The organism is Ktedonobacter sp. SOSP1-85 (assembly GCF_016587415.1).
In the GTDB taxonomy this organism is placed as follows: Bacteria; Chloroflexota; Ktedonobacteria; order Ktedonobacterales; family Ktedonobacteraceae; genus Ktedonobacter.
In genome coordinates, this window is the sequence record NZ_BNJI01000002.1 from 2017788 (window position 1) to 2075458 (window position 57671).

At 54.3% G+C, this 57671-nt stretch carries 43 protein-coding genes and 5 pseudogenes (2 of these 48 cut by a window edge); 32 read left to right on the top strand and 16 right to left on the bottom strand.

Translation table 11 applies throughout. The features are described from left to right. Positions 1-677: the 5' portion of an RNA-guided endonuclease TnpB family protein gene (locus tag KTE_RS37080; RefSeq protein ID WP_201390697.1), read on the bottom strand. The gene continues 637 nt to the left of window position 1, outside the view; only the first 677 of its 1314 coding nucleotides appear in the window; it begins with the start codon at positions 675-677; the stop codon falls past the left edge of the window. A 177-nt stretch (positions 678-854) separates the two neighbouring features. Here KTE_RS37080 and KTE_RS37085 point away from each other — a divergent pair. Beyond that, a pseudogene (locus tag KTE_RS37085) lies at positions 855-1598 on the top strand (SDR family oxidoreductase). Positions 1599-1990: 392 nt separating this feature from the next. Here KTE_RS37085 and tnpB read toward each other — a convergent pair. Both tnpB and KTE_RS50105 read right to left on the bottom strand, forming a co-directional pair. Then, positions 1991-3172 (bottom strand): IS200/IS605 family element RNA-guided endonuclease TnpB, encoded by a 1182-nt coding sequence (tnpB, locus tag KTE_RS37090; protein ID WP_201390699.1) that lies wholly within the window; start codon positions 3170-3172, stop codon positions 1991-1993. Positions 3173-3473: 301 nt separating this feature from the next. Next, positions 3474-4665: pseudogene (locus KTE_RS50105) on the bottom strand (RNA-guided endonuclease InsQ/TnpB family protein). A gap of 268 nt (positions 4666-4933) precedes the next feature. On the opposite strand from KTE_RS50105, the gene KTE_RS37100 reads away from it, so the two are divergent. The 8 genes and pseudogenes from KTE_RS37100 (at position 4934) to KTE_RS37135 (ending at position 17851) form a co-directional block, all read left to right on the top strand. After that, the gene (locus KTE_RS37100) at positions 4934-5932 is read left to right on the top strand and encodes a type I glyceraldehyde-3-phosphate dehydrogenase (protein ID WP_201390701.1); all 999 of its coding nucleotides are present in this window, start codon (positions 4934-4936) and stop codon (positions 5930-5932) included. 136 nt (positions 5933-6068) lie between these two features. Next, the gene (locus KTE_RS37105; RefSeq protein ID WP_236600862.1) at positions 6069-6917 is read left to right on the top strand and encodes a Mu transposase C-terminal domain-containing protein; all 849 of its coding nucleotides are present in this window, start codon (positions 6069-6071) and stop codon (positions 6915-6917) included. Positions 6918-8049: 1132 nt separating this feature from the next. Next, the gene (locus tag KTE_RS37110) at positions 8050-9012 is read left to right on the top strand and encodes an alpha/beta hydrolase (protein ID WP_201390703.1); all 963 of its coding nucleotides are present in this window, start codon (positions 8050-8052) and stop codon (positions 9010-9012) included. Positions 9013-9441: 429 nt separating this feature from the next. Continuing rightward, positions 9442-10122 (top strand): alpha/beta hydrolase, encoded by a 681-nt coding sequence (locus KTE_RS37115; RefSeq protein WP_201390705.1) that lies wholly within the window; start codon positions 9442-9444, stop codon positions 10120-10122. A 324-nt stretch (positions 10123-10446) separates the two neighbouring features. Beyond that, positions 10447-11981: pseudogene (locus tag KTE_RS37120) on the top strand (zinc ribbon domain-containing protein). Between the two features lie 266 nt (positions 11982-12247). Beyond that, positions 12248-15385 carry a LuxR C-terminal-related transcriptional regulator gene (locus KTE_RS37125; protein ID WP_201390707.1) on the top strand — a complete coding sequence of 1046 codons (3138 nt, stop codon included), beginning with the start codon at positions 12248-12250 and terminating at the stop codon, positions 15383-15385. 162 nt (positions 15386-15547) lie between these two features. Further along, on the top strand, positions 15548-16612 hold the full coding sequence (locus KTE_RS37130; protein ID WP_236600863.1) for a glycosyl hydrolase: 1065 nt from the start codon (positions 15548-15550) through the stop codon (positions 16610-16612). A 609-nt stretch (positions 16613-17221) separates the two neighbouring features. Further along, a complete protein-coding gene (locus KTE_RS37135; protein ID WP_201390709.1) occupies positions 17222-17851 on the top strand; it encodes a hypothetical protein in 630 nt (209 codons plus the stop codon). Between the two features lie 248 nt (positions 17852-18099). On the opposite strand, the gene KTE_RS37140 is transcribed toward KTE_RS37135, so the two are convergent. Further along, positions 18100-19266 (bottom strand): helix-turn-helix transcriptional regulator, encoded by a 1167-nt coding sequence (locus KTE_RS37140; RefSeq protein WP_236600864.1) that lies wholly within the window; start codon positions 19264-19266, stop codon positions 18100-18102. 186 nt (positions 19267-19452) lie between these two features. Here KTE_RS37140 and KTE_RS37145 point away from each other — a divergent pair, with 186 nt between their 5' ends. Next, positions 19453-20235: an SDR family NAD(P)-dependent oxidoreductase gene (locus tag KTE_RS37145; protein ID WP_201390713.1), complete on the top strand. Its 783-nt coding sequence runs from the start codon at positions 19453-19455 to the stop codon at positions 20233-20235. A gap of 508 nt (positions 20236-20743) precedes the next feature. Further along, on the top strand, positions 20744-22057 hold the full coding sequence (locus tag KTE_RS37150; protein ID WP_201390715.1) for an RNA-guided endonuclease TnpB family protein: 1314 nt from the start codon (positions 20744-20746) through the stop codon (positions 22055-22057). Here the strand turns inward: KTE_RS37150 and KTE_RS37155 are convergent. Next, the gene (locus tag KTE_RS37155) at positions 22054-27102 is read right to left on the bottom strand and encodes a DUF4132 domain-containing protein (RefSeq protein ID WP_201390717.1); all 5049 of its coding nucleotides are present in this window, start codon (positions 27100-27102) and stop codon (positions 22054-22056) included. The two genes, KTE_RS37150 and KTE_RS37155, sit on opposite strands and share 4 nt — an antisense overlap. Before the next feature lie 5 nt (positions 27103-27107). Next, the gene (locus KTE_RS48270) at positions 27108-27575 is read right to left on the bottom strand and encodes a hypothetical protein (protein WP_236600866.1); all 468 of its coding nucleotides are present in this window, start codon (positions 27573-27575) and stop codon (positions 27108-27110) included. A gap of 237 nt (positions 27576-27812) precedes the next feature. Between KTE_RS48270 and KTE_RS37165 the strand changes: the two genes are divergently transcribed. From KTE_RS37165 to KTE_RS37175, 3 genes and pseudogenes are all read left to right on the top strand, one after another. Beyond that, the gene (locus tag KTE_RS37165) at positions 27813-28412 is read left to right on the top strand and encodes an IS607 family transposase (RefSeq protein WP_201391111.1); all 600 of its coding nucleotides are present in this window, start codon (positions 27813-27815) and stop codon (positions 28410-28412) included. A gap of 41 nt (positions 28413-28453) precedes the next feature. Further along, positions 28454-28522, top strand: a pseudogene (locus tag KTE_RS50110) (helix-turn-helix domain-containing protein); the annotation flags it as partial. 198 nt (positions 28523-28720) lie between these two features. After that, entirely contained in the window at positions 28721-29089 is a 369-nt protein-coding gene (locus KTE_RS37175; protein ID WP_201390718.1) for a calcium-binding protein, read from the top strand. A 91-nt stretch (positions 29090-29180) separates the two neighbouring features. Here the strand turns inward: KTE_RS37175 and KTE_RS37180 are convergent, their stop codons facing one another. The 4 genes from KTE_RS37180 to KTE_RS37195 form a co-directional block, all read right to left on the bottom strand. Further along, complete coding sequence (locus KTE_RS37180; protein WP_236600867.1) at positions 29181-29525, bottom strand: hypothetical protein; 345 nt, start codon at positions 29523-29525, stop codon at positions 29181-29183. A gap of 328 nt (positions 29526-29853) precedes the next feature. Continuing rightward, on the bottom strand, positions 29854-30009 hold the full coding sequence (locus tag KTE_RS37185; RefSeq protein WP_201390720.1) for a hypothetical protein: 156 nt from the start codon (positions 30007-30009) through the stop codon (positions 29854-29856). A gap of 99 nt (positions 30010-30108) precedes the next feature. After that, positions 30109-30261 carry a hypothetical protein gene (locus tag KTE_RS37190; RefSeq protein ID WP_201390722.1) on the bottom strand — a complete coding sequence of 51 codons (153 nt, stop codon included), beginning with the start codon at positions 30259-30261 and terminating at the stop codon, positions 30109-30111. 265 nt (positions 30262-30526) lie between these two features. Next, a complete protein-coding gene (locus KTE_RS37195; protein ID WP_201390724.1) occupies positions 30527-32158 on the bottom strand; it encodes a hypothetical protein in 1632 nt (543 codons plus the stop codon). Between the two features lie 296 nt (positions 32159-32454). On the opposite strand from KTE_RS37195, the gene KTE_RS37200 reads away from it, so the two are divergent. From KTE_RS37200 to KTE_RS37220, 5 genes are all read left to right on the top strand, one after another. Beyond that, entirely contained in the window at positions 32455-33069 is a 615-nt protein-coding gene (locus tag KTE_RS37200) for an IS607 family transposase (protein ID WP_201390726.1), read from the top strand. Beyond that, positions 33041-34336 carry an RNA-guided endonuclease TnpB family protein gene (locus KTE_RS37205; RefSeq protein WP_201390728.1) on the top strand — a complete coding sequence of 432 codons (1296 nt, stop codon included), beginning with the start codon at positions 33041-33043 and terminating at the stop codon, positions 34334-34336. The genes KTE_RS37200 and KTE_RS37205 overlap by 29 nt, the downstream gene beginning before the upstream one ends. 179 nt (positions 34337-34515) lie before the next feature. Next, positions 34516-35145 (top strand): IS607 family transposase, encoded by a 630-nt coding sequence (locus tag KTE_RS37210; protein WP_201390730.1) that lies wholly within the window; start codon positions 34516-34518, stop codon positions 35143-35145. Then, the gene (locus tag KTE_RS37215) at positions 35105-36400 is read left to right on the top strand and encodes an RNA-guided endonuclease TnpB family protein (RefSeq protein ID WP_201390733.1); all 1296 of its coding nucleotides are present in this window, start codon (positions 35105-35107) and stop codon (positions 36398-36400) included. The genes KTE_RS37210 and KTE_RS37215 overlap by 41 nt, the downstream gene beginning before the upstream one ends. A gap of 381 nt (positions 36401-36781) precedes the next feature. Next, entirely contained in the window at positions 36782-37243 is a 462-nt protein-coding gene (locus KTE_RS37220) for a DUF4268 domain-containing protein (protein WP_201390735.1), read from the top strand. 354 nt (positions 37244-37597) lie between these two features. Here KTE_RS37220 and KTE_RS37225 read toward each other — a convergent pair whose 3' ends face one another. Next, complete coding sequence (locus tag KTE_RS37225; RefSeq protein WP_201390737.1) at positions 37598-38419, bottom strand: G1 family glutamic endopeptidase; 822 nt, start codon at positions 38417-38419, stop codon at positions 37598-37600. Between the two features lie 327 nt (positions 38420-38746). Between KTE_RS37225 and KTE_RS37230 the strand changes: the two genes are divergently transcribed. The 7 genes from KTE_RS37230 to KTE_RS37255 all read left to right on the top strand — a co-directional run bounded on the left by KTE_RS37230 (position 38747) and on the right by KTE_RS37255 (position 47641). Then, on the top strand, positions 38747-40066 hold the full coding sequence (locus KTE_RS37230; RefSeq protein ID WP_201390739.1) for an RNA-guided endonuclease TnpB family protein: 1320 nt from the start codon (positions 38747-38749) through the stop codon (positions 40064-40066). Positions 40067-40274: 208 nt separating this feature from the next. Further along, on the top strand, positions 40275-40625 hold the full coding sequence (locus KTE_RS50115) for a hypothetical protein (RefSeq protein ID WP_374226844.1): 351 nt from the start codon (positions 40275-40277) through the stop codon (positions 40623-40625). A gap of 10 nt (positions 40626-40635) precedes the next feature. Beyond that, positions 40636-41823 (top strand): hypothetical protein, encoded by a 1188-nt coding sequence (locus KTE_RS37235; protein WP_374226845.1) that lies wholly within the window; start codon positions 40636-40638, stop codon positions 41821-41823. A 138-nt stretch (positions 41824-41961) separates the two neighbouring features. Next, a complete protein-coding gene (locus KTE_RS37240) occupies positions 41962-42918 on the top strand; it encodes a hypothetical protein (protein ID WP_201390741.1) in 957 nt (318 codons plus the stop codon). A gap of 285 nt (positions 42919-43203) precedes the next feature. Continuing rightward, the gene (locus KTE_RS37245; protein ID WP_201390743.1) at positions 43204-44157 is read left to right on the top strand and encodes an MBL fold metallo-hydrolase; all 954 of its coding nucleotides are present in this window, start codon (positions 43204-43206) and stop codon (positions 44155-44157) included. 220 nt (positions 44158-44377) lie between these two features. Beyond that, positions 44378-44950, top strand: coding sequence for a dihydrofolate reductase family protein (locus tag KTE_RS37250; protein ID WP_201391114.1), 573 nt, complete (start codon positions 44378-44380; stop codon positions 44948-44950). Positions 44951-45010: 60 nt separating this feature from the next. Continuing rightward, a complete protein-coding gene (locus KTE_RS37255) occupies positions 45011-47641 on the top strand; it encodes a LuxR C-terminal-related transcriptional regulator (RefSeq protein WP_201390745.1) in 2631 nt (876 codons plus the stop codon). A gap of 245 nt (positions 47642-47886) precedes the next feature. Here the strand turns inward: KTE_RS37255 and KTE_RS37260 are convergent, their stop codons facing one another. Beyond that, the gene (locus tag KTE_RS37260; protein WP_201390747.1) at positions 47887-49068 is read right to left on the bottom strand and encodes an RNA-guided endonuclease TnpB family protein; all 1182 of its coding nucleotides are present in this window, start codon (positions 49066-49068) and stop codon (positions 47887-47889) included. 169 nt (positions 49069-49237) lie between these two features. On the opposite strand from KTE_RS37260, the gene KTE_RS37265 reads away from it, so the two are divergent. Beyond that, positions 49238-50230, top strand: coding sequence for an NAD(P)-dependent alcohol dehydrogenase (locus KTE_RS37265; RefSeq protein ID WP_201390749.1), 993 nt, complete (start codon positions 49238-49240; stop codon positions 50228-50230). A gap of 235 nt (positions 50231-50465) precedes the next feature. Here KTE_RS37265 and KTE_RS37270 read toward each other — a convergent pair whose 3' ends face one another. The 3 genes from KTE_RS37270 to KTE_RS37280 all read right to left on the bottom strand — a co-directional run bounded on the left by KTE_RS37270 (position 50466) and on the right by KTE_RS37280 (position 52434). Continuing rightward, positions 50466-51341: a winged helix-turn-helix domain-containing protein gene (locus tag KTE_RS37270; protein ID WP_236600869.1), complete on the bottom strand. Its 876-nt coding sequence runs from the start codon at positions 51339-51341 to the stop codon at positions 50466-50468. Continuing rightward, positions 51338-51655 (bottom strand): hypothetical protein, encoded by a 318-nt coding sequence (locus KTE_RS37275; RefSeq protein ID WP_236600870.1) that lies wholly within the window; start codon positions 51653-51655, stop codon positions 51338-51340. The genes KTE_RS37270 and KTE_RS37275 overlap by 4 nt, the downstream gene beginning before the upstream one ends. Positions 51656-52254: 599 nt before the next feature. Next, positions 52255-52434 carry a hypothetical protein gene (locus tag KTE_RS37280; protein ID WP_201390751.1) on the bottom strand — a complete coding sequence of 60 codons (180 nt, stop codon included), beginning with the start codon at positions 52432-52434 and terminating at the stop codon, positions 52255-52257. A gap of 140 nt (positions 52435-52574) precedes the next feature. Between KTE_RS37280 and iscB the strand changes: the two are divergent. The 4 genes and pseudogenes from iscB to KTE_RS37300 all read left to right on the top strand — a co-directional run. Next, positions 52575-53150: pseudogene (gene iscB / locus KTE_RS37285) on the top strand (RNA-guided endonuclease IscB); the annotation flags it as partial. 616 nt (positions 53151-53766) lie between these two features. Then, entirely contained in the window at positions 53767-53919 is a 153-nt protein-coding gene (locus KTE_RS50120) for an HNH endonuclease (protein ID WP_201390760.1), read from the top strand. 73 nt (positions 53920-53992) lie between these two features. Further along, positions 53993-54763 (top strand): HNH endonuclease, encoded by a 771-nt coding sequence (locus tag KTE_RS37295; RefSeq protein WP_374226846.1) that lies wholly within the window; start codon positions 53993-53995, stop codon positions 54761-54763. 264 nt (positions 54764-55027) lie between these two features. Then, positions 55028-56323: an RNA-guided endonuclease TnpB family protein gene (locus KTE_RS37300; RefSeq protein WP_201390762.1), complete on the top strand. Its 1296-nt coding sequence runs from the start codon at positions 55028-55030 to the stop codon at positions 56321-56323. Between the two features lie 282 nt (positions 56324-56605). On the opposite strand, the gene KTE_RS37305 is transcribed toward KTE_RS37300, so the two are convergent. Then, positions 56606-57043: a response regulator gene (locus KTE_RS37305; protein WP_201390764.1), complete on the bottom strand. Its 438-nt coding sequence runs from the start codon at positions 57041-57043 to the stop codon at positions 56606-56608. Between the two features lie 242 nt (positions 57044-57285). Between KTE_RS37305 and KTE_RS37310 the strand changes: the two genes are divergently transcribed. After that, positions 57286-57671 carry the beginning of a BTAD domain-containing putative transcriptional regulator gene (locus tag KTE_RS37310; protein ID WP_201390766.1) on the top strand. The gene runs 1747 nt beyond the window's last position, so 386 of the gene's 2133 nt are visible here — the first part of the coding sequence; it begins with the start codon at positions 57286-57288; its stop codon lies beyond the right edge, outside the window.

The window sequence follows — 57671 nt, forward strand, 5'->3', positions numbered from 1 at the left end:
GGAGAGATGTCAGCATGGAAGGTGCAATCGCCTTGCATCGTCGCCGTGACGGCAAGGTATCGCATCCCCACATCCACGCCAACGACTTGCTTGTGCGTTTCTGGGGTAGGATCAGCCGTCTCCACTTCCAGGGAGACGAGCAGGTAAAACTGCTTCTTGGGCTTGTCATACCAGAGTTTCGATGCACCTATCTCCGTACCACGCTGGATCAATGCCACGTGCTTGTCATAGCCAGTATAGGGAACCTTGACCCGTCCCTCAAGAGTGAGAAGACTCACGTGCTGCTCTTTCTTGAACGTGTAGTCCTTCTTATACTGGTAGGTCAACGTGGGGGAGAGAAACGTAGGAGCCTTATCAAGCCCTTTGTACCGCTTTTTGGTGAGACCTGCCTTACGATGAGCAGCATTGTTCTTCACCTTTGTCCAGAGGGCTTTATACGAGGCTCCAACTTGGCGAGGAACAGAACAGGCCATTTGTGAGGGAAGGTGAAAACGGAGGCGAATCTCATCATACGTGCCATCTTGCAGACGAACAGCATTACTCATCTTGCCATTCTCAAAGGCATATGTACTGACATAGTTGAGAGCATCACGATATGCCAGTTGTGTCTCACGTAATGCCTTGAATTGCTCGGGTGTTGTATTCAATTTGAGTTTCGCTGTTAACACCGTTTTCATACTTTAGAGTATATCATGGTTTTCATCTACCTGTCAATAGAAAAGGAGCAGATGAAAAAGCTGTCTACGGTGTCTCTCACCCAAGCCACCGACAAAGGAACGCCGCATTCCTCCCCATGCCTGAAAGGGCAGGGGCATCCTGCGGCGATTTCGGTGAAGAAAAAAGGAGAAAAAAGAATGAGTGCACGACTGCAAAATAAAGTGGCGATTGTCACTGGCGCATCACGTGGGATCGGCTAAGCAATTGCAGAGGCTTTGGCGAACGACGGAGCACAGATCGTCATCAATTATGCCCAGAATAAGGGAGCCGCCGAAGACCTTGTGGGTCGCGTTGAGCGCAATGGAGGTCAGGCTCTGGCTGTCCAGGCCGATGTCAGTAAACATGCTGACTTGCAAGCCTTGTTCAAAGCGACCATTGAACACTTTGGGCGTGTTGATATCCTGGTCAACAATGCCGGCATTATGACCACGAAGCCGATTGAGCAAATCACAGAACAGGACTTTGACCGAGAGTTCGCAATCAATGTGAAAGGGACCTACTTTGCTTGCCAATTTGCCGCCAGGTACATGCAAGCAGGAGGGCGTATCATTAATTTCTCCTCCTCTGTCCTGGGACAAATGATGCCCACCTACAGCCTTTACGCTGGCACCAAGGGGGCAGTCGAGCAAATCACTCGGCACCTGGCCAAGGAACTCGCCCCAAAGGGCATTACCATTAATGCCGTCGCTCCAGGACCGGTCAACACGGAGTTGTTTACCGCCGATAAATCAGAAGCCCAGATAGAGGCGATCAAACGTATGATTGGTTTCGGTCGTCTTGGGGAACCCGAAGACATCTCCGGCGTGGTGCTCTTTTTAGCAAGCCAGGAAGCCGGGTGGATCACTGGACAGGTTCTGCGTGCCAATGGAGGGTTCATCTAACTCATACATGTGAGGCGGGGCAATCTTCTCAGGCTTTGAGAACGCCTTCTCGCCTATTTCCACATGGAAACAGTCCACAAGGGAGAGAATTTCTTGGAAACAATTTTCAACAAACCGCCGCAGGGGACTCCTGCCTTTGAGGCCTGATTCTTACCCACATCTTTTTGGAGGGGCTTCACAAACCAATCGCTCTCCATGTGTTTGTGAAACGCTCAACAGAGGGTGTCGACCAGCACAGCAGGTCCACAAAACCTAATTGTAAAATGTCTGTAAGAATCAGGCCTTCATGCATGGGGTGATTGACTAACGCCCCTTGCTGTTATTTGACATGATTGTAATCGCCTCTGACAATTGACATCCTCCCCACGGCTCAAGCCGGGGGATTCCTCGAGTCACCTCGAGGGTTTCCTGCTTCGCTGAGTCTTGCCAGAACGAGACAAAACCCGTCCAGGTCTTACAGCCTCTCCACAGGCATTGAGGACCGTGAGCCCCACGGACCTAATATTCTTGGCTGCGTTGATATCGCGGTCGTGCTGCACAGCACACGCTGGACACGTCCACTGACGGACATCAAGCGCTAAGGAGTCAAGGAGGTGACCACACTCAAAACACCGCTTACTGGAGGGATACCACTTGTCAATTTTGACAAGATCTCGACCGTACCAGTCGGCTTTGTATTCCAGTTGGGTCACAAACTCACTCCATCCCACATCACTGATGGCTTTGCTGAGGGTTGGATGCTTGACCATGTTCTTGACCTGCAAACTCTCCACGCAGATCGTTTGGTTCTCACGGATCAAGCGTGTAGAAAGTTTGTGCAGAAAATCACGGCGGCGATCAGCGATGCGGGCATGAATGCGAGCTACCTTGAGACGCGCTTTGTCTCGGTTCTTCGAGCCTTTTTTCTTCCTGACGTGCCGGCGTTGGGCTTTGGCCAGGTTCTTTTCATCCTTGTGAAAGAATTTGGGGTTGCCTACCACTTCACCGGTCGAGAGCACCACAAAGGACTTCAAGCCAAGGTCAACTCCTATCGAGGACTCGATGGAAGGCAAGTGCTCAATCTCATCCTCAAGCAGGATGCTGATGAAGTAGCGATTGGCAGCGTCTTTGGAGATGGTCACACTCGAAGGGGTTGCCCCATCTGGCAGGGGACGCGACCATCTGATCTCGAGGGGTTCACTCATCTTGGCGAGGGTCAGGTGCCCATCCTTCCACGTGAAGGCGCTGGAGGTGTACGTGGCGGATTGTTTGTTCCGCTTTTTATGGTACGTCGGATACTTGGCACGTCCCTCAAAGAAATTCAGAAACGCTTTCTCGAGATGACGAAGCGCTTGTTGCAGAGGCACGCTCGAAACGTCATTGAGCCAGGTCATTCCCTCTTGCTTTTTCAGCTCGGTCAGCATCGTGCTCAGGTCTTTATAGTAGAGGCGTTGCTGTTCGTTGTAGTAGGCATCAGTCTTTTTACGCAAAGCCCAGTTATAGACGAAACGGCAACATCCGAAGGTACGAGAAAGCATATGCTGTTGTTCTGGTGTCGGGTATATCCGATACTTGAAAGCGCGTTTCTGTTTCATGCTTGCATAATAGCAGAAAAGATGTAAAAAAGCAAGCATTCCCCATCCACTCCAAACAAGGAACGCGCCATTCATCTCCATGTCTCAAGAACAGGGGTCTTCTGGCGCGCATATGATAAAAGGTCGCACCACCCATGCTTATCCGAGAGCGAGTTCCGCCACATAACCTGACGATGCATCTTTTCTCTGTCTTTTTTCATTCGCACGGATGCTTTTTTCTGCTCCGATTTTCGTATGCAAATGTATGCAAGCACACACACCCACACCAAATTTCGTTGTTGCTGCTTCATTCGTAGGTGCCTCAATGTGACCGGCACATTTTTGGTCTTACCCCGCGTCCACAGCCCGCGTTTGCGTCTTCGTCCGAGCCAGTACCGGAGACGGCTTGATCTATGAGCCCGATCAAGCGGAGGGCTTCCTGCAAGATATTCAACGCCGCGTTCTGATCTCTCTCCTGCGCGAATTGGTAGTACGCACATTCGGAGTTCTGGCAGAGGAACACGCGGTCCGACAACTGCATGGTTTCCCACTTCCAGTCGCAGCAATGGCAGGTTTTACTCGATGGAAAGAAGCGGTCCACTTTGATCACCTGCCCGCCTCGCTGCTCCATTTTGCTGGTCAGCAGAGAGAGCAATTTGCCGAACGCCGCGTCCGAAAGCGAGCGAGCCAGCGTGCGATTTTTCAGTAACCCTTTGAGGTGGAGATCCTCAATGCCAATGATCCCATAACAGGTGGCGAGCCTGGTGGTCAGCTTGTGGAGCACATCATCGCGCAGACAGGTAATCCGATAATGCAGCCGTGCCACCTGCCGACGTGCTTTCTCCCGATTCGCGGGATCCCGCCTTCCTGCGGTGGAGCCGCTTGTTTGCCCGACGGAGTTTCCCCAGAGCCGTTTTGAGGAAGGCTTGGTTCTCGATTCCCTCTCCCGTACTCAAGGTCGCCAGTCGGTTGAGACCCACGTCGATCCCTATGGCCGCTGGCTTGTTCTCCGGCAGGGTCTCTGGCATTTCGACCTGGATGGACACAAACCACCACTCGGCTGTTTTGGTGATGCGTACCCCCTTCACCCGGCCCTCAAACCGGAGCTTCTCGGCCATATTCACCCAGCCGAGCTTGGGGATCCACATGCGGTGATCACCCAGTTCAAACTGATCGTTGGCAAGGTAGAAACTCGGCTTACTGCGCTTCTTGCTTTTGAACTTCGGGCGGCGTGCACGGCCCTCAAAGAATGCGGTAAACGCCTTGCCCAAATCGAGAAAGGGCTGATCAGAGGCGTTCTTGGTGATCTCCCAGGTCCAGGGGAATTGCTCGCGCCTGATCTCGTTAAACTGCTTCTTGAGCTTGAAGGCGGTGGGGTTTCCCCCGGCCTCATATTGGCGGTTCCACTCAGCCAATGCCCAGTTCCAGACAAAGCGTGCGGTCCCGGCGGCTTTGGCAAAGTACACCGCCTGCTCCGGTGTCGGATGCAGTCTGATCTTATGCGCCTTGATCATCCCTCACATCCTTTCACAGAACCGCTGCTCGAATCAGGTTGTTGTTTAAAACATATGTTCTACAACTACATCTTACCCTATTTTCCTCGCTTTTTCAATACTGTTGAAACCTCTTTTCTGCGGACTGCGCGACGTGATGTTTGGCAGAAACGCCAGAAATTGTGGCAAAAAAGGTTCCATTTTATCGATATCTCCTGGTATATTTGTTGATGAGATGTTTGTCCTCCTGCTTGAGAAGGACTTCCTCAAAAAATAAGGGAGATTCTGTGTGAGTAACATTGCAATCTATGGTTTTGGACGCATTGGGCGTTCTATGCTCAAATCGGCATTGAAGCGGAATCTGTTCACACCCGTTGCGATTGCCGACATTAGAAACCTTGAGATGACAGCCGCCGTCTTTCAAGTTGATAGCAACTATGGCCGCTGGCACGAAGATGTCAGCACCAGAGAAAATAGTTTTCTGATTGGTGGACGTGATATCCCCTATATCGATTCGTCCAAAGAAGTGCCCGATTGGGGAGCGATGGGCATCGATCTGGTTGTTGACTGCACGGGGCGCGCTGTCACTCGCGCCGGAGCGCAGGTTCATCTTGACCGTGGCGCGAAGCGGGTGCTCATCAGCGCCGCTAGCAAAACCCTTCAGGATTGCGACGCCGTTCTGCTGCCTGGCATCAATATGGATAGTTTTGATCCGCAGGCCCACAAAATCGTGAGCATGGCAAGTTGCACCACCAACGCCCTTGCCGCCGTAGTGAAAGTGATGCTGGAGCAATTTGGCATCCAGTACGGCCTATTCACAACGGTTCACGCGTATACTAACACCCAATCTTTAACCGACCAGCCCATGCGCGACCGGCGCGATTCGTGGGCGGCAGCCGAAAATATCATTCCTTCCTCCTCCGGCGCGGCGAAAGCCCTCAAGTTTATCTGGCCGGAACTGAAAATCACAGGCAAGGCGTATCGTGTCCCCGTCAAGACCGGCAGCATTGCCGAACTCAATCTCATCACCGAGCGCGCGGTCACAGTGCAGGAAGTGAACGCTGCCTTTATCCAGGCAGCCAGCGAGGAGCCGCTGAAAGGGATTATGGACGTGCTGAAAGAGGAATGGGCATCAGCGCGCATTGTCGGCGACTACCATTCTTCGATTATTGATCTGCCCCTGACCCAGGTGCAGGAAGGAAATTTTGTCTCGGTCGCGGCCTGGTACGACAATGAATGGGGATACTCGTCGCGCCTCGCCGAGACTGCAGCGAAACTTGGGGGCTAAAGGAGATGAATACCAGTATGCAGATGCTGCGGCCAGGCGGAGAGGGCATTTTACCGCCTGGCCCACGCGGAAGCCTCCTTCCGTTCACACACGAGTCCGTCTTTCGTGACGGATTTGGGGCGTCTATTTTGAGACGTTGCTCTCGCGCTACTTTATCACGAAAAAAGAGCGCCCAGCCGGGCAGTCTCACTTCGGGTCTGTGATTGAGCGTCTCTTTGGGACAACCACGACAGAACTGCTGAATCAACTGCGGGGAAATACGCAGGCGAGCAAGACGCCTCGTCAGATGACGCGTGAGGTTGACCCTGCGCATCTGGCGGTATGGACGCTCGAACGCTTCTCCGCCCGGTTGAGCCAATATGCCTATGAGATCTATGATCAACTGGAGCATCCGGCGCTTGGACAAAGCCCGCGCGAAGCCTTCGCACAGGGAATGCACCTTGCAGGCGTACGACTCCATCGGCTTATTCCTTACTCAGAAGACTTTCTGATGCTGACGCGCCCCACAACGCGCACGGGGCAGGCCAAAATCTTCCCCTCACGGGGCATTACCGTGAATGGCTTACACTACTGGCATGAACAGATGCGCTCCCCACAGGTCTGGGGAAAAACGGTTCCCGTGCGGTACGAGCCTTATGACATGGGGGTCGCGTTTGCTTTCATTGAAGGGCAGTGGCTCGAATGCATCGCCGACGAATATGCTCAGGTCCACGGGCGCTCGGAGCGAGAATGGTCCCTGATTCTCGGCGAGTGGCGAGAACAGCAGCGCCAACATGGGAAAAAACGGGTGACGGTCAATGCCCCCCTGCTGGCCCATTTCCTCCAAAGCAATATGGAGAATATTTTATCTGGCGGAAAAACGACGTTTTATCGGGCAGACAACACTTGCTCTGTTTACACGGTCGGCGGTTGCCAGTTGTGGCCCTTCCATTGCCACAAACTGTCGTTGAAGGCTGTCATGGTAATGGACGTTGCAAAGGCATAGACGGTCCGCTGCGCCACACTGTAAAAAAAGACACATATCCTGCTCTGGCAGGTGCTGCAGCGACTGTTGCCTCCAGGTTTTTCCATCCCAGGTCCAGGAAACCTGGATATTTTGCTTGCCAGGGTTATCGCTTCCCGCCAACGTCAGAGTCACCTGCTGGGTAGCCTCATCCAAGACCATACTGGTTTGAATGGGGTAGGCACTGTATAAGGTGCCATTGTTTGTGAAACGTACCTCAGGAGAAGGTGAGGGATGCTCCTGCGTCCAGGCGGTGCCATCCTTGCGCATCCCATAGAGTTCCAAGCCAACGCCCATCGGGCGAACACGGGGAGTCGCGGTATACTGCTCCCGTTTCCGTCGATGAACGTCTTGAACGCGCACAGAGAGCAGGATTTCTATTGGTGCTCCACGAAGCTCTTCCTCTTTGCTTCACTCACTCTGGGAAAAAACAGCGAGAGTAGCATCCATATTCATTGAGAGGGGTCGCTGGCGATGAACATGATCTGGCCTTGAATGTTCCTCTGGCAATCCCCTGCACTTGCCCTTTGCGAATCATGCTCATGACCTCAAATCCTTGGAGCGTTTTCTCTGCGGTTTTAAAAGAGAAAAAGCCCATCCCTGGTTTGGTTCGTCGTGTAAGAATGATCAGCCAGGCAAGATTACATGTATTGTGTATCCATTTCCTACAAGTAATATTGTGTAATTGATCAATTTGGGGAGCCAGCGCGGAGTCCAATCTCGTGCTTTTCTCCAACCCAGGATGCTATAACCCTTATGCGTATTTGAGAACACTTGTTATGCTGGAAAATGAAAGGCGACATTGCATCAGGCAGGAGCTTCTCCAAGAACGCGAAGAGAGATATGTGTGCGCGGCCAGCCTTGGTGCCAGCCAAGCTTGCTTGCTTCTGCTAACCGGGTGGGCATGTCATACAAGGATTTAGCCAAGGTACAAAAGACCCTGCCCTGACGTCATTCACGAAAGCCGGAACGAAAGATATGGTGCATGATAGAGTAGGTGACCGATGCATTTTCTGCCCATCGTCCTCGAGGCTTGAAGAAGAACGATCTGCGAGACGCAGTATGGACGTTATCGCGATAACAATACCATATTCCCAAACGAAGGAGAAAGCATATGCTCATCTACAATCGCACGAATATCCCTGGATCAGTGGGCCGTGGCACACTCGATCCCGAACTCAAGGCATGGCTTCCAAAAGGCCCAACTCTCGGTGCCGATGTAACGATTGCGCAGGGCCGTCGAGATCACAAGGTGCTTGGCGAAGGGCCGTGGCCCGAGATCGGTGCTATAGAGACGCTCGTTCTGCCTGGACCTCACGGGTCCCTAGCCGTTCGCAAGCACACACCCACCAATCCAACAAGTGTTCTATCCGGAGCATTGGTCTATATCCACGGTGGCGGCTTCACTTATGGGACACTTGATGAGTTCGAGGTTCCTATGCGCCTCATCGCCGAGCGCGCAGGCGTCATTACCTATAGCATCGAGTATCAGCTCGCTCCAGAGGCGAAGTTTCCGGTGCAGATTGATGAGATAGAGTACTTCGTGCGCTGGCTCTTCGACAACGCTAGTGCAGAGGGCGTCGACGCGAACAAAATCGCTGTCGGGGGTGACTCTGCAGGCGGGAACATGACCTGTGTCATCGCGCTAAAGCTTCGCAATGAAAAGGGTCCCAGGCTCGCCTTGCACGTGCCGCTCTTCCCGGAGGCCGCCTTCCCTGGCGATACCTTGTCAGGGAGCGAGAACCGGACCGGGCTTTATCTCGAAACAAACGGGATCTACGAGATGGTACGCAATTACCTCAAGAACTCAGATGATGGACGGCATCCGTACATTACTCCTTTGAACGCTCAATCGCATACCAATCTTCCGCCGACGATCCTGGTTACGAATGGATTCGACCCGCTTCGCGATGTGGGACATGCATACGCACAGAAACTGGCCGCCGCAGGCAACGACCTCACCTATGTGCACAATCCAGATCTGACTCACGGGTTTCCTCAATTTACGCGCTTCTCTGCCGCCTGCCATCAAGCGACGATGGAACTCGCCGACCTCATCAAAGCGCACATCGGCTGAAAAGAAGGGGAGAGTCTGTCAATCTCTTTTCAAAAAAGACAGATAGCGCCTGAAGCACTTTTGATGATCACCGACATGACAATTGTCGAGCATCCTACAACTGTGTCGTGTCCATAATCATCAAAAACGAGCGAGCAAGCAGCGACTTGAAGTCTTCGAGGATGTTTGTCTTGAGCGTAACTATTACTCACCTAAGGAGCATGTTCTATGTCATTTTCTTTTCGCCCACCCAAAAAAGACGTTGAGCTATCGCCGACTACTTCTTTCATGAGCCGCAGAACACTCTTCAGACGTCTTAGTGGAGCAGTGGCCGCGACAGCTCTTGCTTCTCGCTTTACTCCAGTAAGAGATGCACAAGCGTCAGGAGGACAACCACAACATACATATATGAACACTGAGCACGACAGAGGAGGATCATCGGGAATCAATGTGGTACTCGTACACGGGGCGTTTGTAGATGCATCCAGTTGGAGCAGCGTCACGCCACTTTTGCAACAGGCAGGACATCACGTCCTGGCTGTACAAATACCTCTTACGTCGCTTGCTGACGATATCGACGTAACCCGTCAGGCTCTCGCCTCAGTCTCCGGTCCGACGATTCTTGTTGGGCATTCCTATGGAGGAGCAGTGATTACTGGTGCAGGAAACGCCTCGAATGTTATAGGCCTCGTGTATATAGCGGCCCACGCGCCAGCAGTGAGTGAGTCATCGGCAGAGCTCAGTGCAAGATATCCTACGACACCTGGAGTGCAACACTTTGCCTCATCCTATCGCAAGGGTTTCATATGGCTTGATCCACCATACTTTCCACAAACATTTGTCGCAGACATTGATCTTGCAAAGGCACGCGTACTTGCTGTTTCTCAGAAACCAGTCAGACCATCATGCTTTACAGACAAAGAGAGCTCGGCAGCCTGGCAGCATCTTCCCTCGTGGTACGCTGTATCAGTATATGATCGGACCATCGACCCTAACTTAGAGCGATGGCTGGCAAAGCGTATGCATGCAACGACCAGAGAAATTCCCTCAAGTCATGCCTCCCCGGTGTCGCATCCAGTTGATGTTGCTCAACTCATCTTGGAGGCTACCAAAGTCGGAAAGAAAGGTTAAACTCACGCCAAACGTTAGTCATTCTCTCAAACGCTTTCTGTCTGCCCTGGATTTATGCTGATGGGATTGCTTCTGTGATTGGAGATGCCTCTGTTGATACAGGCATCCAAACCCATTCTTTTCTCTTCACGGCTGCATGGTGAGTTTTCTGACATAACGGGCTTTAGCCCGCCGCAAGCTGCGCCGTTTCAACGGCAGCAGTGAGGCGTGTCCCAGCTTTCGCCCTTGCATCGCACAATATAGAACGTATGTTTGACAACTCCAATGTCTTGGAGTATACTCTACAAGAGACACGATATATATTTTGAGAGAAAAGTACGAAACATGGCAAAAGCCACGAAAACCATCAGACAAGCGTTACAGTATCCGCCACAGTCAGCCCACTCCTTCGCGGAAAATCAGGCGCTCTACAATCGTGTCGTGGCTTTCTACTTTGATGTCATCCAGGCCCATGAGGGCATCCTCTCTCTCAAGAGCAAGGAGGCCCTTACCGCCCTGGAGAAACTCACCCATGCAACGGAGAAGAATCCCCATCCCATTCTGCCTCTCTCCGACATCGCCCCGGATATCCCCGCGATGTTCCGCCGCGCCGCCATCAATGCGGCCCTTGGCTCTGCTCGCGCCTTTTTCTCCTCGCTCAAAACATGGCGAGCACGCAAAGAGAAGCACGAGGCCAAACCATGCAAAAAGGGCAAGAAGAAGCAGCCGTTCAGGGAGCGGCCACCGGTCCCGCCGCGCACCTGGAACAAATCGGCCTCCTTCTACGCGGGCTTGTGGAAAGAACGCTCTACGCACTCCATCATGCTCAGAGTGTGGACTGGCTCGTGCTGGTCCTGGCTCAAAGTTGGTGCGCTTTCTCGCGATATTCCCCAGGGGTACGCACGAGGGAGCCCGCAACTGGTTCGCAAGGGCAACCGCTGGTGGTTGCATACTCCCATCGAGAAACCGTTGGAGGCGCCCTCCAAAGTTGTTGAACAGATAGCATCCAAAGAGACGCGTCTCTGCGCGGTCGATGTGAACCTCGACCAGCATCTCGCCGTGTGCACCGTTCAGGCAGTCGAAGGCACCATCCTGGCTACTTCCTTCATTGGAAATGGCACAGCGGTATCGGGCTTTAGGAAGAGACTGCTCGGACGCATTGCACACAACCGATCTCAGACGGGCGTCATTGCCGAAGGGGAACAGGACAATGTGGCTCTCTGGCGCAAGATCAGGCACGTCGATGAGCATATCGCGCACCAGGTGAGCGCTCGCATTGTCCAGTTCGCCATCGAGCAGCAAGCCAGCATCCTGGTCTTCGAGCATCTGGGCAACCTGCGCCCGGAAAAAGGCACGTATTCGCGCCGTAGCAACAGGAAACGCGCCTACTGGATGAAAGGGCGCATCTTCAAGTACGCAAAGTACAAGGCGTGGAATGCAGGTGGTCTCATTACGTGCCGCGTCAATCCACGCAATACGAGCCGGGAATGCCATCGCTGTCACGCGCCCGTCATTCGCTACAATGAGGGCGAGCCGGTTGAGGGATACACGCCCGGCGCGGCGCTTTGCCTGTGCCCACAATGCCAGATGCGCGACCATGCCGACCGCAATGCCAGTCTGAGAATCGGGCAGCGCTTGATCGAGCGCTCCCAAGAACCGTTGAAGGAAAAGCCTCATGCTCGTTCGCGACGTGCGACGAGGGGGTCGAAAGACCCAGGTGTTGGGATCTCCCAGGATGCCGAAGGCGAAGGGCAACCATCTATTGCTCAAGCAAGGCAAGGGGATCACGCCAACGGGCCTGGCACCGCCCGGGGGGATTGCGCCGGATGGGTGCGCGTCCCTCAGATATGGCTACCACACTACGCCTCCATTTTGAGTAGTCCCTACGGGACAGGTCTCACGGAGGCGCTTACGGAGCCGTGTCAGAAGCTGCTGGGCTTTAGCCCATGCGGAGTGTCACAATCAGTACAATATGGTCCCATCCCTGGACTTCACTGACCGGGTTGTGTGCTCGGTTGGTGGCGTCTGGAACTGCCTCTTCTGGATGTTGGGAAACACTTGTCCAATGATCTCACGGGGATATAATTATGGCCGAGCCCACCGTTGGGAAACATATCCATAGCGATGCCAGCGAAGAGAGAAACATATGGCAAAAAAGGTTCCAGCGACGCTGCTCTGGTCAGCAGAAGACCAGCAGTATTTCTGGCAGCAAGAGGGAAACACACAAAAGAGGGTGGGGGTGTCCTCCGAGGCGCGGGTCTTCCGGCTGCTCGACGAAGCCATTTCTTTTTCCTTTCACGGCCAACAGGGACGCCTCAATTTGCAGAAGCAGACGCGTGCCAGAGGAGTCGATGGCTACTGGTATGCTTATCGGCGCCAGGGCAAGCGTGTCGTGAAGAAGTATGCCGGGCGCCCAGCTGATCTGACCATCGCCCGCCTGGAGGAGCTTGCGCTGGCCATACAGGCCGATCCCATCCAGCGTGAGTCTGTCCAACTGCCTAGCGCTTCTCACCCTTCGCCCTCTCTGCCTCCCCAGACTGCTCCTTCCGCTCTGCTCAGTCAGGCGCCGCTGCTCCTACCCAAATTGCGCCCGCCGCGCCCCACAGCTTCTCTGCTCTCCCGCCGGCGTTTGCTGGAGCGGCTGGATGAGGGCCTCTCGCGCAAACTGACGCTGCTGCTAGCACCGGCTGGATATGGCAAAACGACGCTGGTGAGCGAGTGGATCGCGGCCCGCGACACGCGCGATGGGAGTTCGCCGCTCGTCGCGTGGATTGCCCTGGATGAGGGGGATAACGACCCGATCCGCTTCTGGCGCTATCTGATTGTGGCCTGCCAGACCTTTCAACCGAACCTGGGAGAGAGCCTTCTGTCACAGCTCGGTGCAGCCGAGCCGCTTTCTTTTTCCCGTCCTTCTCTGGAGCCCATCCTGACCGGGCTCCTCAATGATCTGGCCAGCATGCCGGGATGCGGTATCCTGATGCTAGAAGATTACCATATGATTCACAGTAAGGAAATCCATCAGGCCCTGTCTTTCTTCCTGGAACATCAGCCCCCCAACCTGCATCTGATCCTGCTGACGCGGAGAGAACCGCCGTTGCCTCTGGCCCAACTGCGCGCTCACGACGACCTGGTGGAACTGGAGGCGTCTCACCTGCGCTTTACGCCGGAAGAGACACGGGTGTTTTTACGACAGACTCTGCCTTTCCCGTGCGAGGAGACGCTGCTCGAGCAGGTCCAGCAGCGGACAGAAGGGTGGATCACCGGATTACGCCTGCTCACGCTGGCCCTGCAAAGTCAGGGATCGCTTTCGGCCCGGGAGATGGAACAACGACTGGCACAGATCAGTGGGAGAGATCGCTCGATCCTCGACTACCTGGTTGCCGAGGTGCTCGCCTCTCAAGCCGAGCCGCTGCAAACCTTTTTGCTGGAGACAACCGGGCTGGTCCGCCTGAGCGGTTCGCTGTGTGATACGGTGACTGGCCGCGATGACAGCATGTTCGTGCTTGAACAGATTGAGCGCGCTCATCTGTTTTTACTGCCATTAGACGAGAGCGGCACCTGGTATCGCTACCATGCGCTCTTCGCCGAGGCGATGCAGCACGAGGCACGCCGCCGTCTGGGCGAAGCGCGTCTGCTTGCTACCCAGAGCCGCGCCAGTCGCTGGTATGAGCAACACGACCTGCTCTCCGATGCGGTTGAGGCCGCGCTCTCTGCGCGCGAACTGCAACGCGCCGCCCAGCTTCTGACGCGCATCGTTGAGTCACAGTCTCTTTGGCACCAGCAGGAAGTGCACATCTTTTTGCGCTGGCTCAGACAGTTCCCTGAAGAGATCCTGCGTGAGTCACCAACGCTCAGCCAGACCTATGCTGTGGCGCTGCTGCATTGTGAACAGCAGTGTACGTCAGCCTTACGGCCACAGTTGGAGAAGTATCTCCAGATGGCCGAACAGCGTTTGCAGGCACTTGGCGACCTGCCTCGTCTGGGAGAAGCGTTGGCGCTGCATGCGCTCCTCATCCGGCATATGAACGATCATGCGACCGCGATCCGCTGTGCAACGTCAGCGCTCAAGCTGTTGCCGGACGAGGAACGGTTCTGGCGGAGTCTTGCCCTGGATATGCTTAGCATGGCATCTCTCGTAGCAGGCAGGATTACCGAGGCGCGGCAGCTCATGCATGAAGCCCGGAAGCTCAATCCTGTCTCCTTCGAGGAGAATAGCTATGCCAGGCGTGGTTCGCTTATCCAGCAGGGCTATCTTGCGCTTGGAGCAGGCCATCTGGAACAGGCAGCTCTGCTCATGCGCCGGGTTCTCGACACTGCCGGGAACGATCGCGCAGACCGGGGAACGGCCCTGATCGGGCTTTCGACCCTCTCGTATGAGTGGAACCGTTTGTGGGAAGCCGAGCAGTATATCCAGCAGGCGTATGCCCTGCATGCCGAGACCGGCAATGAACTGTTGTGGCTTCAGTCGGCTCAGCTTTTGGCGCGAGTGCTGTATGCCCGCGGTGAGCACACCCAGGCGCAGGAATTGTTGCAGCGCCTCTCGTCCGCTCTTGCACAACCGCGCTACTCCCGCGAGATCGAGCTGTGGCTGGCCCATTTTGCCCTCGCCTCTGGCGACCTCGTCACGGCACAACGTCGATTGGCCGGGCTGCATATCATCGCCCAGAATGAGCCGCCGCTAGATATCGTGCGCGAGCAAGAGCAGTTGTTGACCGCACGGTTGCTCATTGCCCAGGGAGAAGAGGGGAAGGTATATCAGGCGCTCTCTCTCCTGGCTGGCAGGCGTGCGGAGGCACAGAGCCAGGCCCGCCTGCGTAGTGAAGTAGAAGTGCTCCTGATCATGGCACGGGCCTATGCATATCTCAGGCGCAAGCAGGAGGTGCAGGAAGTGCTCAAAGAAGCGCTCGCTCTGGCTCAGACCGCGGGGTATCAGCGTCTCTTTTTCGATGAAGGTGCCGAGATGGCCGCGTTGCTCAAAGGAATGGTCTCTGAGATGCGTGCGCCTCTCCAGGTAGCTTTTGTACGCACGTTGCTGCGTGGCTTTACCACGGTCCGACTCTCTACGATACCGGCTACTGGTTATGACGTACTTGAACTACTCAGTTCTGGGGAGCGACGTGTCCTCCATCTGCTGGTTGCGGGTCGTACGAACCCGGAGATCGCTCGCGAACTGGTTGTTTCCCTCAACACCGTGAAAACGCAGGTCAAGAGTATCTATCGCAAACTGGGCATTGGCAGCCGCCATGAGGCCAGCGAGGTGGCGCGCCGTCTGGGTTTGTTGTAGATGATTGATTTCTTCCTTTCTCTCACACAATCACCCGCAACAATGCCCCGACAGGGTGATGCGTGCTCACCCGCTTTCTCTTTATACTCCTGCTATCACAGGTACGGTTGCTACCTGTTCATCTGATGGTGTATTGAATCCTCAAAGTATAAGGAGAAGACAATGAAGACCCTTTACATGGCAATGGAGAAGAGCGTGCTGGTTGCCAGACAGCATCATAGCGACTGGCAGATGGAGTCGCACCTGGACGGACTCCAAGCTTTGTGCCTGGCTACGGACCCGTTGCGCCCCGAATGCGTGTACTGTGGAACCTATCGACGTGGATTGTGGCAAAGCCGGGATGCGGGTCGCACCTGGCAGCCGATTGGCGACCTCCCGATGGTCCTAAGGGAGGTGAGCGGTATCCAGTATAGCGATATCACTGCGCTGGCTGTCAGTGCGCTGGAGCGAGTTGGCGAGTATGGTGTCGTCTATGTGGGAACTGAGCCGGGCGCGATGTTCCGTTCCGAAGATGGCGGCACAAGCTGGCAAGAGCTGGCAAGCTTCCGTGAACTGCCATCGTCCTCGACCTGGAGCTTCCCGCCGAAACCCGAGACTCACCATGTGCGTTGGATCACATCTGATCCACACGTGCCCGGTCGTGTTTTTGTCGCGGTCGAGGCCGGGGCATTGGTGCACACGTTGGATGGTGGAGCAACCTGGGAGGATCGCGTGCCCGATGGACCATATGATACGCACACGTTGATCATCCATCCAGCAGTGCCTGGTCGCCTCTATTCGGCAGCTGGTGATGGCATTCTGGCCGCAGGCAAGGGTTATCAGGAAAGCCTGGATGGTGGGAAAACCTGGCAGTATCCCGATGAAGGCTTGCACCATCACTACTTGTTTGGCGCGACAGTCGATTCTGCTGACCCTGATACGATCCTGGTGTCGGCATCAACCAGTCCAGAGGCGGCGCATAGTCCCATGATGGCTGAATCCTTCGTCTATCGCAAAACAAAGGGACAATCCTGGCAGATGGTCACAAATGGGTTGCCAGAGGCGACAGGCTGTATGGTCGCAGCATTTGGCACCACTCCGGCTGAACCAGGCGCCTTCTATCTGCTCAGTAACAAGGGGTGTTATCGCTCTCCTGATGCCGGGCTGCATTGGGAACAGCTAGATCTCCCCTGGAACGAGCGGCTCGTGTACCAGCATCCGCAGGCGCTGGCAATTACTCAAGAGTGAGCAGCAATATCCCCTTTTTCAGGGGTTCGCGCCACAACTTGCTGCTGCGCATCTATAAGTAGACATCCTACTTGAGTTATCTACTTATAGATGCACAGTGTGTCTACTGGAGTGAAACTCTGGCAGTGTGTCTGCTGAAGTGAAACCCTGATTATATGGCATGGGTGAACCACATGTTATTTCCATTTAAACTTTCCGTTCCAATCGTAACCCGCTAGCATTGATTTGACTCCATATTCAGTGTCTGGGTAAGTAATTTTTTCTCGTGAATTCATGTAAACATACTCACCGCCGCGATATGGGTCACACATTTGAATCGCTGCCAGAACATACTACAGAAATCTTATGAGCCCATCAGTGTAAAGCCGCTTACGATCTCAAGCTACTGCCACGATATGGGTAAGAGCAGGTGCCAGAGAATGAGGGTAAAATCGCACCAGCCTCACTTGAAAAGGCGCAAAGGATGCTGAGGTTCGAGACTTTGACAAGTGTGGTGTTTTTCATAGACAGAGAGACAAATATACTTTTATACTGAGTGGTAACGTTGCGTTGTCATGATGGAACGAGAAAACGATGGATACGCTCCTCCTCTGATGAAAGGAAAAAAGAATGCTTCTCCCCCCTAGCGACTGCCCTGCCTGTAAGCGCAATGACCAGGTTCAGAAAGTCCCGGCTATTCATCGCAATAGCTCCTTCACGAGAATGGAAACCCAGGTCACTACCTCTACTTCTGTCACCTTTGATTCCGCAGGAAATCCTACCTACAACTCTATCCCTCAGACGACCACCGTTCCAGTCACTCACCAGACGAGACTCGGGGCTTTACTCTTGCCTCCTCGGCGGAAAACGATTCCTCTTCCTGTCGTCGAGAAGATCATCCTCTGGCTTTGTCCTCTCCTTGCCATCGCTCTCTATCTCTCTCAATTGTTTTTCCCGTCCTTTATGGCTGGCCTCCTTCCTGCTGATTCCAGCGTTGCTAGTATACTCCTGGTCATCTTGAGCATATGCGGTCTCTCTATCGGTCTACCAGTGCTCCTTGGGGTTTTGACTCATCGTGTGTTTTTCCGTCAAGCTAACAAGCACCGCCGTGAGCTACAACAGCAGGAGCAGGAGCACTGGCAATATCTTATGCGCCAATGGGAGCAATTCTGCTACTGCCATCGGTGCGATTGCGTCTTCTCTGCGAGTACCGAGAAAATCGCTGCACCTGCGCAAATACAGCAACTCTATCGTCAGTAGTTGCCTGCACGGTTTACCATCCTCTTGCCATCTAGGTGGTGGCTAAAAAGAGCAGAGTGCCAACATGTCAGATGGCGTAAAGGGAATGAAACAGATCTGTATACAAAGAAAACCCAAAGGATGTATGCGAATCATCCTCTCACCGCATACATTTTCAAGAAACTTTAGAGAATGGCCAATCTATATACAAAGAAAATCTAAAGGTGTATGCGATGAGAGAAATGATCCGCATACATTTTCAAGAAACTTTAGAGAATGACCAATCCTCTTACACCACGTGCCATTTTTCGCCGGCGATGGTCGTCGATGACTCTTTTGTTGACACCAATCTCGAAACCGTGAACTGCAAGAGATTGCGAGACGCCTTTCGCCTTCTTTGGTATGTATCCGTGTGCCTCGCACCACTGTACATAGGAGATCATAACGTCGCTGTTCGCGACCCATGCCCTTTCCACTCTTTGACCGCATGCTGCTAGCCACCATCCAACCGTATCTTGTCCTGATCGCTGTGTCTGTGGAAGATGGTGGACCGCTTGAGGCGTCTGAGGCTCCTGCCCAACACGCAGATACCACTGCTCCAGAAGCTGCTCCACTTTACGAGGCGTGTCTGCTTCCTCCAACGGGGTATACACGGTGACTTTGAGATCTGGCGTATCAAAGACCTGAAAGGTGAGGCGTTCAAACACGAGATGCCCCACCTGTGGATGGTTGAGCGTTTTCCGTCCTTCTTGCCCACCACGCACTTCATGATCGGGCCACCAGGCCCGAAATTCAGGACTAGCGAGCATGAGATCATGGATCAATTCGGCCAGTTGTGCATCTCCAGGATAACGACCACACATGCTGCGGAATTGTGCTAAGAGCTGTCGCGCATCTTCTTCCCAATCAACGACGAATTGCCGAGACGAGGGATCGGTGAAGATGCGCCAGATCGTATTGCGTTCGCGGGTGGTCATCCGGCGGTAATCGCCAAAGACCGCGCATCCGGCATCGTTCCAGGCCAGGATATCCCATCGTCTTCCTGACACAAAGGCTGGGCGAGGGCCAAACTGATCAAGGAAATGTTGTAACGCTGGACTCACGATCTCGGGTTCCAGCAACAGCGCCGGAGGTGGCTGTTGCTGGGCTAAGAGGAAGAGATGGGTTCTTTCATTGGCATCCAGGCGCAATGTCTGCACCAGGCGCTCTAAGACCTGCGTGGAAGGCGTAATCGAACGTCCCTGTTCTAACCAGGTGTACCAATCCACGCTCACACCCACCAGCTGTGCCACTTCCGCCCGTCTGAGTCCAGGCGTTTTGCGCCTGGTACCTCTTGGCAGTCCCACCTCTTCAGGCGTCAGCCTTGCCCTGCGTGTCCGCAGAAAATCTCCAAGCTCCTGTAAACGATAGTCTTGCTGGCCCCGCTGATTGACCATGTTGACCTCTTTCATCCCGGTAGTCTCCAAAGAGCAACGTTTGAACCAGAGGAGTGGGATTCCTATGATCATTGCTCATCTTGTTCTAGGATCTCCTTCAGTATACCATAGATCCGCGGGTGAAGTGCCTGCAACAAGTCAAGTGATATGCACTGGCCCAAAACAATCTCATCCGGAGTACAAAAAATGCTCACAGAAAACCAAGTTACGTCAAACGCTAAGATCGCGATCGTCACCGGCGGTAGCCGCGGCATTGGCCGCAGTACCGTTGAGAGCCTTGCAAGACGCGGCGTCAATATAATCTTCACCTATCACAGCCATGTCGCGGACGCGGAGGCAGTCGTTGCTGCGGTGAAGGATGCAGGGGCGGAAGCCCTTGCGTTGCAACTGGATGCTGGCAACATCGCTTCGTTCGATGCCTTTGTCGAGAGCGTGAAAGACGCTCTCGCTCAGCTTGGAGCCGAGCGTTTCGACTTTCTGGTCAACAACGCTGGAAACAATCACCGCAACATGCCGTTAGAGACGACTACCGAGGAAGAACTGGACAGTATCTACAGTGTCCATTTCAAAGGCGTCTTCTTCCTGACACAGAAGCTTCTTCCTCTCATCAATGACTGGGGACGTATCGTCAACATATCCACGGCCCGGACTCGCATAAGTGGGCCCAGAGGCGCCGCCTATGCGTCGATGAAGGGAGCTCTTGAGGTGCTGTCCAGGCATATGGCGTCAGAGTTGGCACCTCGCAGGATTGCCGTCAATGTTGTTGCGCCGGGTGCCGTTGCTACCGATTTCAGCGGAGGCATCGTCCGCGACAATCCTGCCGTGAACAAAATGGTGGCCGAAGCGACGGCACTGGGCCGGGCAGGTGTTCCCAACGACATCGGTCCAATGATTGCCTCGCTGCTCTCCGAAGAAAACCGTTGGGTCAATGCGCAGCGCATCGAGGTTGCGGGAGGTGTGGCAATTTAGCCATCCGTATGGAACCTCGCCACGACTTATTGGACAGAGACCTGTTGGATCTGTTAGATCAAAACAGCTTTTTCAAATTGCCCAACCCGCTCTCCAGGCCGATAGGCTGATGCCAAAACCCGATTTTTGATCTAATGATCAGGACAGGTCTCTGTCCATAAGGTCATGGCGAGGTTTCTCCGTATAGACATCGGGGATCGCTTGATCCTCAGCCAACTTGTGCAATCAAGCACCAGTTCCTCCTTTTTCTGGACGAGTACCCACTCCGATCCCTGTTCTGCCCAGCGTGTAACATTGCGTACTGGCCGCGACTTGCGCGGGGGATGTGGCACAATGGCAAGACCTATGAAATTCACCGAACACGCCGCAGGATGCCCCTGCCCTTTCAGGCATGGGGAGGAATGCGGCGTTCCTTTGTCGGTGGCTTGGGTGGAATACGCCGTAGGCATGCTTTCACCTGCTTATGTATTATTGACAGTCAGATGAAAACAATGGTATAATTTAGAGCATGAAAACGGTATTAACAGCGAAACTCAAATTGAATACAACGCCCGAGCAATTCAAGGCATTACGTACAACGCAACTGGCGTATCGTGATTCACTCAACTATGTGAGCCAGTACGCCTTTGCGAATGGCAAATTGAGTAATGCTCTTCGTTTGCAAGATGCCACCTACGAAGAGATCCGTCTCCGTTTTCATCTGCCTTCGCAAATGGCCTGTTCTGTTCCTCGCCAAGTTGGAGCCTCGTATAAAGCCCTCTGGACAAAGGTGAAGCACAATGCTGCTCATCGTAAGGCAGGTCTCACCAAGAAACGGTATAAAGGGCTTGATCAGGCTCCTACGTTTCTCTCTCCCACGTTGACCTACCAGTATAAGAAAGACTACACGTTCAAGAAAGAGCAGCACGTGAGTCTTCTCACGCTCGATGGACGTATCGTTGTGCCCTATACTGGCTACAATAAGCATGTGGCATTGATCCAGCGTGGTACGGAGATTGGCGCATCGAAACTCTGGTATGACAAAGCCAGGAAGCAATTTTACCTCCTTGTCTCCCTGCAAGTGGAGATGGCTGATCCTACCCCCGAAACACACAAGCAAGTCGTTGGCGTGGATGTGGGGATGCGATACCTTGCCGTCACGGCGACAATGCAAGGCAATTGCACCTTCCATGCTGACATCTCTACGGTTGCCAAATCACACCACTCTGCACGACTGAGAAAGCGTCTGCAAAAGAAAGGCACTCGTTCTGCAACGAGAAGGCTCGTTGCCATCAGTGGACGAGAGAGACGGTTGAAAGCAAACGCCAATCATGTCGTGAGTAAACGGATTGTGAAGCAATATCCTCAAAGCTTGATTGGACTGGAGCATCTGACAGACATTCGCGAGCAGACCAAACGACGGAAAGGCAAGCGAGCCAGTGCAAAACAGCGCAAAGCCAATCGTGCCTTTTCCAAATGGTCCTTTGCAGAGTTGCACAGTATGATCGCTTATAAAGCGCTCTTGCATCGAAGTATGGCGATCAAGGTGGATGCCAACTATACCTCGCAGGCCTGCCCCAAATGTGGGCATACCTGCAAAGAGAATCGTCCTCACAAGGGCTTGCTCTTTGTCTGTCAGAATTGTCAGTACACGCTCCATGCCGATCTGGTTGGCGCAAGAAACATTGCGATGCGAACGCTTCTTATCCGGCAAGACTGGATAGGAACGGGCCTCTTGTCAGTACGCCCTGATGTGTCGGACGATGAAGCCAAAGCAGCACGCCTGAAAAGGTATGCTGAATTGCGGTGGAGTTCAGACACAACTCCAAGCCCTCGGCTTTAGCCGTAGGGTACTGACAAAATCTGCTCCAGGATAGTGGGGTCTTTGATTTCGTGGTCGCGGGCCAGGGTGATGATTTTGGTGATGACTTCTGCTGTTCTTGGATCGCTGTCGGCGAAAGGAAGGAAAATGCGCCCGCGATGCTGGGCATGTACTGGGATGATGCAGAGCGCGCCACCTGGCTGACGGTGGACGATGGCGCTGCCGAGGTGGACGCTGTAATGTCCAAGTTTACCAGCGATAAGGGCGTGAGATTCCTTGAATATAACATTCTCGATGCCGAGCAACGCGCAGGTCTCGCTCGCCAGGGCGCTGCGCATTTCAACGGTCGAGGCGCTGGCCTCTGGATCTACTCCGCCGCTGTGGGCAACGCTGACCATCAGGTCCAGATCTCGCATGGTTTCGCTGAAGACTCGTGACGGAACACTGCTCAACGCGATGGGTTGATAGCTATCACGCTGGTGAAAGAAGACATTTCCTACGGTCAGCCCTTCGACTTCATTGGGCGTGAACGCACCGTTGACAAAGGAGACCGTGGCGGTCAGCTTCTCTGCGTGGAAGGTGCGTCGCACTTCCTCTTCGTAGTCAACAATCCAGCCACGCTGCCCCAACAATGCATGTGCCTGACGTGGCTGTACCTGGTGCCCGTAGTAGCGCTGGGAGAGCGCGTTATCGTCATAGCGCGTTTCGTTGCTGGTGCAGACATAGAGCTCACGGAAAACCTGTTTGAATGGTTGGGTGCGCGCTACTGTGAAGCACTCGCGCTGCCAGGCGTGCCATGTTTGGGCCAGCAACAGGTCGTGTGGGTAGGCTATGCGCAGATCCGCGGCGGTGGGTTCGATCAAGCTGATGTGCCCTGCGTAGTCGCGTAGGCCGAGTTGTGGTCCGTCTTCGCCCTCAGACCGAAGCGGGTAACCCATAACTGAGCTGTCCGTGTCGCGTATGATGATGAGCTGTTTCAGCAGGCACGAGAGCACAGGATGAGCCAGCAGATCGAGGAGTTCGCGCACGGTGAAGTGCTCGCCGCGACACATCGACGTTTCCAGGGTGACGCGCATGCGTGAGAGTTGCTGCTCGATTTCGCGTTTGCGGTCGAGCAGGTGCGCGACCCCCTCGTGCTTTTTCAAGCGTGTGGGCAGGCCTTTGAGCGCCTTGCCTTTCTTCCCGACCACGCTTAAAGCTGGCTCAGCCGAGACAGGGTTAAGCTTGAGTGTCACTGTGACATCCTCAACCATGACACTCAGCGCGCCGTTGTTCAGGTCTGTCGTGCTCTGCATCTCCATTGCCCATTGGAGGCGCAGAGGATCGGCGAAGCCTGCTGTGCGCGCCAGGTTCTCCATGCCAATGCGGATGGCGGTTTCTTCGCTGGCTCTGCGCTGCGCGCCAAATTGCTTGCTTGTGCGCTTGAATTCCTGAAACGCCTGGTAGCGTTGGGCAATTTCCGCCTCGCGTTCGGCTCGGGCCTCGGGCAGCGGCACGAGCCCCAGCGCGCGTACCGCGTCCTGCTGGCGTTTCTTGAACATGCGTTGTCGCAGAGTCGACGCGTCCACGTTGCCAGTCATCGTGTCGGCGTAGAGGCGCGCCCGGCCGTGACCGGTGCCATCGGAAGCGTATTTTGCGGCGGCGTAGACCTGTTCCCAGCGCTGCTCGCCGAGGCCGTGATAACTGGTCTGGAACCAGGTGACATCGACCGCTCCATTGATCAGTTCATCGGCGCTGACCATCGTGCGCTCGGCGACGCGGGCTTGCCACACCTTGCGGATTTCGTCGTCGACGCTCCAGTTGCTTCCTTTTGTATGCGCGTAGATCCACCAGACGGCCTCGACAAGGTGCGGCCAACCAAGCACGTATTCAATATGCTGCGCCCATTGGGGCGCGTAGAGCGCGGCTGCGACCAGGCGTTCAGTTATCAGACCCGCCTCGCGTACCTGGTGCGCGAACGCTTCCAGTGTCTCCTCGGGATCAGGCGCGCTGACGCGCAACAGGTGGCTCCAGGTACCTCCTTTGCTCTGGTTGGCACTGACATAGCCACGCGCGAGCTCGGTGGATTCGAGGAGAGCCACAAGGCGTGTGAAGGTGGCTGTTCCGTCACTGTAACGTAGCGCCAGAGCGAGCTCGGTTGCCGGGGTGGGCATTTCTCCGCGTCCCAGTTCGATCTCCAGAATTCGCGTGCGCAGCTTGGCGACGATTGGGCGAAGAACCGGGTATTTTTCCACCTGTACTGGTGACTTGTGTGTTGAGAGTTCGCGCAGATCAGAATGACGTGTGTTCGTGGCTGGCCCTCCCAATTGATCCAGGATATCGGCCTCGCTGGCCTCCCCAATGACATGGGCCTCCAGCAACACATCGAGCGATGGTCTGATCCGCTCCAGACCAGGTGCTGGCTCGTCTAGCCAGTGCAGGAGCTGCCAGCGGCGTTTGACATGTTCCGCCTCCCATTTGGGCCCGTGCCAGGTGTGATACTCCTGGAGGAGCGCCAGACCTCCATCCTGGGAGAATTGATGACGAATATATTGCCGTCCCCAATCGGGCCGTTGGGCGTTTGTTTCTTGAGCCACCAGTTCGGCGACATCAATGTGGGCGAGCGCGGCTTCTGAGGTATCGAGCAGGAAATTCAGGGTCGCGTGTGACATTTCCTGGCGGCGACGCAGCCACACGAGCAGCCAGCTTATCAACTGGTGATGGCGCAAGTGGAGTGGTTCTTGTCCAGCGGCCTCGTTTTCCTTTGCCAGGAGTGAGACGAACGTTCCTCTCAGGAAGAAATCCATATACGGCGGCCTGCGATTAGCGTTATCGTCGGTAATCGGCGGTGTTGGAGCAGCCAGGGTTTGGCGCAGGAAGAGAGCAGCTCGGACAAGTTCCAGTCCATCTTCGTCGCGCATAGAAGCGGGCCGCTCGCGTTCCCACTTGAGCCAGGCCTCAGCTAGCGGGAGATGCTTGCGCTCGTCCTCCGTTGCTTCCAGGTTCAAATCAGGTCGAGGCAGGTAGTATGGTGCGATATTGCCCAGGAGCATTTCCTCGTGACCGCGCCCGGTTTTTATCAGTACGGGAATTATGCTTCGCTCCTCAATCAGCGCATTGAGGGCGTGCAAGCAGGCGCGTGCGGCTGGTGTGTCGATGGTCACGCTTCGCTTGCGCGGTGGAACGACTGGTGTGCGCTGCTCGGGGTTGATCAGGCCCAGGACATTTTCACGCGTGTACGTTTCTTCCGCGCAACTGGCCGCGAAGATCGTCTCAAGGAGCACGTTCTCCGTGGGGGTAAGTCTCTCGTTCCCTTCAGCGTAAGCACGGGCTAGAGCTGTCGCTCGCTCAACCTGGCGTTTGTCTGCAATCATCCCGTTGAGGAGATCCAGGCCGGCCTGGCGTTGTAAGGCGTGCGTTTGCGTTAGCAGTCTGCTGGCGCTGGCCAGCACGGCCTCGTCGTCACCTTTGAGCAACAGTTCGATCAGGCCGCGCCGCAGTTCGACGCTTTTGCGGGTCAGAAATTGCTCTATCGCGAGTGCGTCGGCTTCATTGAGTGGACGGGTCGCGATTAGCTTCAGCGCCTCGGAACTCACCCACTGTGTACGATCTCCGAGCAGCTGGTAGAGCACGTCGCGTACCTGTTCATCCCAGGTGGCTAAGATGACCAGTTTCTTCGCCAGGTGTATGCGATCTCCAGTGTGCATCGAGGGCACATAGGGGATCAGGCATCTGGGATCGCGATCACCCAGGCAGTTGAGCAGCGTGCTCAAGAGGGTGGCGAAGTCGACCTGGATGGTGAGCCAGGGCCAGATGCCGCTCTGGATGCTCCGACTTCTGCCTCCCAGGCGTTGCAACAGCGCCTGGACGCACTCAAAGAACTCGCTCTGGCTCTGCTCATCCATTTTGTTCGTGTCAATATGCGCATACGCATGGAGGGCCACGCGCAGATCGGGATCAGCGAGACAGGGAAAGAGCTTGGCCTGCGCCTCGGGTAGCCTTAGCAGGTTCAACAGGTGAACCGCAGCCAGACGGCGCTCGGGCATGGCGTCGCCGAGAATGGGCAGGGCTGTCGCGATGGCGTTGCTGGTATCTGTGAATGCAGTTGCCCACAGGGCCAGGTAGACCTCCTGTGGGTTACCCTGCTCGAGTGCCCTTTTGCGCGTGGCTGGGTCGTCAAGCAATGGCCCCAGTGCGCTGAGAGTACTGTGGAGATCCGCGGCGTCTGAAACGTCTCTGTCGAAGCCAAACCAGACATCGGCGGCGCGCACTGCCGCGCTAAAACGTAGCAGCCTGTGCTCGAGGATGAGCGCGATCAGGCGTCGAAACGCCTGGGGATGGGCCTCATCTACCGTCTCCAGAATCACCTGGCGCAAGCCTTCCTCGCGTTGGGCTGCCAGCAGGAGGTGTTCAACAAACGTCCAGCCGTCCTGGCGCCCAGCGACAAGCAAGCCCGTGGTCACATGCCGCCCCATCCGGCCGATCTCATGCTCGCCGCGGGCGGAGGCGAGCAGAATTTGAAAGATCTCCTCTCCCTCGTGCCCGCCCGCGTTGATGGCAGCGGCGAAAAGGATCCCGAAGGGCTGGGTATTGTACTGGGCAAGATACGTTGTCCAGGCGGCAAACCAGGTGAGGTCTTTCGTGCGATAGTTCGCCAGTAGCCAGATAATGCTTCTGAGCCAGGCCACGCGTTTCTCGCGGTATGCCTGGGGCTGAGCGGGCGCGCGAAAGGCGCGCCGGTAGGTGTCGGCCTGGTATGGTAACTGCCCTATCAGTTGCCACGCCGCTTCCAGGTGGGTTGCCAGGCGCGGCACTAGCGCGGTAAAGATTGCGTGCTGCTCCTCGGAGCTCAACTCATCCAGGCGCGCGATTTGCTTTTCCCGCTCTTCGAACTGACGCTGCCTCTCTGTGAAATCATAGCCATGGTTTAGTTCTTTACCCTGCTCGTCGCGGTTGAGCAACGCATAGGCGGGAGTACGCAGGGAAGGCGGTAACTCGTTTTCAATGGCTGCTAGAGAGAGCTCCAGCCAGTTCTCTGTTTTTTCTGCTTGTAGGCTGGCCTGAACATCTTCGCGTGAAAGGACCATTTCTTTTAACCTCCTACCAGGGCAACAAGACGAATAAAGAGCAGGTAGCTCTCTGGGCGCAGTTGGACCGAGCTATCCAGGTGGCGCTGGGGCTGGCCATCGAGAAAGACCAGGTAGATGCCATCCTCAAAGGCCTGTAGCGCCACCTGAACTGCCTCATCCTCATTGACCTCAACCGGCACCACTAGCTCTTCTTCCCCTCCCATGCTCACCTTGCCTGTTCGGGCGGCGTTGTTGATCTCTTGCGCGCTTAAAACGTGTAGTATACGGCGTTCTTGCTGCCGAAGCCGAAAAGCCTGGGTTTCCGCGCGTACCAGCGCGGCGATCAAGTCACGCAGCAGAATACCATGCCCAGTATCGGTGGCGGTGCATAGCATATCGGGAGAGAGCGTCACCTGCCAGGGAGCGTCGAATGGTTGGCGTTTCCCGATCATTCTAGCTTCGACGCGCAGTGTCGTGTTTAACTCATCCATAAGTACTTCTCTACATCGTCAAAATAGCGGTAAATTCCAGCAGCGTTCATAGTGTTTTGAATGCTGCTGATCAACTTTCATCCACAAGGGAGTATTCTCCTGAAGAGGGCGCAAAGCGGTTATGGATCAAGAAGGTGCAGCACCCATACTGTGAGGCTTGGGGCAGTAAACACGTGTGTGAACGGGGGCAAAAACTTTTAAGAAGTGTTGACACACATGGACAAAGTATGCTAAAATATAGACATGAAGTTAAGCACCTATGCACGACAACAGGGCATTAGCTACAAGACCGCGTGGCGATGGTACAAAGCGGGCATGCTGGATGCCTATCAAACTGAGACTGGAACCGTCATTGTGCGTGATCCACAAACGGCACAACCTGTCACGGGACGGATCGCCCTGTATGCGCGGGTCTCCTCACTCGATCAAAAAGAGGATTTAGCCCGCCAACTTGCACGCTTAAAGGATTACGCGGCGGCCAAAGGCTATCAGGTCTCCAAAGAAGTGACAGAGATTGCCTCGGGACTCAACGACAAACGCCCGAAATTGGAAAAACTGCTCGCTGATAGCAGTATCGGAACCATCATTGTTGAGAATCCAGACCGCTTGACCCGCTTCGGTGCTCACTATATCGTCACTTTATTGGAGGCACAAGGGCGGCATGTGGAGATGATTTTCCAGACCGATACGGGCGATGAGTTGGTAGACGATTTTGTGTGCGTTCTCACCAGCATGGCGGCTCGTATCTATGGACGGCGGCAAAGTAAACGGCGTGCTGAAAAAATCAAGCAGTGCGTTGAGCACGTGATGCGAGATGAGGAGCCCGAGGAATGCTAGTCAAGCAGGGCTATCGGGTCGAATGAGACCTCAACGATGCACAAAAAACGCTCGCTGTGAAGCATTGCGGGGCGGCTCGTTGGGCGTACAACTATGGTCTACGTCTTTAGCATCTAGTGACGTAGACATGTATACTCAATTTCGGATCATTTTCAGTTTTGATATTAATGTTGATTGCAACCGTCCCTTGGTTAAGCCAGGCCGCTCAGTTCTTTAGCTTGGCGTCTGTTATATACTATTGAGTGGCAAAGAGCCAGGTGATAGCGTTTTATAGATTCTTGATCTTTATGGATATCAGGAGGAAAGAGATGACTCGTCCCGATAAAGATGAAGAACGTGAAGAGCGTATCCACATGGAAATTATCGTGGATGCCTATGGTCCCGAAGAGCAAGCGACAAGCTGGTATAGCTATTTATCCGATACCTTGCAATTTCCGTTCTCCGCCCGTTGCGTTGTTCGCCGCACGACCTCGCCATTGGAGCCAGGAGAAGTAGTTAAAGTGGTAGCAATGGCTCCAGACGAGGTGTGTGAGCATGATATGCTAGTGTCGATCCAATGGAACCGCCGTCAATTTGCTGTGCCGTTAATGCAGCTCGCAGGTATTCAAGTCGAGGAAGAGACCCGGCAAGCCATTGAGGATTGGCAGTATTGGGTGAACCGAGGATACACGTTGTGATCCCAGGTTTTCAGGCCTCTAGAAACGTCTCTCGACGAGCACATAAGGATGAGGTTTCTCTGGCTTCTCCAGGCGTAGAGAGACAGATTGCTCAGGTTTCTTCAGGAAGTTTCGTTCCATCTCTGACCCAACCTCCTGTCAGTTTGAATGTGACCACTTCCTTGAAATCATGTAGAGCCTCAAGCATCTCCTGCAAGGTCATTTGTTGCTGTATCCCCTGCTTCCATGCTGGCTTATCGAGTGTTCCAAGTACCAGGTAAACATTGCCAACGATTTCTGGCTTTTGCTCACCGAAAAAGGCGGCAAGAAAATGTTCCATGTCGTTTTGATGAGCAATAAGCAAATCACAGTGTGGGCAATGGCGGCACGTCTTGTTAAGTGAGAGCACTTGCATTGGATCAATATGGATAACTAGCGGCAGCTTTCGCTGGTGCATCTTGTTCCCACACTGAGGGCACCTCGTTCACCGCACATCCTGATATGGATTGAGAAAAAAGCGGTAACGCGGAGGCTGTTTGCCAAGCGGTGTCGTGGCTTTCTTCTTCCGATTGACCATTGATAAATTGCTACTCCTTGATAAAAGCGATTGATTGGTTGCGCTTGCTGCTCTTAAAAGGCTCATTGAGTTCAACCAGCACTGGTGGACCTGTTCGCCGGGATGTGCGGAGCACGACAAGATTGTTTTTGGCGATTGTATAGTCAGGATCGATCTCAAAGTGCGCGTTTCAAAGCCACTTCGGCCTCATCGTAGCGTTCCTGCATCACTAAGCAGATACCCAGGTTTCCCCAGGACTGCGGTCGGCAATCTTCCATGGCATTGATGCTTGAAATGCCTGCCCGACCTCCTCCTTCTTCCCGCGTTCCATGAGGAGCAGGTCCTGCTGGAAAAGCTTTTCTTGCTCGATCAGTTGATCTACCATAAAGCCTGATCCGCGCAATGTGATGGACTTTTCCCGCGAGCTGACGACTGACTGCAACGCTTCATCGAACTGCTCTGTCAGTTCACTTCTTGTGTTCAGTTAGATGGCCCGCTCAATGTCGCGTAACGCTTGACCAAAGCGCATGGTAAAGCGGCTTGCCATACTTTGGTTGTACCAGAGTTTGGCGTTCTTCGGTTCGAGAGTAAGCGCCTGGATAAACGCGTCATAGTTTTGCGGGAAGTTCTGAAGCATGCCCTGAGCGGTTCTCAGTTACACTAGCACATCAGCGCGCTGCGGCGCATGCTGTGGGAGATAGTTCAACAGGCGTTCGCAGGTAGTCACTGCCTCAGCATAGTTTCTTTGAACGATCTAGAACCCGATGAGCTCGTGCTGTTTGTCAACCGACGATACGCTAGTGATAATACGCATTTTCGATATATGTGCTTTTTTGCCATCGTTCTTTCTCCACACTTTCCCTGGTCACGTGCAGCGAAGGCACATGGCTTCAGTATCCCCATTAGAGACCTCTTTTGTCCAATTCTTCTTTCAACGCCCGTAAGCTCTTATTGCTGTTCCGCAGGTTGGTAATATACCTCTCCCATTCCGCTTCCTGCCCCTGCTTCTGGTACAAGCGTTTGATCCGAGTCAAGTAGCCCGTCGCTTGCTGATAATTTTCGCGCCCGCGCCCATCAATGAGTCTTTGAACCACAGGCTTGTACAGCCGAATCGCTTCATCTGGGTAAGACTTCTCGGCCGCTTCTGCCACTTGTGCCTGGTAGTGGCTCGCAAGACCCTCAGAGCGATACCCATAGGACGGTGCCGCTGGTGTGCGCTCCATCTCCGCCAGGGCTGCAAGCGCTTGGCTGACCTCTTTCTCATCCAAGTAGAGACTGACGAGTGCCCCCCAACGGCCTTGCCGCTCTAATGTCCGAATCAATTGTGGTCGCAGGTCAGGCCAGAGATCTCCTGGCTGACCAGTTGCCAGGGCCGCCGATCGAACGGAGCGATAGGTGGTATGGTCCGGGCTCGCCTGGAAGCGCGCGAGCTCCATGTCTACCGCTTGCTTTGCCTGGCCGTACAAGAGGAACTTTTCGCCCAGCCAGCGCCGGTACGTATCGATGGTCTGTGCACTTGTGAAGTCCTGTGGCTTGCCCTGGAGAGCAGGTTTGACCTCGCCCAGCCTAACTTCCACAAATGCCAGGGCCTGCTCTTGCCACAACTCCCCTGATTTCAACAACTGCTCTGCAAACCAGGTCACTTCCATTGGTTCGGTCAAGTTGGCCTGGGCAACGGCCAGTGCTTCATTTTGACGGCCAAGCTGCAAGCATTTCTCCGCCATTTCTTTGTACAGACCGACTTTGCGATATTCTTCAAGGACATCTTCATCGCTGAAGTGCTCTGCCTGCTTGAGTGTTGCCAGAAAGTCGATGATGTGGCGGTTGTGCCACTTGCTTGAGAAGTCCTGCCCGGGTCTCAGCTCCTCACGTATCCATGCCTCAATGCTCTTCCGTTCCTGTGCTGTTGCGTGCTCCGCCATCGCCTCAGCGACATCTTCCCCAATTCCACCATATTTGTAGCCAAATTTCCAGAGATCGAACAGCGTCGTCAGCAACTCCTCGCGTGCTGAAGGACCCAATCGTTCATTTTGTGGGAGAGTGGGCTGAGCATTCAGACAGGCGACCAGGCCAGCAGCGCACTCCTCCAGAACCCAACTGACCTGGCCCTCATCATGTAACCCCTCATAGTGGGTCATTGTTTCCTCAGCAAGCGTTGCATACACCACCTGCGCGTTGGCCCACTCGCCCGCCTCGGCAAAGTCCTTGCCAATGTCGTAGAGCTGCTCTAAATCAGCAGCAACGCGGCTGGCAGCATCCCATCCTTCCCCCGCATGATAGAAAGCCGAGTCCACCTGACTTTGAATAGCGGAGGGATCAATCGTCCGCTCTCGCCCCTTGCCTGGCCGCTTCTTCTGTTGCGTCGTCGGAACCAGCGGCAGTTCTACCAGTAGTTCTATTAAAGGTTCAATCTCAGGCTGTCGCTGCACCAGCTGCTCCAGTAAAGCCAGGAGCTCTTCGCGGCTCTTTTCGCCGAGCCGCCCCATGAGTCCCGACTGATCTTTCCCATCCGCTCCAGGGTGGACTTTTGCCATCGGGGGTTTCCTCCGTTCCCTTTCTCTGCCAGCGTCTCAAAGTGGCTCCACGTTCACTGACCGCATGACCTGGCGCTTTCAGATCCCTTTTGCCTGGAACCTGTTTCTCCTCCTGTATGAAGATCCCAAATATGTTATACCTCGAATCTTCTACCGAAACAACATCTGCCAGGAGGAGCACCGACAATCGGCATAAAGCACCTGTCCAGGGTGCCAGAGAGATGATATGGTATACAGAGTGAGGAGCACATACCAACAGTTTTGACATAAGCACTCAATTATGTTAAAATGTGCTTATGCAGAACACATATAATATTCAAGCGTTTGGAAAACTTATTGGCAAGTCTACTAAAACGCTGCAAAAATGGGATCGTGAAGGCAAGTTAGTTGCCCATCGTTCCTCACAATCGAATAGGCGCTATTACACTCACGATCAGTACCTTGAGTACCGCGGGCTCAAAGCACCAGAACAGGGACTTACCATCGCGTATGCTCGTGTTTCAGGCGTTGCACAAAAGCCTGATCTTGCTCATCAACTAGCCGCTTTGCGATCCTATTGTGATGTTCATACTATTGCCATTGATGAATGGATACAGGACATTGGCAGTGGACTCAACTACAAACGCAAAGGATTTAATCGACTCATGGAGATGGTTGAGTTGGGACAGGTTCGCAAGATCATTATTGCCCATCGAGATCGTCTGGTTCGCTTTGGGTACGAGTACTTTGAGACATTTTGCGAGCGACATCATACCGAACTGGTCAGTATTAATGGTGAACATCTTTCTCCTGAACAAGAGCTCGTTCGTGATTTGATTGCTATTATCACGGTGTTTTCGGCACGTCTTCATGGACTCCGCTCGTACAAGAAAGTGATTAAAGATGCTGCTTTGCAAAAAGATCAGGATTGAGGTGTCCGAGCAAGACGCGGCCACCCTTGAATTCATGCAAGGCAAGTGTCGTGGGCTCTACAACTGGTGGGTAATGAGGCTCCGAGAAGGCGAAAAATGGAACCTCTACGAGGCAAAAAGGAGTTTGCAGGGAAGCAAACGCCATGATCCTGAGCTTGTTCAAGTCTATGGCAAACTCCTTCAAGAGGTCTACTATCGTCTTGATGGAGCCATGAAAGCCTTCTATCGCAGAGCGAAAGCAGGAGAAACGCCCGGTTTCCCACGGGTGCGTCCACGGCACTGCTTTTTCACGCTCTGTTATCCTGCCATGTACATCAAGATTGAAGGCGTCAATCTGCTTCTCCCCACGGGTGGAGGTGGCAAGCATGGCGCAAAGGTATATCCCAACGTGGTTGCCCACCTCACAGAAGCACCACCAGAGCACTTCCAAGAGGTCGCGATCAGCCGGGATGCCAGAGGTACCTACTATGCCTCCTTCCCGGCTGAGCGAGCACCAAAGCCATGTTCAACCGATGGCGTTGCCGCCTTTGATCTTGGTATCAAAACCCTGGCAACCGGCGTCAACGAGCAAAGAAGAGTCTACACCATTGGAGGCTTTAAAGGGTCACGCTGGTACAATAAACAACTGGACAAAATCCGGTCCAAGCGCGACAAGTGCAAGAAAAAGTCACGCCGCTACCTCCATCTCAGCAAGGTCTACAAGCGCGTGAGCGAGAAGAAACGTAACAAACAGAAAGATAGTCTGCACAAAGCATCCCATCTCATAGCCCACAAACTGGTTGAGAGAACCGTTGTGGTTGGGGACCTTTCTCAGCGGCAGATGGTCATGAAGGAGCATCGAAAGCGAAATAAGCACCTGAATCGAGCAGTCTATAACGAGTGGGGGCTTTACACCTTCATCGAAATGCTGAAATACAAATGCCAGTTGTACGGGAAAGATCTACACTTTTTAGATGAGCGCAACACGTCCAAAGCCTGTAGTGGATGTGACAATCTGCAAGCCATGCCACTATGGAAACGGACCTACTGTTGTACGAATTGTGGACTCGTCATGGACCGCGATGAGAATAGTGCGGTAAACATCTTGACGAGGTTCCTTGCTCGGCGAGAGCCACACACTCAGGCTCGTCTTGAGTGCGGTGTGCTGCATGCGACCCAAAGCAGCGTAGAAGCCAAAGAGGCTTCTCCCGCAGGCGGCTTGCCGCCTGCATGGGACTTACGCTGTGAGGAGCAAGTGCAGCAATTGAATCTATTTGAGTGGGCGTAAGCATATTTGAGTAGATTTAGAATGGCAGTTGTCAGAAAAAAAGAGGCAAAGCAGATGAGAGAAAAGCGAAAGAAGAACCATAGGCCGAGCGGCGGAAACCGAAGAGTCGATCAAGTGGATAATAAGGAGTGGTGTATTAGGTCTTGACAATATGTGCAAAAGTGTATTAAACTACTCCTATGTACTCAGTCGCACAGTTTGCCAAACAGATAGGCGTCTCGGTCAAAACATTGCAACGTTGGGATCGGGAAGGCCGTCTCACCGCGAAACGAACCGTTTCCGGGCGTCGCTACTATGACGAGGCCGATCTGGCCACCGCACTGAATCTACCACAACGATCGGCAGCACGTCGCATAGTGGCCTATTGCCGGGTATCGAGTCCTGCTCAACGACCCGATTTACAGAACCAACGAGCTGCCTTAGAGCGCTACGCGGTCTCCAGGCACCTGATAGTGGATGAGTGGATCATGGAGATCGGCGGCGGCCTCAATTTTGAGCGCAAACGGTTTCTCCGGCTCATCGATGCCATTGTCGAGGGAGAGATTTCGTGCCTGCTTATTGCCCATCAGGATCGGCTGGCTCGCTTTGGCTTTGACCTGCTCAAGCATCTGTGCGAGACGCACCACACGGAAGTCGTGGTGATGAACATTGAAACGCTCTCGCCCGAACAAGAGGTAGTCCAGGATTTGATGAGTATTGTCCACTGTTTCAGTTCGCGTTTGTACGGTCTGAGGAATTACCGCAAAACCTTAGAGAAAGCCCTTCAGGATGAATACCGCACACCGCATTCGGATGAATCCCACCCCTGAACAGGCAGAGTACCTCAAACGCGCTTGTGGGACCAGAAGATTCGTTTACAACTGGGGCCGCGAGCAGTGGGAAAAGCAGTATCAGGCCTACAAACACGAACAGGAAACGACGCCGGAGCAGGAGCGCAAGCTGAAACCTCCGACGGCACTGGCGCTGAAAAAACAGTTCAATGCGCTTCGACATGAAACCTATCCCTGGACCGGTGATGTCACCAAGTGTGTGGTAGAAGGAGCTTTTGATGGCCTTGGCAGAGCGTATGCAAATTTCTTTGCAGGAAGAGCGCAATATCCGAAATATAAGAAAAAAGGAAAATCACACGAGTCGTTTTCTCTCTCCAATGATAAATTCACCATGGGCAGCCACTGGATCTCGATTCCTGGCTTAGGACGCTTCATCCTCGATCAGCGCCAGATCACCAAAGGGAGAGGAAAGCTGTTACGCTCGTTGGGAACCGTCAATCTGGCCGAGAAGCTACGCTTTGTCGAGCAGGGGAGCGTGAGGACTCCCGCAAAGAAGCGGAACCAGCGCAAGCAGGTCATCTGTGAAGCAGTGAAGATTTTGGGGGCCACCGTCTCTTGTGAGGCGGGGCACTGGTACGTGAGCATCCAAGTAGAGATCCAGAAACAGCGTCCTCTCACTCCCACGCCTGTGGTGGGGGTCGATGTGGGCTTAAAGCAAGCGGCTGTGGTGAGCGATAAACGACGGCTTGAGAACCAAAGGCCGTTGGCACTCCATCTCAAGAAACTCGGCAACCTGCAACGCAAGCTCAGCAAAAAGCAGAAGACGAAAGATCCGGAAACCGGACGAACCACCTTCGGCAAAAACTATGAGAAGCAACGGCGCAAGGTAGCACGCAAGCATCAGCAGATTGCGAACATCCGTCGGGATATCCAGCACAAGTTCACCACCGAACTGGCGCGGACCTGTGGGGTCATCGGCATCGAAGACCTCAACATCCTGGGGATGATGGCGAACCGGAAGCTGTCACGTGCTGTGGCCGATGCCGCGATGGGGCAACTGTTGCAGTTTCTCAAAACAAAAGTGGCGAACGCTGGGGGAGATCTTTTCATCGCCTCGCGCTGGTTTCCTTCGACCAAACGGTGTTCGTGTTGTGGGCAGGTCAAAAAGCGCATGCCGCTCAAACACCGCACGTATGAGTGCCTGGCCTGTGGATTGGTCCTCGACCGCGACCTCAATGCGGCATGTAATCTGGCCTGGTTTGCAACAGACATGCTTCGCCAACTTCATGCATAAAGTTGGCCGTCCTGGGTAGTGGCTACGACCGACGACGTAAAAGCGCCTGTGGAGCCAATGTGAGACCGAAACGGGAGGGCTGATCCAAAGGTTCCCGTGCCAAGGCAACTGGCTGTGAAGCAGGAACAACTGACCGCTCAGGCGTGTCTTGTACACGTTTGAGTATGAGAAAGGTAGCAGGCAACATTCAATCCTTATTCGAGCAGTTGGGCTAAAGTATCGGACTGCCTCAAGTCAAGGAAGATGGGGACGATAAGGGCCCTACCTGTCTGCCCAGGGTATCGGATACTCTGCAGGCTCGCAGAATCAAGAGTGTCCTCTGGGCAGCTAACTTTATCTGCCGCCTTGGCAGCTTCGATGTGATATAGCGCGGAGGGGTCTATGTCAGATATTAGCCAAATCTATCATGCCTTCTGGGTGAGTTTGCTTCCGCAATCAAATCGCCAGACGGGCTTCTCACTGCGAAGTCCAACCCGCCGATCCTATGTTGAGTTCTGCCGTGTCGGGTTTTGCTTCCGCTATCGTCTGGAGTATGATACTCCCAATGCGCTTGTTGAGTTTGCACTCCTGCGCAGCGATGGTGAGCAGATCTACGAGAGCCTCGTTCGGTGGCGAAAGCAGATTAATGAGGCTTTTGGCGGATCACTGCTCTGGCTGCGAGAGACACAGAATGCGGAGCATTCCTGGCCATACCCTGCGCTTGCCTGGACGATCGCCTGCCCTGGCTTACGTGATCTGGATTGCGAAGCCTGGCCATCGATCCAATCGCAAATGATCGGTGCCATGGTGCGTTTGGAGCAGGCGGTTGTGCCTTATCTCCAATGCTGGCTCGAAGAGGATTGAGTCTTTGTATGGAAGCTAGCTGTTTTTGCCTGGCTAGTATACCCTTTGAGCGAGCGAAGAGATGCATCGAGAGAGTGGAAGAGGCCATCTGTAGTAGAGTTACATTAATTGGTGATAACATGCTATTTTGAGCTCAATTTCTGTAATTTTTTCAAGCTCTTCACCAATTACAGTCTAAACTGCCATTCCACCTAAAACTGGGAAAAACTGTGGACTATGGTCCGCATCATTTCTTCTCTTGTCAAACGCATATGATTGTCTATCCACACTGGCATCTGAACACAAAAGAACAGGGCATCTACATTAACACAACGCATGCCCTGTTCCTTGTCTAAGCAGATGTGCTATTCCTCATCACAGTCCGGAGAGGAGCCATTTGACTGTAAATGATGAGTCGGATTCCCTAACCGGGAGCACCTCGACCATTGGTCTGGGATCATGCTGGCGATCAATCACCATGGTCCACTGCGTAGGGATACCAGCGAACTGCCCTAGATGCAGTTCGCCACGAACCTTTGTCGAAAAAACTTTACATTGCGAAAGGGTGGTCTGCTGGAAATTTGCCAGGTAACTGGGCCCACCCCTTTTAGGCCGCTCAACAATCAATTCGGCCGTTCTTTGGTCGGAATCCGGACCTGCCGAGACCGGGCCGCGTTCCCTGTTTTGTGTTACATCGCGAATATAAAGAGAGTTTGGTCCCTCCACCCTAGCGATCATGTGGTCGCCGCAATGGACAATGGTTTCGTCGAGAACTTTTTTGTCCTCTTTATCCCGCGGATTGGAAAAACCCTGGTTCGCAAACCAAGCATAATAGCGGGTGTGAGCATGTCCCTGGGCATCATAGCTAATATCTTGTGTCGTTCCTGCCTGGACAAGGTGGTTGCTATTCACCACTCCGCCAAGTCCAACCCAGATCGAGGACGCTTCAGGCTTATGGCTGGTATTTCTTGGATCTGGCTGGATACAAGGAACATTCCACTCCGCCTCAACTCTTGTATATTCGCCATCAGCCCCATAGAACACTTGCCCACTCCAGTTATTCGATACCATATCCGTATTACTCACCGGAACCGTAGAGGCAACTGTGGCGGAGCCAAACAGAGAAAAGCAGAGCGCCAATAGTGTCGCGAATATGAGGCTTAACCGTTTGCTCTGCGTCATGAATGAGGGAGACATCGGAGTTTCCTTTCTTGATGCCATTTTTATGCTGATCTTCTTTCGTTAGCGCCGCAGACCACACATTTCTCTAATTTCGCACATGAATGCGCAGATATACGCATGCTCTGCACCTATTTCAAAGGTTCTCCCTTGCTTTAGAGTGAAGCTTGCGAACCATTGATAAGCGTTTCACCGAAAACGCCGCAGGATGCCCCTGCCCTTTCAGGCATGGGGAGGAATGCGGCGTTCCTTTGTCGGTGGCTTGGGTGGAATACGCCGTAGGCATGCTTTCATCTGCTCATGTATTGTTGACAGTCAGATGAAAACTATGGTATAATTTAGACTATGAAAACGGTATTAACAGCGAAACTCAAATTGAATACAACGCCCGAGCAATTCAAGGCATTACGTACAACGCAACTGGCGTATCGTGATTCACTCAACTATGTGAGCCAGTACGCCTTTGCGAATGGCAAAGTGAGTAATGCTCTTCGTTTGCAAGATGCCACCTACGAAGAGATCCGCCTCCGTTTTCATCTGCCTTCGCAAATGGCCTGTTCTGTTCCTCGCCAAGTTGGAGCCTCGTATAAAGCCCTCTGGACAAAGGTGAAGCACAATGCTGCTCATCGTAAGGCAGGTCTCACCAAGAAACGGTATAAAGGGCTTGATCAGGCTCCTACGTTTCTCTCTCCCACGTTGACCTACCAGTATAAGAAGGACTACACGTTCAAGAAAGAGCAGCACGTGAGTCTTCTCACGCTCGATGGACGTATCGTTGTGCCCTATACTGGCTACAATAAGCATGTGGCATTGATCCAACGTGGTACGGAGATTGGTGCATCGAAACTCTGGTATGACAAAGCCAAGAAGCAATTTTACCTCCTTGTCTCCCTGGACGTGGAGACGGCTGATCCTACCCCCGAAACACACAAGCAGGTCGTTGGCGTGGATGTTGGGATCCGATACCTTGCCGTCACGGCGACAATGCAAGGCGATTGCACCTTCCATGCTGACCCCTCCATTGTTGCTAGATCCCATCACTATGCACGACTGAGAAAGCGTCTGCAAAAAAAAGGCACTCGTTCTGCAACGAGAAGGCTCGTTGCCATCAGTGGACGAGAGAGACGGTTGAAAGCAAACGCCAATCATGTCGTGAGTAAACGGATTGTTACCCACTATTCTCAAAGCTTGATTGGACTGGAGCATCTGACAGATATTCGCGAGCAGACCAAACGACGGAAAGGCAAGCGAGCCAGTGCAAAACAGCGCAAAGCCAATCGTGCCTTTTCCAAATGGTCCTTTGCAGAGTTGCACAGTATGATCGCTTATAAAGCGCTCTTGCATCGAAGTATGGCGATCAAGGTGGATGCCAACTATACCTCGCAGGCCTGCCCCAAATGTGGGCATACCTGCAAAGAGAATCGTCCACACAAGGGCTTGCTCTTTCTCTGTCAGAATTGTCAGTACACGCTCCATGCCGATCTGGTTGGTGCAAGAAACATTGCGATGCGAACGCTTCTTATCCGGCAAGACTGGATAGGAACGGGCCTCTTGTCAGTACGCCCTGATGTGTCGGACGATGAAGCCAAAGCAGCACGCCTGAAAAGGTATGCTGAATTGCGGTGGAGTTCAGACACAACTCCAAGCCCTCGGCTTTCGCCGTAGGGTACTGACTTATCTCACTAATAATCATCTTTCACCAAAAAGAGAAAAAGAGAACAATGATAGTGAAGTGAAAGTATATCATCCATCACAACAACAGGTCGACTATCGGCAATTGGTCGGGTGTGGCTCAACATTTTGCAACGGGGTGGACAGCGCCAAGAAAAGCGGGTAAGATCGTGGTATCAGAAGAGGAAGTAGGTCGCAAGCCGTGGAACATGAAGAATGGCTCAGCCTGAGTGCCAAGGTGTTGTCAGACGTCAAAGCATGGCGCAAAGCTCACCCCAAAGCCACCTTTGTGGAAATTGAAGATGAGGTCCATCGACGAATGGTGCAGTTAGAAGCCCAACTGCTGCAAGATGCGGCTCTTGAGAGTAGCAGTCGCGAATGGGGAAGAGGCAGCTCTGAGCCAGCGCCAACCTGCCCCACCTGTCATGTCCCCTTACAAGCCCGTGGCAAACGCTCACGAACCTTGCAAGGCAATGGGGGAGAATCGGTGACCCTCACGCGAACCTACGGAACGTGCCCCAAGTGCGGGGAAAGCTTTTTTCCCCCTCGATGAAGAACTGGCTTTGCTTCCTGGAGCGCTGGCTCCCAGGCAGCAGGAGCATCTCGTCCATCTGGCAGGTCTGATGCCCTTTGAGCATGCCAGCGGCATCATGAGCGATCTGCTGGGCGTTCACGTGAGCGGGGAAACGGCCCGAAGGCTCACCGAGCAGGTTGGCAAGCAGGTGGAGCACGCTCAAACCACGCAAGCTCATCTTCCTGACCAGCAAGAGGTCTCCAGCGGACCCAAGGCCCTTCGCCTCACCATGAGTGCTGATGGCGCGATGGTTCCTTTAGTGGGGGGAGAATGGGTTGAGGTGCGCACCCTGGCCATCGGAGAGGTTCCTGCCAGAGGGGCGAGCAAGGCCAAAGCAGAGGCGGTGCATGTTGGGAAGCTGTCTTACTTCTCCCGCTTGAGTGATGCTGCGACCTTTGTCGATCTGGCAGAAGTCGAAACCCGCCGACGCCAGCTGCTTGAGGCCAATGAGGTGTGTGCGGTCATGGATGGGGCACCGTGGCTGCAAGGGATGATCGATGTGCATCGGCCAGATGCAGTGCGGATTCTCGATTTCCCTCATGCCGCCGAACATGTCACGAAACTGCTAGAAGCGCTGAGTGCGCGTGGAAGAGACGTTCCTGAAAATCTGTTGCATCGGTGTCTGCATGTACTCAAAGAGCGGGGACCGGCAGTGTTGTCGAAGATGGCTGCGAGCTTGAGCGAGGAAGAGATCTCTCAGCCAGAAGTTCGAGAGCATCTGGGCTACTTGCAGAAACGATGCGCACAGATGCAGTATCCTCTCTTTCGAGAAGCGGGATGGCCTCTTGGCTCAGGGATGGTTGAAAGTGCCAACAAACTCGTCGTGGAAAGGCGCCTCAAAGGGTCAGGGATGCACTGGAAAAATCAGAATGTGAATCCGATGCTGGCGTTGCGCAATGGGATTTGCAATGAGCGCTGGCAAGAAACCTGGCAACTGGCCAGCGAAGAACGTCAACAAGAGCGCAAGGACGTGCGCCGTCAACGGGCAGCACAGCGACGCAAGCCCCTGTCCGCTTCTCCAGAATGCAAGCCTGCTGAACCTGCTCCCAAGTGTGCATTGGCTCCTCTTCTGCCCCCTGATCCTCCTGCGATGATCCCTGGGACCTCGCGGCCTTCTGCCCATCATCCTTGGAAACGTGGAGCAGCCTGTCGTTCAAGGCAGTTTGCAAAATGTTGAGCCACACCCCAATTGGTCGACCTCGACGAGGAAGTATCAGGTCTACCATGTGCACCCTCACGCGAAGAGTCTGCTGATAACAGACAACTGTCTCTGGCTCCAGAGGTGGTATCTCTTATCGAGAGCGGTGATGAGGATGTGAATGACGTCCATCTCTCTCTTCGAGACCAGGTTTTGCAGATGAGGGCGCCCTTTGAGACAACTCCTCGTGAGATGCTGCATGCGCTTGCCCAGGACCTGTCGCTGCGTTTTAGCCAGAGCAACGAGAACGCTGGCGCCTATCTCAAGCGACTGCGCGAGCATCCCGAGTGGTTGCACCTGGCTGCTGTAGATGCCCTGGTGCGTACCTGGCACCCCGATCCTGGACGCCGTCCTGCCCGGCTGGGTGGTGGATGGGTGATGAGCAGGTATCGTGCCTATGTTGAGGGGCAGGAAGAGCCTTCTGCCGAATTTGTGGCCTGGGCGCGCTGGGTGATGGAAGGAGGGTTTTCTTATAACCATCTGGAGTGGGTACTCGAAGCCATATCGCTTCGGGGAACCGTGTCACAAGACGGAGGAGCGCGTCCCCTCCCTCAGGATGTGGTCGTTGATTCTTCCGCGTTACGTGATTTCTGGGTGGAAGGAGGTGCGCAGGGAGTAGAGCGTCGCGGATATCTCTTTGTGGATCATGATGGAGAACTCCTGGCTCCTCAGGCGTATGAAAGCCATCGACAAGTTGGGTTAAATCATTTCCTTGCCACTCCCTATGACCTGAGTGACTCCGAGGTGATGTATGAGATACAGTCCTATCTCACCTGGGGAGCATCCCAGAGGCTGCCCGCGGAGGAAGAACAGGCGCTACTCACCAATCTGCCACGCCCTCTGGTGCAATGGGTAAGTGCTCTAGAGAAGCGTATTGATACGGATCAGTATAGCATTGAGGTGTGCCTGGCCCCTCGAAGCCGTCGACGCGTCATTGAAATCCGAGAGAGGGCCAGTCCAGAACGGGTCTGGCACCTGGGCAATCAGGAGCATATCCTTGGATGGCTTGCGTGGTATGAGCATTCGGCATGTGTTGTCTCTGAACAACAGGAGAAAGAAGAAGTCTATGTTTAGGAGGGGGATGAGATGCCGTGTTGGTTTATACAGTGGCAGACCAGAAAAATCGGTGAGCTTACCTCCGGCCTCTTCCAGAAAAGGCAGGTGACCAGGTATCGAGAACTCTGCGACAGTGATCATACAGAGGATTTCGTATCATGTCCAAGTTATGATATAGTGCTAGCAAAAGTATCAGGAAACAATGGAGTTCTGCATTGCAATCGCATCGGCCAGCGAGCGGCTCTAGGCCGGCAGCCACGAAACGGGCGCCAGCGACAACGTCACGAGAGAAGGAAACATACAATGAGTAAGTGGCAGTATACACAAGGATTACACGAACTGGGCAACTCCACCTATGCCTATCTCCAGCCCGATGGATCGTGGGGATGGAGCAACGCAGGCCTGATCACTGATGGTGATGCCTCGCTGCTCGTGGATACCCTCTTCGATTTGAAGTTGACACAAGACATGCTGGATACGATGCGCCGCTTGGTGCCTGCTGCGTCCCACATCGATATGGTGGTGAATACCCACGCCAACGGTGATCACTGTTACGGCAACCAACTGGTTGCTGACGCGCAAATCATCGCGTCACAGAAGACCGCCGATGAGATGGTCGAGGGTATTCAGGCCACGCAGATGGCCACGATGCTCCGGCAGGCACCACACATGGGCCCGCTCGGCAAGTTCATTATCCACGCATTTGGCCCCTTCGATTTCGAGAACATTACGTTAACACCGCCTAATAAGACGTTCGAGGGCGAGACAACAATTCGAGTCGGGAACAAGAACCTCCAGCTTTTCGAGGTTGGTCCAGCCCATACGCGTGGCGACACGCTGGTCTACCTTCCCGACGAGCGCGTTGTCTTCACTGGCGACATCCTCTTCATCGGCAGCCATCCCATTATGTGGGAGGGTCCAACGAGCAACTGGCTGCGTGCCTGCGACCGCATCCTGGCACTCGATGTCGAGACTATCGTACCAGGACATGGACCGGTTACCAACAAGCAAGGCGTCGCCGATGTGAAGGAATACCTCCAATATATTTACGACGAGGCGCACAAGCGCTACAATGCCGGGATGTCCGTCTTGGATGCGGCCCAGGATATCCCGCTGGACCGCTATGCCTCGTGGTCGGATGGCGAACGCATCGTCGTCAACATCGCGACGATCTATCGTGAACTGAGCGGCGACCAGACACCGCCTCATCATGCCAACCTCTTCGCGCAGATGGCTCCCTTTGCACAGATGTCGTAAGACGTTTCATATCCCCTCGGGGTAATCAGTGATCAAAAAGACTGACCCATCGGGACTCTCGTCTTTCCTCAGAAAAGGAGAGCTGTGTCAGAACTCATCCTTTTTCGTTTGGGTGGCTTCCGCCTCCCTGGTTTGGGAAGAGCAAGATGCAAGAAGTTTTTTCTCTCTGTTTTCTGCTACGATGAGACGCAAAGGAGATGAATACCAGGAAGTTCTACTTATGCGCAAAGTCATTGTCTTCACGAATCTGACCCTCAATGGGGTTATGCAGGCACCGGGGCGCCCGGACGAGGATCGTCGGGGCGGCTTCGAGTACGGTGGCTGGGCAGCGCCCTACAACGCGATGACGCAGGCCGGGGAAAGCATGCCCGGTATCGGCGCTTTGCTGCTGGGGCGCCGGACCTACGAGGACTTCTACTCCGTCTGGCCCGAGCAGAAGGACAGCCCCTTCTCGGCGCTACTCGATAACATGCAGAAGTACGTGGCCTCAACTACTCTCTCTGAACCGCCCCCTTGGATCAACTCCACTCTGCTCAATGGCGACGCCGCAGAGACTGTGGCCAGGCTCAAGCAGGAGTCTGGCACGGATCTCGTGATCATGGGCAGCGGTGAGTTGGTGCAGTCGCTCATGCGGGCCAACCTCATCGATGAGTATGTGCTGCTGATCCACCCGCTGATTCTGGGATCAGGACACCGCCTCTTCCCCGAAGGCGGTATCTTCGCCACTCTCCGACTTGTCGGTACCAAGACGACGACCAACGGCGTGGTGATCGCAACCTACCAACCAGCCTGACCAGAGGCTTGTAAGTGGGCTTCGCACACATTTGAGTAGATTTAGAAAGGCAGAGAGAACGTGACGCCAATTCTTGCCACGAAACTGTATGTCCCTCGGCTTCGGCCTCAAGTTGTCATCCGCCCTCGCCTGCTCGAGCGGCTGAACGGGGGGCTGCATCGCAAGCTGATCCTCATCTCTGCCCCTGCCGGCTTTGGGAAGACCACGTTGGTCAGTGAATGGGTTCTCGGGTGCGAGCGTCCGACTGCCTGGCTGTCATTGGACGAAGGGGATAATGACCCCACACGCTTTCTGACATACCTCGTCGCTGCTTTGCAGACGATTGTGGCGACGATTGGAGAAGGAGTGTCGGGCGTGCTCCGATCGCCTCAGCCACCGCCAACCGAAGCGATTTTGACGGCTCTGCTCAATGACCTGACCACCATCTCAGACCATTTCGTCCTCGTCCTTGACGACTACCACATGATTGATGCCAAACCGGTTGACCATATTCTCACCTTTCTGCTCGAGCATCTGCCACCACACATGCACCTGGTCATCGCCACCCGTGAGGATCCCCATCTTCCCCTGGCTCGGTTACGTGTCCGGGACCAATTGACCGAACTGCGCGTTGCTGACTTGCGTTTTACCCCCTCCGAAGCCACCGAGTTTTTCACCTGGGGAATGGGCCTCACACTCTCAGCGGAAGACATCGCGCTGCTCTCAAGGCGCACTGAAGGCTGGATTGCTGGCCTGCAATTAGCCGCGATTTCCCTGCAGGGACAGCAAGACGCCACCAGCTTCATCAGATCTTTCACTGGCAGCCATCATTTCGTGATGGACTATCTGGTTGAAGAAGTTCTCGGTCAACAGACCGCACGTGTCCAGACATTCTTGCTGCGTACGTCCATCCTCGGCCGCCTGTGCGGCCCTCTTTGTGATGCCATTCTGATGGATCCCTCTGTTTCCGGGCAAGAAACCCTGGAATATCTCGAACACGCCAATCTGTTCATCGTCGCCCTGGACAATGAGCGGTGTTGGTACCGCTATCATCATCTCTTTGCTGATGCGCTTCGGCAGCGACTACAGCAGTGCACCGCTTTGTCTCCAGGGGATGTGGCCGAATTACACAGACGTGCTAGCCTCTGGTATGAAGACCATGGCCTGGAGCTTGAAGCGTTTCACCATGCTGCTGCCACCAATGATGTTGAGCACGCCGCGCACCTGTTGGAAGGAAAGGGAATGCCCCTGCACTTTCGTGGCGCAGTGGCCCCAGTCCTGAACTGGCTGGAGTCGCTGCCAAAGGCGGCCCTGGATGCCAGGCCCTCGTTGTGGGTGATGTATGCCTCAGTGTTATCGATGACCAATCAACTGACCGGTGTCGAACAAAAACTGCAAGCTGCCGAAGCAGCTCTGCAAGGCGCTGAGCTAGACGACAAGACTCGAAACCTCGTGGGGCATATTGCCGCTATACGAGCCTTGTTGGCCGCCACTCAGAACCAGGTAGAACCCATCATTGCCCAGTCGCGCCGCGCTCTGGAGTACCTGCACCCCGACAACCTGCCTGTTCGCACTGCTACGACTTGGAAGCTGGGGTGGGCCTACCAACTCCAGGGAGACCGTGCCGCAGCCAGCCGGGCCTATGCCGAAGCTATATCTATCAGTCAGGCGTCCGGGAATACCATCATTTACCTATCGGCTACCGTCGGCTTGGGCACCATACAGGAAGCAGACAACCAGCTCTCTCTGGCAGCCCAGACCTACCGGCGCGTCCTGCAAGTGGCAGGCGACCCGCCGCAGCCAGCTGCTAGCGAAGCGCATCTTGGCCTGGCCCGTATCTGCTACGAATGGAATGACCTGGATGCTGCTCAACAGCACGCGCAGCAGGGCATCCAATTGGCGCGGCAGATAGAAAACACTGACAGATTTGTTGCTGGTGAGGTGTTGCTCGCACGCCTGAAATTGGCCCAGGGAGATGTGGCCGGCGCGGCTGCGCTGCTAGCTGAGGCCGGTCAATCTGTGCGCGAGCAGAACTTCATGTATCGCCTGCCTGAGGTGGCTGCCGCACAAGTGCTTCTGTTGCTGCACGAGGGCAATCTGGCGGCAGCTGCTCATCTGGCTCAGATGCACGAACTTCCCATCAGCCAAGCCCGAGTATACCTGGCCCGGGGAAACACATCCGCAGCACTGGCGGTGCTCTCTCCCTGGCGACGATTGGTGGAGGCAAAGGGGTGGGAGGATGAACGGCTCAAGGTGAGGGTGCTCCAGGTGGTCGCTCTCCAGGCGCATGGCGAACAGGACAAGGCGGTGCACCTGCTCTTAGATGCGCTGACGATAGCTGAGCCTTCCGGCTTCATTCGTCTCTTTGTTGACGAAGGCCTCCCGATGGCTCAACTCTTGGCTAAAGCCGGGGCTATTGGGATAATGCCGGACTACATCGGGAAATTGCTGGTTGTATGTGAAGCTGAGAAACAGAAGCGCGAAGACCAATCGTCTCGGCCTCCTGCCCAGTCCCTGATCGAGCCGCTCAGCCAACGCGAGTTAGAAGTCCTCCACCTCATTGCTCAAGGACTCTCGAACCAAGAGATAAGCGAGCGGCTTTTCCTCGCCCTGGACACGGTGAAAGGACACAATCGGAAAATCTTTGGCAAACTCCACGTCCAAAGGCGCACCGAAGCGGTTGCACGTGCCCGTGAGTTGGGTCTGTTGTAGCCTCAACGTCAGTTTACTCACGCACATAATATCCGCGAACTGCCCGCAAGCGGTCCATGAAGCCAAAGCCTGAGTCCTTCTTCTCTCTTACTACCTCCGCAACAACACGCCAAACAACACTTTCGTGTCTCGACGCGAATACTGGAATGGAGCTACACTCCTTGTAGATTAAGCAAGCTGCACAGACGGTTTTGACTGGCCGCATTGACATCCTCCCCATGGCTAAAGCCAGGGGATTCCTCGAGTCACCTCGAGGGTTTCCTGCTTCGTGGAGTCTTGCCCAAACGAGCCAAAACCCGTCCAGGTCTTACGGACTCTCCACAGGCGTTAAGGACCGTGAGCCCCACGGTCACAATATTCTTGGCAGCATTGATGTCGCGGTCATGGTGGACACCACACCCTGGGCAGTCCCATTGACGAACATCAAGCGGTAAGGAGGTGAGAATATGCCCACACGCGAAACATCGCTTACTGGAGGGATACCACTTGTCAATCTTGACCAGGTTTCGACCATACCAGTCTGCCTTGTATTCCAATTGGGACACAAACTCGGACCAACCCACATCGCTGATCGCTTTGCTCAGGGTTGGATGCTTGACCATGTTCTTGACTGCCAACGACTCGACACACACCACTTGGTTTTCGCGTATGAGTCGGGTCGAGAGTTTCTGCAGGAAGTCACGGCGGCGATCAGCGATACGGGCATGCATGCGTGCAACTTTGAGACGTGCCTTGTCCCGATTCTTGGACCCCTTTTTCTTCTTGGCATGGCGACGTTGGGCTATTGCCAGTCTCTTTTCATCCTTGTGGAAGAACCTGGGGCTGCCCACCACTTCGCCTGTCGAGAGGGCCACAAAGGACTTCAAGCCAAGATCAGCACCAATCGCCTGCTTCTTGGCAGGCAACGGGTCTATATCATCTTCTACCAGAATGCTGATGAAGTAGCGATTCGCGCAATCCTTGGTGATGGTAACACTCGAAGGGGTTGCATCTTTTGGCAGAGGGCGCGACCAGCGTATATCGAGCGGTTCACTCATCTTGGCAAGCGTGATACCCCCATCGCGCCAGATGAACGCATTGGCGGCATAGGTAGCCGATTGTCTATTTCGTTTTTTGTGGAAGGTTGGGTACTTGGCACGTCCCTCAAAGAAGTTGAGGAATGCCTTATCCAGATGACGCAAGGCTTGTTGCAAGGGAACAGAAGAGGCTTCCGAGAGCCAGCGAGAGTCTTCTTGCTTTTTGAGTTCGGTCAACCGTTCACTCAAGTCTTTGTAGGAGAGGCGTCTGTGCTCGTTGTAGTAGGAATCGGTCTTTTGACGCAATGCCCAATTATAGACGAAGCGACAACATCCAAAGGTACAAGCAAGAATATGCTGTTGTCCTGGCGTAGGATAGACGCGGTATTTATACGCTCTCTTCTGTTTCATAGCTTACATGATAGCAGAAAAGGTGCAAAAAGTCAACGGTATCCACCCAACCCAAACCGCCTACAAAGGAACGGCCCTTCTATCCCCATGTCTAAAGGCAGGGGTTTTACGGGCCGGTTTGATAAACGCCTCTGAAATTGATCGCATGAAAGCAACTTGGAGGAAACTCATGAAAGCGATTGTCTACGCACGATATGGATCACCGGATGTTCTTCAGTTCAAAGAGGTGGAGAAACCTGCTCCCAAGGACGATGAAGTCTTGATAAAAGTGTATGCGGCGGCCGCGAACGCAGCAGACTGGCATCTCTTGAGAGGTGACCCGTTTTTGCTTCGCCTGGGCTCTGGGCTTCTCAAGCCTACAAACAAGATACTCGGAGCTGACATAGCGGGGCGGGTTGAAGCGGTTGGCAGAAACGTCAAGCAGTTTCAGCCAGGTGATGAGGTTTTCGGAGACCTATCCGGGTGTGGTTGGGGCGGTTTTGCTGAGTATGTATGTGCTCGCGAAGATGCGTTGGTGTTGAAACCGGCCAATATGGACTTCGAGCAAGTTGCGGCCGTCCCTGTAGCGGGAGTCACCGCCCTGCAAGGCCTTCGCGATAAAGGACAGATTCAGCCGGGGCAGAAGGTTTTGATTTATGGTGCGTCTGGTGGCGTGGGTACGTTTGCAGTGCAGATTGCCAAATCATATGGTGCTGAAGTGACTGGCGTGTGCAGTACGAAGAATGTGGACATGATGCGTTCGATAGGTGCAGACCATGTCATTGATTATACCAGGGAAGATTTCACCAAAAATGGGCAACAGTATGACCTGATTCTTGCTGCTAACGGATATCATCCGATTTCAGCGTATAAATGTGCATTAAGTCCTAAGGGCGTGTATGTCATGACCGGCGGTTCCATGGCTCAAATGTTCCAGGCCATGCTCCTGGGACCATGGATATCAATGACCGGGAGAAAGAAAATGGGAAATTTGTTGATGAAACCAAACAAGCAAGATTTGGCTTTCATGAGTGAGCTTCTTGAAGCTGGCAAGGTCGTCCCGGTGATCGATAGACGTTACCCGTTACGTGAGACGGCTGAGGCTATCCGGTATCTTGAAGAAGGACACGCGAAAGGAAAAGTTATTATTACAGTAGAACAGAACAACGCAAACTCACTGTGAATTCCAACGTAAAATTGATCACTCTAGCACAGTTCTGCCAGGACTCTGAGGATGATTTGGCTGAGAGATTATACATGGAGTAGGCTTGTGAGAGGAAAATGATCAAGCGGCTTCAGATCTGTACATTAGATTTGTGATAAACAGAATTTTTCAGTGTTACCTGCATGGTGCACTATTGCAGCATATAGCAAAGGCAGACAAGTGATCTAGAGTATTGTAGGTTCTGCCAAATGGATCAACCTGACATGACAGGAGTACAAGGCTGGCGGAACCGATATCCCACTCCTGTAATTGTTTCGAGATAGAGCGGCTGCCCGGGATCCTCTTCCAGTTTGAGGCGCAGGGTATGGAGGTAAACACGAAGGTAATCGATTTCCTCATGATATCCTGCGCCCCAGACGGTGTGAAGCAATGACTGATGGGTGAGTACCTTCCTCCCTTCGCGCATGAGGGTGAAGAGCAAGGTGCACTCTATGGGAGTGAGGCGAAGCATCTGCCCCCGAACGACGATGCACCGCTCTGTGCACAGCAAGCGAATTTGCCCGTCCTCGCTTTCAAGCGCAGAGCAAGGGCCGATGTGTCGTGAGGTTTCATAAGAGGCTGCGATCGATGCTCGATAACGCCTGGCATGACCGTGTAAGCGGGCGTGGAGTTCCAGCTTCCCACAGGAAAAGAAGACATAATCGTCGGCGCCAGCATCGAGCATCCTGACGATGTGGGCTTCCTCTTCCACTTCAGAACAGATCACGACTGGCGTGCGAGGCGTGATCTGGCGAATCTGTTGCACATCGTATGTGTGAGTACAGCAGGCAAGCCAGACATCGGGTTGCATTAGTCGAACCGCCATAGTGGAGGCACTACTTCCCAGATGAGCCAGATGCGTCACCTTGAAATGGCCTCCTCGTAACTGTGGCCGCAGCATGCGTGCTTCTTCCTGCTTACTGAGGAGAAGAAGGCGAGGAGGGTGTAGTGGCACTGTCTCTATGGCGTCTCCTGCGTTCATAGCCTGTTTCCCCTTTCCTTTCTTCGTTAAGGCCGTATTTTCGGGGGTCGAGATGTGCAAGCAGAAAACGTCCGCGTACACGATATGAAGATCAAGGGGTTGCCTCATGATGCTCTTTGCTGCCAGGTCATCAGGTTTTGCTTGTGAAGGATCCGGATGAAGCGCTCGACCTCATCAAGCGATAACCTAAGCAGGTGCGCAATGTCCCGGGAGGTCCGCTGCCCATTGCTGAGCAAAAAGACGTGGCGCATACGGACCGGCAGCGAGGCAAGAGGTGCTTTCTCAACGGGGACAGCATGGAGGGGAACACGAACTGTTTCTTCAGTATTTCCGCTGGCGGTGAAGGTCGATGGACGATGGGCATTTCTTCCAGGAATGTTTTGCGGTTGTTCCTGCCAGGAATGTGGAGTATGCATATGCATAGCGCTGCCTCTTCTCTCTTTGCTTAAAAAATTATGTTTTGTCGATGCAACCTGTGTATTTCATTGCGGTTTTCATCAAATCGAGGCAGGAGACCTCCGCATTCATGTGCGGGGAGGAATGCCGAGTCCTTTTTAGGCGCATGGGTGGCGGGGTCTGTCCTCTTCTTTCCGGTTTTACTGTGTTGAAGAAGAATAGATATAGAGAAGCTTAAGAACAGGTCAGCACAAAGGCACTCCTCTGACTCAAGAGAAACTGCTTGTGATGTGTGGCTACCCGCATCAGTCGCGCCTGTTCAGCATGTCAGGAACCCTACCTGCTAGCTCAACCTGCGAGAACCCTTTCCTGGTGGGGCGACTCTCTACGGAGAGGGCGGCTGGTCTCGCCCCCTTCAGGGGGGTGAACCGCTTGTCGCCCGTCCTAGTGGCCTCTAGACTCGTCCTGTTGGTCAATGCGTCCACCTCTGGTCCCCTGTGGAGGGGGAGGTGAGGTGCAAGCCTCTAGCTTTAGTTATGGGGTGTGGTGACGTTTGTCAATGCATCATATGTATTTCATTGCGGATTTCATTCCCTTGCGGAATGAGGGCTTTCTTCTTGAAGATCTACGAGATGCTGTCATGTACCTCCGCATCGAATGCGGGGGCTTGCGGGGGTGTTTGCGCCGTTCGCAGGCCCGAGACATGAGCAGACTCAGCCAGGGGAAGAGCATGCTCCTCCCATCGGGCTCCGATGCAAGCGAATACGGCACCGCCGATGTCCATAGGCACGTTCAGGTGCTTCATCAGCCTGAACCTCTGCGGGGAAGCGTTAAAAGGTGTAGAGGGAGAAGCCGGTGCGCTTTCCAACAAACCGCTTGCACACATTGTCGAGGTGAGCATTACCCGCGTAAGCGGAGGCCCGCAAGGGCACAAAGGAAGGAACCATGTCCAACGTCTTTGTCTTAGATACGCTCAAGCAAGCGCTGACCCCGGTCCATCCGGGGCGAGCACGTCGATTGCTCGCCACCGGAAAGGCAGCCGTCTATCGGACCGCTCCCTTTACCATCATCCTCACGCGGGAGGTCGAGCATCCTGCTCCCGCCCCGCTGCGGCTCAAAATCGATCCGGGAGCCCGCACCACGGGGTTGGCGCTGGTGGATGACGCGGGCGAGGAGGTTGTCTGGGCCGCCGAACTCACCCATCGGGGCGCCGCGATCAAAAAAGCCCTGGACACCCGCCGGGCAGTGCGCCGAGGGCGCCGATCCCGCAAGACCCGCTATCGCGCCCCGCGCTTTGCCAACCGGAGGAGGAGAGCTGGCTGGCTGCCCCCCTCGCTCCTCTCGCGGGTGGAAAACATTCTCGCCTGGGTCACGCGAATCAGCAGGGTCGCGCACGTGAGCGCGCTCTCCCAGGAACTGGTGCGCTTCGACCTGCAGAAGTTGGAGTGCCCGGACATCTCCGGTATCGAGTATCAGCAGGGCACCTTGTTCGGCTATGAAGTGCGGGAGTATTGCCTGGAGGTGCGCCAAGAAGCGCGATAATTGAAAGGCGAAAGCCAGAAGGGAGTGCAGTTCCTTCTTCCCTAAGCGGCACGCGGGGGATGACTACCACATCTCCGGTGTGAAGCCCGCCGACAAAGACGTGAAAGGGTGTAGCCCGAAATGCCCCGCTAGCGCCGAGGGAAAGAGTCTCTATGATGAGTGCAAACGAACCGCTGATGAGGCACCTAGAAGGTACAACCTGAGCGAAACGGGATGAAACGACAGGGACAGAGAGAGGTAGCGTCTACGGCGAGAAGGCGTGAACGGGTTCCTCCAGACCCTAACTGACTGTAGGCTGCACAACCTTCAGTCACTCTCTCTAGCGTCATCGGGGAGATGGCGTCAAGGTGTATAGGCGGCGTCTACGGAGAACTTGCTTTGAAACAATTGTCGTGAACTTGGGAACTGTCTTTATCGGCCCGGCAACGGGATGGGTAGGTAGACTGAAGTGATAGAGACAGGGCGGAATGCTCGTAGTAGTCGGAGGAAGTCACGATCCTCTCACGGAGCGCGGAACAAGCCGCGTACAGGGCGAAGGAGCATAGTCATATCGTTTGTGAGACCAGGCAACGCTGGCCTCGTCCAGGGATTTGTAATGGAAATAGTCAGAGTTCAGAAAAGTCTTGCAACAAAGGCTTTGTACCAAGCTCAGAAAGGAGGAGGCAAACATGGAACGAGCAATCTCCAACTGCTCTGCCATGCCTGTCACACCACCACAGAGAGTTATGGGACAAGCCAGAAGATATGAGGGAGAGCTGAATGCTCGGAAACGGGCACGTTCAGTTCGGTGGAGGGAGAAAACCCTCTCATCTCCGGATGAGATGCTAATTCCCCTATCCTTCAAATGGGGAAGGGCCTGTGCGTACTGCGGAGCGACGGGCGTCCCGCTCCAACTGGAACACATCGTTGCGCGCGCCAGAGGGGGCAGCCAGCGGGTCTCCAACCTCACCCTGGCATGTGAAGCCTGCAACCGCAAGAAGGGCACCCAGGATATTCGCGTGTTCCTCGCTCATGATCCTGGGCGCCTGGAGCGCATCTTGAAGCAGGTCAAGGCGCCGCTCAAAGATGCGACGGCTGTCAATGTCACGCGCTGGGAACTCTTCGAGCGGCTCAAGGCGACCGGGTTGCCTGTGGAAACGGGATCAGGAGGCCTGACCAAGTACAACCGAACCAGACTGGCCCTCCCGAAGACGCATTGGCTCGACGCGGCAGTCGTGGGAGCCTCCACCCCCGAGCGCCTGCGCACAGGGGACGTCGTGCCCCTGCTCGTGCGGGCGACGGGGCGGGGGCATCGGCGGCTGTGCAACGTCAATAAGCTGGGATTCCCGGTCAGCCACCGCAAGCGCCGCAAACGCTACTTTGGCTATCAAACGGGGGACCTGGTGCGAGCTGTGGTCCCCGAGCGCTTTGCCTGCCGAGGCACCCACGTGGGGCGTGTGGCGGTGAAAGCCAGCGGGTACTTCACCTTCACGACGGCGCATGGCAAGGTCACCGATGTGCCTCACCGCTTTTGCCGGCTCATCGGGCGCAGCACTGGCTATGCCTACCAGGTTGGGACACGGCACGCTGCCCCATTCCCAACCAGCCCGTAAGGAAATGGCCACCGTGCTCCCTACGGGGTCCTCCCCAGCTTGCAAAGACCGGGGAGGAATTGCCCGTATTTCTGTGGTACCAGTAGGACTCTTCGTTCTCCATCAAGGGTCGAACGATTTCATAAAGCGCAGGCGTCGTTCCTGACGCAGGGAGAATATTCACTAGCTCCGCTCCGAGCAGGATCTCAGCCGAAGAGAGGGAGCTCTGTACGAGATTGTACGGGTTGCGCACGTATCATAAAGCATTGGAAAAGGCGCTCAAAGATGAAAACTGCACACAAGATCCGGATGAATCCCACGCCTGAACAGGCGGAGTACCTCAAACGAGCCTGTGGCACCAGAAGATTTATCTACAACTGGGGGCGAGCGCAGTGGGAGAAGCAGTATCAGGCGTACAAAGCAGAGCAGGAAAGCGTTCCTGAAGAGGAGCGCGTGCTCAAACCACCCACTGCCTTTGCGCTGAAGGCGCAATTCAATGCGATTCGAGAACACGAGTACCCATGGACCTATGACGTCACGAAATGTGTGGTGGAGGGAGCCTTCGACGACCTTAAGAAAGCGTATGACAACTTCTTTGCAGGCAGAGCAAACTACCCGCAGTACAAGAAAAAGGGAAAGTCGCACGAATCGTTTTATCTCTCCAACGATAAGTTCACGGTTGGCAGTCACTGGATCTCGATCCCCGGCTTAGGGCGCTTCATCCTCGATCAACGCCAAACGAAGAAGGACCGAGGTAAGCTGCTGCGCAAGCTGGGAACCGTCAATCTGGCAGAAAAGCTGCGCTTTGTCGAAAAGGGGAAAGCAAGCGTTCCCACGAAGAAGCGCACCCAACGCAAGCAAGTCTTGTGCGACTCCGTCAAAATCCTGGGGGCGACCGTCTCCTGCGAAGCAGGTCATTGGTACGTCTCCGTTCACGTCGAGATCAAGAGAGAGCACCCTCCCAAACCTGTCCCAGTGGTTGGGGTAGATGTCGGATTAAAGCAGGCTGCCGTGGTCTCTGATGGACGCAGGCTTAAGAACCAAAGGCCATTCGCACTCCATTGGAAGAAACTCAGCAAACTGCAACGGAAGCTGTCAAAGAAACAGAAGACGAAAGACCATCAAAACAAGCGAACCGTGTTCAGTAAGAATTACGAGAAGCAACGACTCAAGGTCGCGCGCAAGCATCAGCAGATCGCCAATATCCGGCGGGATGTCCAGCACAAGTTCACGACCGAACTGGCGCGAACCTGTGGGGTCATCGGCATCGAAGACCTCAACATCCTGGGGATGATGGCCAACCGGAAGCTCTCGCGTGCCGTGGCTGATGCCGCGATGGGGCAACTGTTGCAGTTCCTCAAGACCAAAGTGGCCAACGCCGGGGGCGATCTCTTCATCGCCTCGCGCTGGTTTGCTTCGACCAAACGCTGTTCGTGCTGTGGGCAGGTCAAAAAGCGCATGCCGCTCAAACACCGCATCTATGAGTGCTTGGCCTGTGGGCTGGTCATCGATCGGGACCTCAATGCCGCTTTGAATCTGCTGTGGTTCGCAACAGAACAGCTTCGCCAGCTTCACGCGTAAAGCTGGCCGTCCTGGAGAGTGGCTACCGCCGGACGTAAAATGCCTGGGGAGTTGATGTGAGACCGAAACGGGAGGGCCGATCCAAAGGTTCCCGTGCGCTGGCTATCGACGATGAAGCAGGAAGAACTGACCGCTCGGGAGTGTTCGCGCACATTCGAGTATGAGAAAGGTAGCAGGTTTGCTGACCAGAAATGGTACGGAGCAGGAGTTCTCGACGTGGAAACAAGCGATATATTCTTCCTTTTACCGCTCTCTCTGCCTATCTCTTGCGCTTCATCTCGCTTACCCTCGTTTCCCAAGAGCTGTTTGTGGTTGCTCACTTTCCGTTGCGCTGCTCGTCTGGGAGAGGGCTTCCTCAACCGTCTGAAGCAATTGTTGCGTCGTCACTGGCTTGGCAAGATACAGTTGGGCTCCAGCCAGGCGGGCTTTGAGCCGATCAACGACTCCGTTGTAGCGCGAAAGCATCACGATTGGAACCCGTTTCCAGGCGGGCTTCGTGCGCAGATAGCGCGCGATCTCGTAGCCGTTCATCTTGGGGAGGTCAATGTCGAGCATCACGAGATCTGGCAATTGCGCACCTGGCTGTTGAAGGGCGCGCATTGCTTCTACTCCATCGGGGAAACTTTGAATAACGTATCCTTCTCGCCTGAGCGCAATTTCCACCAGCTTTCGTATGGTGGCTGAGTCATCGATGTGCACAATCGTTTTTTTGTGTTGCATGTGCCCCTCCTCCCGTGCGGATCTCATTGGTTCGTTTCTGAGGATAGCAGATCAGTGGGGACAAAAACGGGGCGGCATAGACAGGAGAATATGCCATAACTGGGACAAATGTGGGACAAAACTGGGACAGCAAGAAAAACATATTTTTGGTGTTAGATAAGTGAAGAAGAACATGATATACTCCTGATAAAAGGAAAAGCGGTTTGTTTTCTTGTTGGCTATGGCCAATGGTAGAGGTGGGTATGATGTACGATGAGGAATGCGAAAATCTGCGTCGTGAATCTAGTGATGAGGCTCGTATTCTCTTCAAGGCAAGGGGTGACGAGGAGTGTTCGTTACTAAAGGTCTTTCTCCTAGGCCCCTTTCGCGTCGAGTGGCTCATCCCATCACAGGATCCCCATGCCTGGGAAAGTCGTACCTCGGCGCGTTCTCTGTTCAAGTTGCTTCTCTGTGCGCCTGGACGACAAGCTCCGAAAATACAACTGGCAGGAAGCCTCTGGCCAGAGAGCGAAGAAGATAAGGCCCGTGAGTCTTTGCGCTCAGCAGCAAAAACACTAGGGAAGGTGCTTACTACGGTCACTGGGGAGAGATTACTTGACACCTCCCAGCGAGATTTTTTAAAGCTCGC

Coding starts and splice junctions, on each gene's coding strand:
- KTE_RS48270 (WP_236600866.1), bottom strand. CDS start 27,575: ATGGATGAGTTAAACACGACACTGCGCGTCGAAGCTAGAATGATCGGG.
- KTE_RS37220 (WP_201390735.1), top strand. CDS start 36,782: ATGTCAGATATTAGCCAAATCTATCATGCCTTCTGGGTGAGTTTGCTT.
- KTE_RS37225 (WP_201390737.1), bottom strand. CDS start 38,419: ATGTCTCCCTCATTCATGACGCAGAGCAAACGGTTAAGCCTCATATTC.
- KTE_RS37135 (WP_201390709.1), top strand. CDS start 17,222: ATGCTTCTCCCCCCTAGCGACTGCCCTGCCTGTAAGCGCAATGACCAG.
- KTE_RS37140 (WP_236600864.1), bottom strand. CDS start 19,266: ATGGTCAATCAGCGGGGCCAGCAAGACTATCGTTTACAGGAGCTTGGA.
- KTE_RS37250 (WP_201391114.1), top strand. CDS start 44,378: ATGCGCAAAGTCATTGTCTTCACGAATCTGACCCTCAATGGGGTTATG.
- KTE_RS37215 (WP_201390733.1), top strand. CDS start 35,105: ATGAATACCGCACACCGCATTCGGATGAATCCCACCCCTGAACAGGCA.
- KTE_RS37180 (WP_236600867.1), bottom strand. CDS start 29,525: ATGCACCAGCGAAAGCTGCCGCTAGTTATCCATATTGATCCAATGCAA.
- KTE_RS37245 (WP_201390743.1), top strand. CDS start 43,204: ATGAGTAAGTGGCAGTATACACAAGGATTACACGAACTGGGCAACTCC.
- KTE_RS37270 (WP_236600869.1), bottom strand. CDS start 51,341: ATGAGGCAACCCCTTGATCTTCATATCGTGTACGCGGACGTTTTCTGC.
- KTE_RS37260 (WP_201390747.1), bottom strand. CDS start 49,068: ATGAAACAGAAGAGAGCGTATAAATACCGCGTCTATCCTACGCCAGGA.
- KTE_RS37305 (WP_201390764.1), bottom strand. CDS start 57,043: ATGCAACACAAAAAAACGATTGTGCACATCGATGACTCAGCCACCATA.
- KTE_RS37205 (WP_201390728.1), top strand. CDS start 33,041: ATGCTGCTTTGCAAAAAGATCAGGATTGAGGTGTCCGAGCAAGACGCG.
- KTE_RS37155 (WP_201390717.1), bottom strand. CDS start 27,102: ATGGTCCTTTCACGCGAAGATGTTCAGGCCAGCCTACAAGCAGAAAAA.
- KTE_RS37210 (WP_201390730.1), top strand. CDS start 34,516: ATGTACTCAGTCGCACAGTTTGCCAAACAGATAGGCGTCTCGGTCAAA.
- KTE_RS37190 (WP_201390722.1), bottom strand. CDS start 30,261: ATGCTTCAGAACTTCCCGCAAAACTATGACGCGTTTATCCAGGCGCTT.
- KTE_RS37230 (WP_201390739.1), top strand. CDS start 38,747: ATGAAAACGGTATTAACAGCGAAACTCAAATTGAATACAACGCCCGAG.
- KTE_RS37295 (WP_374226846.1), top strand. CDS start 53,993: ATGCTAATTCCCCTATCCTTCAAATGGGGAAGGGCCTGTGCGTACTGC.
- KTE_RS37280 (WP_201390751.1), bottom strand. CDS start 52,434: ATGAAGCACCTGAACGTGCCTATGGACATCGGCGGTGCCGTATTCGCT.
- tnpB (WP_201390699.1), bottom strand. CDS start 3,172: ATGAAACAGAAACGCGCTTTCAAGTATCGGATATACCCGACACCAGAA.
- KTE_RS50120 (WP_201390760.1), top strand. CDS start 53,767: ATGGAAATAGTCAGAGTTCAGAAAAGTCTTGCAACAAAGGCTTTGTAC.
- KTE_RS37275 (WP_236600870.1), bottom strand. CDS start 51,655: ATGCATATGCATACTCCACATTCCTGGCAGGAACAACCGCAAAACATT.
- KTE_RS37110 (WP_201390703.1), top strand. CDS start 8,050: ATGCTCATCTACAATCGCACGAATATCCCTGGATCAGTGGGCCGTGGC.
- KTE_RS37195 (WP_201390724.1), bottom strand. CDS start 32,158: ATGGCAAAAGTCCACCCTGGAGCGGATGGGAAAGATCAGTCGGGACTC.
- KTE_RS37200 (WP_201390726.1), top strand. CDS start 32,455: ATGCAGAACACATATAATATTCAAGCGTTTGGAAAACTTATTGGCAAG.
- KTE_RS37265 (WP_201390749.1), top strand. CDS start 49,238: ATGAAAGCGATTGTCTACGCACGATATGGATCACCGGATGTTCTTCAG.
- KTE_RS37150 (WP_201390715.1), top strand. CDS start 20,744: ATGAAAACGGTATTAACAGCGAAACTCAAATTGAATACAACGCCCGAG.
- KTE_RS37125 (WP_201390707.1), top strand. CDS start 12,248: ATGGCAAAAAAGGTTCCAGCGACGCTGCTCTGGTCAGCAGAAGACCAG.
- KTE_RS37175 (WP_201390718.1), top strand. CDS start 28,721: ATGACTCGTCCCGATAAAGATGAAGAACGTGAAGAGCGTATCCACATG.
- KTE_RS37130 (WP_236600863.1), top strand. CDS start 15,548: ATGAAGACCCTTTACATGGCAATGGAGAAGAGCGTGCTGGTTGCCAGA.
- KTE_RS37300 (WP_201390762.1), top strand. CDS start 55,028: ATGAAAACTGCACACAAGATCCGGATGAATCCCACGCCTGAACAGGCG.
- KTE_RS37185 (WP_201390720.1), bottom strand. CDS start 30,009: ATGGTAGATCAACTGATCGAGCAAGAAAAGCTTTTCCAGCAGGACCTG.
- KTE_RS37145 (WP_201390713.1), top strand. CDS start 19,453: ATGCTCACAGAAAACCAAGTTACGTCAAACGCTAAGATCGCGATCGTC.